The organism is Vibrio ouci, assembly GCF_004551525.1.
GTDB lineage: Bacteria > Pseudomonadota > Gammaproteobacteria > Enterobacterales > Vibrionaceae > Vibrio > Vibrio ouci.
Genome location: NZ_SATR01000003.1, coordinates 173015 through 227316 on the forward strand (window position 1 = coordinate 173015; position 54302 = coordinate 227316).

General features: G+C 45.6%; 68 protein-coding genes (2 of these 68 running past the window's edge). 55 read left to right on the forward strand and 13 right to left on the reverse strand.

Annotation, left to right across the window (positions count from 1 at the left end; all coding sequences use genetic code 11):
* The 13 genes from ELS82_RS03615 to ELS82_RS03675 all read left to right on the forward strand — a co-directional run.
* Positions 1 to 2534, forward strand: partial view of an RHS repeat-associated core domain-containing protein gene (locus ELS82_RS03615; RefSeq protein ID WP_244230748.1) — the end only. 4753 nt of this gene lie to the left of the window's left edge; only the last 2534 of its 7287 coding nucleotides appear in the window; its start codon lies beyond the left edge, outside the window; the stop codon is at positions 2532 to 2534.
* A 722-nt stretch (positions 2535 to 3256) separates the two neighbouring features.
* On the forward strand, positions 3257 to 3589 hold the full coding sequence (locus ELS82_RS03620; RefSeq protein WP_134834269.1) for a hypothetical protein: 333 nt from the start codon (positions 3257 to 3259) through the stop codon (positions 3587 to 3589).
* Positions 3590 to 3829: 240 nt separating this feature from the next.
* Positions 3830 to 4168, forward strand: a complete 339-nt coding sequence (locus ELS82_RS03625) for a hypothetical protein (protein WP_134834270.1) — start codon at positions 3830 to 3832, stop codon at positions 4166 to 4168.
* The gene (locus ELS82_RS03630; protein WP_134834271.1) at positions 4161 to 4523 is read left to right on the forward strand and encodes a hypothetical protein; all 363 of its coding nucleotides are present in this window, start codon (positions 4161 to 4163) and stop codon (positions 4521 to 4523) included. The genes ELS82_RS03625 and ELS82_RS03630 overlap by 8 nt, the downstream gene beginning before the upstream one ends.
* Positions 4524 to 4847, forward strand: coding sequence for a hypothetical protein (locus ELS82_RS03635; protein ID WP_134834272.1), 324 nt, complete (start codon positions 4524 to 4526; stop codon positions 4845 to 4847).
* 1 nt (position 4848) lies between these two features.
* Positions 4849 to 5163, forward strand: coding sequence for a hypothetical protein (locus ELS82_RS03640; protein ID WP_134834273.1), 315 nt, complete (start codon positions 4849 to 4851; stop codon positions 5161 to 5163).
* Between the two features lies 1 nt (position 5164).
* On the forward strand, positions 5165 to 5512 hold the full coding sequence (locus tag ELS82_RS03645; protein WP_134834274.1) for a hypothetical protein: 348 nt from the start codon (positions 5165 to 5167) through the stop codon (positions 5510 to 5512).
* A 426-nt stretch (positions 5513 to 5938) separates the two neighbouring features.
* Positions 5939 to 6262 carry a hypothetical protein gene (locus ELS82_RS03650; protein WP_134834275.1) on the forward strand — a complete coding sequence of 108 codons (324 nt, stop codon included), beginning with the start codon at positions 5939 to 5941 and terminating at the stop codon, positions 6260 to 6262.
* Between the two features lie 150 nt (positions 6263 to 6412).
* A complete protein-coding gene (locus tag ELS82_RS03655) occupies positions 6413 to 7000 on the forward strand; it encodes an aminodeoxychorismate/anthranilate synthase component II (protein WP_134834276.1) in 588 nt (195 codons plus the stop codon).
* Positions 7001 to 7401: 401 nt separating this feature from the next.
* Positions 7402 to 8616, forward strand: a complete 1215-nt coding sequence (locus ELS82_RS03660) for an aspartate aminotransferase family protein (RefSeq protein ID WP_134834277.1) — start codon at positions 7402 to 7404, stop codon at positions 8614 to 8616.
* A 227-nt stretch (positions 8617 to 8843) separates the two neighbouring features.
* On the forward strand, positions 8844 to 9863 hold the full coding sequence (gene astA / locus ELS82_RS03665) for an arginine N-succinyltransferase (RefSeq protein ID WP_134834313.1): 1020 nt from the start codon (positions 8844 to 8846) through the stop codon (positions 9861 to 9863).
* Positions 9864 to 9898: 35 nt separating this feature from the next.
* Complete coding sequence (gene astD, locus ELS82_RS03670) at positions 9899 to 11356, forward strand: succinylglutamate-semialdehyde dehydrogenase (RefSeq protein WP_134834278.1); 1458 nt, start codon at positions 9899 to 9901, stop codon at positions 11354 to 11356.
* Positions 11357 to 11541: 185 nt separating this feature from the next.
* On the forward strand, positions 11542 to 12333 hold the full coding sequence (locus ELS82_RS03675; RefSeq protein WP_134834279.1) for a DUF1338 domain-containing protein: 792 nt from the start codon (positions 11542 to 11544) through the stop codon (positions 12331 to 12333).
* A gap of 69 nt (positions 12334 to 12402) precedes the next feature.
* Here the strand turns inward: ELS82_RS03675 and crp are convergent, their stop codons facing one another.
* The 6 genes from crp to ELS82_RS03705 form a co-directional block, all read right to left on the reverse strand.
* Positions 12403 to 13035, reverse strand: a complete 633-nt coding sequence (gene crp / locus ELS82_RS03680; protein ID WP_004410522.1) for a cAMP-activated global transcriptional regulator CRP — start codon at positions 13033 to 13035, stop codon at positions 12403 to 12405.
* 241 nt (positions 13036 to 13276) lie between these two features.
* Complete coding sequence (locus ELS82_RS03685) at positions 13277 to 14146, reverse strand: phosphoribulokinase (RefSeq protein ID WP_004410516.1); 870 nt, start codon at positions 14144 to 14146, stop codon at positions 13277 to 13279.
* An 82-nt stretch (positions 14147 to 14228) separates the two neighbouring features.
* A complete protein-coding gene (locus ELS82_RS03690; RefSeq protein WP_053438813.1) occupies positions 14229 to 14441 on the reverse strand; it encodes a YheU family protein in 213 nt (70 codons plus the stop codon).
* 39 nt (positions 14442 to 14480) lie between these two features.
* A complete protein-coding gene (locus ELS82_RS03695) occupies positions 14481 to 15470 on the reverse strand; it encodes a hydrolase (protein WP_134834280.1) in 990 nt (329 codons plus the stop codon).
* A gap of 23 nt (positions 15471 to 15493) precedes the next feature.
* Entirely contained in the window at positions 15494 to 15973 is a 480-nt protein-coding gene (locus ELS82_RS03700) for a TIGR02444 family protein (RefSeq protein WP_134834281.1), read from the reverse strand.
* Positions 15970 to 17892, reverse strand: coding sequence for an ABC transporter ATP-binding protein (locus ELS82_RS03705; protein WP_134834282.1), 1923 nt, complete (start codon positions 17890 to 17892; stop codon positions 15970 to 15972). Before ELS82_RS03705 ends, ELS82_RS03700 begins: the two co-directional genes overlap by 4 nt.
* Positions 17893 to 18062: 170 nt before the next feature.
* Here ELS82_RS03705 and kefG point away from each other — a divergent pair, with 170 nt between their 5' ends.
* The 7 genes from kefG to motX all read left to right on the forward strand — a co-directional run bounded on the left by kefG (position 18063) and on the right by motX (position 24743).
* A complete protein-coding gene (gene kefG, locus ELS82_RS03710; protein ID WP_134834283.1) occupies positions 18063 to 18635 on the forward strand; it encodes a glutathione-regulated potassium-efflux system ancillary protein KefG in 573 nt (190 codons plus the stop codon).
* Position 18636: 1 nt separating this feature from the next.
* Positions 18637 to 20433 (forward strand): glutathione-regulated potassium-efflux system protein KefB, encoded by a 1797-nt coding sequence (kefB, locus tag ELS82_RS03715; RefSeq protein WP_134834284.1) that lies wholly within the window; start codon positions 18637 to 18639, stop codon positions 20431 to 20433.
* A gap of 17 nt (positions 20434 to 20450) precedes the next feature.
* Entirely contained in the window at positions 20451 to 20645 is a 195-nt protein-coding gene (locus ELS82_RS03720) for a YheV family putative zinc ribbon protein (protein WP_053438819.1), read from the forward strand.
* Between the two features lie 93 nt (positions 20646 to 20738).
* The gene (gene slyD, locus ELS82_RS03725; protein ID WP_004410501.1) at positions 20739 to 21320 is read left to right on the forward strand and encodes a peptidylprolyl isomerase; all 582 of its coding nucleotides are present in this window, start codon (positions 20739 to 20741) and stop codon (positions 21318 to 21320) included.
* Positions 21321 to 21429: 109 nt separating this feature from the next.
* Positions 21430 to 22371 (forward strand): isoaspartyl peptidase/L-asparaginase family protein, encoded by a 942-nt coding sequence (locus ELS82_RS03730; RefSeq protein WP_134834285.1) that lies wholly within the window; start codon positions 21430 to 21432, stop codon positions 22369 to 22371.
* 172 nt (positions 22372 to 22543) lie between these two features.
* On the forward strand, positions 22544 to 23860 hold the full coding sequence (locus ELS82_RS03735; protein ID WP_005432780.1) for an adenylosuccinate synthase: 1317 nt from the start codon (positions 22544 to 22546) through the stop codon (positions 23858 to 23860).
* A gap of 244 nt (positions 23861 to 24104) precedes the next feature.
* Positions 24105 to 24743, forward strand: coding sequence for a flagellar protein MotX (gene motX, locus ELS82_RS03740; RefSeq protein ID WP_134834286.1), 639 nt, complete (start codon positions 24105 to 24107; stop codon positions 24741 to 24743).
* Positions 24744 to 24845: 102 nt separating this feature from the next.
* Here motX and ELS82_RS03745 read toward each other — a convergent pair whose 3' ends face one another.
* Positions 24846 to 26255, reverse strand: coding sequence for an amidohydrolase (locus tag ELS82_RS03745; RefSeq protein WP_134834314.1), 1410 nt, complete (start codon positions 26253 to 26255; stop codon positions 24846 to 24848).
* 253 nt (positions 26256 to 26508) lie between these two features.
* Here ELS82_RS03745 and rnr point away from each other — a divergent pair, with 253 nt between their 5' ends.
* From rnr to rplQ, 30 genes are all read left to right on the forward strand, one after another.
* The gene (gene rnr, locus ELS82_RS03750) at positions 26509 to 28968 is read left to right on the forward strand and encodes a ribonuclease R (RefSeq protein WP_134834287.1); all 2460 of its coding nucleotides are present in this window, start codon (positions 26509 to 26511) and stop codon (positions 28966 to 28968) included.
* A 25-nt stretch (positions 28969 to 28993) separates the two neighbouring features.
* A complete protein-coding gene (rlmB, locus tag ELS82_RS03755) occupies positions 28994 to 29731 on the forward strand; it encodes a 23S rRNA (guanosine(2251)-2'-O)-methyltransferase RlmB (protein WP_134834288.1) in 738 nt (245 codons plus the stop codon).
* Between the two features lie 610 nt (positions 29732 to 30341).
* A complete protein-coding gene (gene rpsJ / locus ELS82_RS03760; RefSeq protein ID WP_004410492.1) occupies positions 30342 to 30653 on the forward strand; it encodes a 30S ribosomal protein S10 in 312 nt (103 codons plus the stop codon).
* 14 nt (positions 30654 to 30667) lie between these two features.
* Positions 30668 to 31297, forward strand: coding sequence for a 50S ribosomal protein L3 (gene rplC, locus ELS82_RS03765; RefSeq protein WP_134834289.1), 630 nt, complete (start codon positions 30668 to 30670; stop codon positions 31295 to 31297).
* A 17-nt stretch (positions 31298 to 31314) separates the two neighbouring features.
* Complete coding sequence (gene rplD / locus ELS82_RS03770) at positions 31315 to 31917, forward strand: 50S ribosomal protein L4 (RefSeq protein ID WP_004410477.1); 603 nt, start codon at positions 31315 to 31317, stop codon at positions 31915 to 31917.
* Positions 31914 to 32216: a 50S ribosomal protein L23 gene (rplW, locus tag ELS82_RS03775; protein ID WP_004398471.1), complete on the forward strand. Its 303-nt coding sequence runs from the start codon at positions 31914 to 31916 to the stop codon at positions 32214 to 32216. The genes rplD and rplW overlap by 4 nt, the downstream gene beginning before the upstream one ends.
* A 15-nt stretch (positions 32217 to 32231) precedes the next feature.
* Complete coding sequence (gene rplB, locus ELS82_RS03780) at positions 32232 to 33056, forward strand: 50S ribosomal protein L2 (RefSeq protein WP_004410474.1); 825 nt, start codon at positions 32232 to 32234, stop codon at positions 33054 to 33056.
* Between the two features lie 21 nt (positions 33057 to 33077).
* Positions 33078 to 33356 carry a 30S ribosomal protein S19 gene (gene rpsS / locus ELS82_RS03785; protein ID WP_004410465.1) on the forward strand — a complete coding sequence of 93 codons (279 nt, stop codon included), beginning with the start codon at positions 33078 to 33080 and terminating at the stop codon, positions 33354 to 33356.
* A 10-nt stretch (positions 33357 to 33366) separates the two neighbouring features.
* Entirely contained in the window at positions 33367 to 33699 is a 333-nt protein-coding gene (gene rplV, locus ELS82_RS03790) for a 50S ribosomal protein L22 (protein WP_004410462.1), read from the forward strand.
* A gap of 19 nt (positions 33700 to 33718) precedes the next feature.
* Positions 33719 to 34417 carry a 30S ribosomal protein S3 gene (rpsC, locus tag ELS82_RS03795; protein ID WP_004745879.1) on the forward strand — a complete coding sequence of 233 codons (699 nt, stop codon included), beginning with the start codon at positions 33719 to 33721 and terminating at the stop codon, positions 34415 to 34417.
* Positions 34418 to 34428: 11 nt separating this feature from the next.
* A complete protein-coding gene (rplP, locus tag ELS82_RS03800) occupies positions 34429 to 34839 on the forward strand; it encodes a 50S ribosomal protein L16 (protein ID WP_004410459.1) in 411 nt (136 codons plus the stop codon).
* On the forward strand, positions 34839 to 35030 hold the full coding sequence (gene rpmC / locus ELS82_RS03805; RefSeq protein WP_004398465.1) for a 50S ribosomal protein L29: 192 nt from the start codon (positions 34839 to 34841) through the stop codon (positions 35028 to 35030). Before rplP ends, rpmC begins: the two co-directional genes overlap by 1 nt.
* Entirely contained in the window at positions 35030 to 35284 is a 255-nt protein-coding gene (rpsQ, locus tag ELS82_RS03810; protein WP_008072333.1) for a 30S ribosomal protein S17, read from the forward strand. The genes rpmC and rpsQ overlap by 1 nt, the downstream gene beginning before the upstream one ends.
* A 164-nt stretch (positions 35285 to 35448) precedes the next feature.
* Positions 35449 to 35820 carry a 50S ribosomal protein L14 gene (gene rplN, locus ELS82_RS03815; protein ID WP_004410450.1) on the forward strand — a complete coding sequence of 124 codons (372 nt, stop codon included), beginning with the start codon at positions 35449 to 35451 and terminating at the stop codon, positions 35818 to 35820.
* Between the two features lie 13 nt (positions 35821 to 35833).
* Positions 35834 to 36151, forward strand: a complete 318-nt coding sequence (gene rplX / locus ELS82_RS03820; protein WP_004745885.1) for a 50S ribosomal protein L24 — start codon at positions 35834 to 35836, stop codon at positions 36149 to 36151.
* Positions 36152 to 36174: 23 nt separating this feature from the next.
* A complete protein-coding gene (gene rplE / locus ELS82_RS03825) occupies positions 36175 to 36714 on the forward strand; it encodes a 50S ribosomal protein L5 (RefSeq protein WP_004410443.1) in 540 nt (179 codons plus the stop codon).
* Between the two features lie 17 nt (positions 36715 to 36731).
* Complete coding sequence (gene rpsN, locus ELS82_RS03830) at positions 36732 to 37037, forward strand: 30S ribosomal protein S14 (RefSeq protein WP_004410442.1); 306 nt, start codon at positions 36732 to 36734, stop codon at positions 37035 to 37037.
* A gap of 29 nt (positions 37038 to 37066) precedes the next feature.
* Positions 37067 to 37459 (forward strand): 30S ribosomal protein S8, encoded by a 393-nt coding sequence (rpsH, locus tag ELS82_RS03835; RefSeq protein WP_126575278.1) that lies wholly within the window; start codon positions 37067 to 37069, stop codon positions 37457 to 37459.
* Between the two features lie 13 nt (positions 37460 to 37472).
* Positions 37473 to 38006: a 50S ribosomal protein L6 gene (gene rplF / locus ELS82_RS03840; protein WP_134834290.1), complete on the forward strand. Its 534-nt coding sequence runs from the start codon at positions 37473 to 37475 to the stop codon at positions 38004 to 38006.
* A gap of 9 nt (positions 38007 to 38015) precedes the next feature.
* The gene (gene rplR, locus ELS82_RS03845) at positions 38016 to 38369 is read left to right on the forward strand and encodes a 50S ribosomal protein L18 (RefSeq protein WP_008072351.1); all 354 of its coding nucleotides are present in this window, start codon (positions 38016 to 38018) and stop codon (positions 38367 to 38369) included.
* Positions 38370 to 38383: 14 nt separating this feature from the next.
* Positions 38384 to 38887: a 30S ribosomal protein S5 gene (gene rpsE / locus ELS82_RS03850; protein WP_005597103.1), complete on the forward strand. Its 504-nt coding sequence runs from the start codon at positions 38384 to 38386 to the stop codon at positions 38885 to 38887.
* A 7-nt stretch (positions 38888 to 38894) separates the two neighbouring features.
* Complete coding sequence (gene rpmD, locus ELS82_RS03855) at positions 38895 to 39071, forward strand: 50S ribosomal protein L30 (protein WP_053438826.1); 177 nt, start codon at positions 38895 to 38897, stop codon at positions 39069 to 39071.
* A 5-nt stretch (positions 39072 to 39076) separates the two neighbouring features.
* Positions 39077 to 39511: a 50S ribosomal protein L15 gene (rplO, locus tag ELS82_RS03860; protein WP_004410426.1), complete on the forward strand. Its 435-nt coding sequence runs from the start codon at positions 39077 to 39079 to the stop codon at positions 39509 to 39511.
* 20 nt (positions 39512 to 39531) lie between these two features.
* A complete protein-coding gene (secY, locus tag ELS82_RS03865) occupies positions 39532 to 40866 on the forward strand; it encodes a preprotein translocase subunit SecY (RefSeq protein ID WP_004410423.1) in 1335 nt (444 codons plus the stop codon).
* Between the two features lie 39 nt (positions 40867 to 40905).
* Positions 40906 to 41019 (forward strand): 50S ribosomal protein L36, encoded by a 114-nt coding sequence (gene rpmJ / locus ELS82_RS03870; RefSeq protein ID WP_000868186.1) that lies wholly within the window; start codon positions 40906 to 40908, stop codon positions 41017 to 41019.
* Between the two features lie 147 nt (positions 41020 to 41166).
* The gene (rpsM, locus tag ELS82_RS03875) at positions 41167 to 41523 is read left to right on the forward strand and encodes a 30S ribosomal protein S13 (protein ID WP_004410414.1); all 357 of its coding nucleotides are present in this window, start codon (positions 41167 to 41169) and stop codon (positions 41521 to 41523) included.
* A gap of 18 nt (positions 41524 to 41541) precedes the next feature.
* A complete protein-coding gene (rpsK, locus tag ELS82_RS03880) occupies positions 41542 to 41931 on the forward strand; it encodes a 30S ribosomal protein S11 (protein WP_001118870.1) in 390 nt (129 codons plus the stop codon).
* A 27-nt stretch (positions 41932 to 41958) separates the two neighbouring features.
* Positions 41959 to 42579 (forward strand): 30S ribosomal protein S4, encoded by a 621-nt coding sequence (gene rpsD / locus ELS82_RS03885; protein WP_004410410.1) that lies wholly within the window; start codon positions 41959 to 41961, stop codon positions 42577 to 42579.
* Positions 42580 to 42603: 24 nt separating this feature from the next.
* Positions 42604 to 43596: a DNA-directed RNA polymerase subunit alpha gene (locus ELS82_RS03890; protein ID WP_004410407.1), complete on the forward strand. Its 993-nt coding sequence runs from the start codon at positions 42604 to 42606 to the stop codon at positions 43594 to 43596.
* A gap of 25 nt (positions 43597 to 43621) precedes the next feature.
* Positions 43622 to 44002 carry a 50S ribosomal protein L17 gene (gene rplQ / locus ELS82_RS03895; RefSeq protein ID WP_004410405.1) on the forward strand — a complete coding sequence of 127 codons (381 nt, stop codon included), beginning with the start codon at positions 43622 to 43624 and terminating at the stop codon, positions 44000 to 44002.
* A gap of 123 nt (positions 44003 to 44125) precedes the next feature.
* On the opposite strand, the gene ELS82_RS03900 is transcribed toward rplQ, so the two are convergent.
* Positions 44126 to 44530 (reverse strand): DUF2780 domain-containing protein, encoded by a 405-nt coding sequence (locus ELS82_RS03900; protein WP_244230749.1) that lies wholly within the window; start codon positions 44528 to 44530, stop codon positions 44126 to 44128.
* A 141-nt stretch (positions 44531 to 44671) separates the two neighbouring features.
* On the reverse strand, positions 44672 to 45292 hold the full coding sequence (bamJ, locus tag ELS82_RS03905) for a BamJ family beta-barrel-assembly machinery protein (RefSeq protein WP_004410401.1): 621 nt from the start codon (positions 45290 to 45292) through the stop codon (positions 44672 to 44674).
* Positions 45293 to 45525: 233 nt separating this feature from the next.
* On the opposite strand from bamJ, the gene ELS82_RS03910 reads away from it, so the two are divergent.
* A complete protein-coding gene (locus tag ELS82_RS03910) occupies positions 45526 to 46092 on the forward strand; it encodes a LysM-like peptidoglycan-binding domain-containing protein (protein WP_134834291.1) in 567 nt (188 codons plus the stop codon).
* On the opposite strand, the gene ELS82_RS03915 is transcribed toward ELS82_RS03910, so the two are convergent.
* The 4 genes from ELS82_RS03915 to cpdB all read right to left on the reverse strand — a co-directional run bounded on the left by ELS82_RS03915 (position 46038) and on the right by cpdB (position 50127).
* Positions 46038 to 46949 carry a DMT family transporter gene (locus ELS82_RS03915; protein WP_134834292.1) on the reverse strand — a complete coding sequence of 304 codons (912 nt, stop codon included), beginning with the start codon at positions 46947 to 46949 and terminating at the stop codon, positions 46038 to 46040. The two genes, ELS82_RS03910 and ELS82_RS03915, sit on opposite strands and share 55 nt — an antisense overlap.
* A gap of 4 nt (positions 46950 to 46953) precedes the next feature.
* Complete coding sequence (locus tag ELS82_RS03920; protein WP_134834293.1) at positions 46954 to 47406, reverse strand: GNAT family N-acetyltransferase; 453 nt, start codon at positions 47404 to 47406, stop codon at positions 46954 to 46956.
* A 74-nt stretch (positions 47407 to 47480) separates the two neighbouring features.
* A complete protein-coding gene (locus ELS82_RS03925) occupies positions 47481 to 48038 on the reverse strand; it encodes a Crp/Fnr family transcriptional regulator (protein WP_134834294.1) in 558 nt (185 codons plus the stop codon).
* 127 nt (positions 48039 to 48165) lie between these two features.
* Positions 48166 to 50127, reverse strand: coding sequence for a 2',3'-cyclic-nucleotide 2'-phosphodiesterase (cpdB, locus tag ELS82_RS03930; RefSeq protein WP_134834295.1), 1962 nt, complete (start codon positions 50125 to 50127; stop codon positions 48166 to 48168).
* Between the two features lie 261 nt (positions 50128 to 50388).
* On the opposite strand from cpdB, the gene cobA reads away from it, so the two are divergent.
* The 4 genes in view from cobA to ELS82_RS03950 are tightly spaced (at most 28 nt apart) and all read left to right on the forward strand, a layout consistent with a single transcriptional unit that may run on beyond the window.
* Positions 50389 to 51258, forward strand: coding sequence for a uroporphyrinogen-III C-methyltransferase (gene cobA, locus ELS82_RS03935; protein ID WP_134834296.1), 870 nt, complete (start codon positions 50389 to 50391; stop codon positions 51256 to 51258).
* A gap of 28 nt (positions 51259 to 51286) precedes the next feature.
* Entirely contained in the window at positions 51287 to 52219 is a 933-nt protein-coding gene (cysD, locus tag ELS82_RS03940; RefSeq protein ID WP_134834315.1) for a sulfate adenylyltransferase subunit CysD, read from the forward strand.
* 20 nt (positions 52220 to 52239) lie between these two features.
* On the forward strand, positions 52240 to 53667 hold the full coding sequence (cysN, locus tag ELS82_RS03945) for a sulfate adenylyltransferase subunit CysN (RefSeq protein ID WP_134834297.1): 1428 nt from the start codon (positions 52240 to 52242) through the stop codon (positions 53665 to 53667).
* A 25-nt stretch (positions 53668 to 53692) separates the two neighbouring features.
* Positions 53693 to 54302, forward strand: partial view of an SLC13 family permease gene (locus ELS82_RS03950; RefSeq protein WP_134834298.1) — the start only. It continues 1115 nt past the right edge of the window; 610 of the gene's 1725 nt are visible here — the first part of the coding sequence; it begins with the start codon at positions 53693 to 53695; its stop codon lies beyond the right edge, outside the window.

The following is a 54302-nucleotide window of genomic DNA, read 5'->3' on the forward strand; positions in this document are numbered from 1 at the left end:
GCTCTAGCGCTGGTGTTCGAAACTACAATGCGACTGTTCACCCAGTGTCGGCTGCTGAATTTGCATCGCGAGCACTGACGCCATCTCACGACTTCATTCTGACAGATTACGACAGTAACGGTCAGAAAGATCTAATGAGTAATAATGACATCTATATTGCTCAAGCCGATAGTACAACCACAACCGAGCTACTATTTGCCGCTGATGACTTGTCGCAAGCTGCCACCATAGCGAGCACGCGTTACAAGTTCTACACCGATTTGGCTAACCAACTTATTAACCTATCGGAGAAAGTTGCTGAACTCAGTGGTTTGTACTGTGAGTACGCTAACCAGTTAGGAGGGGAGCAGCTACAAGCGAATCAGCGTACTAACTGTGCTAACACTCAGCAGTCGAGTCAGGCTGACCACCTCAACCTGATCCTGACGCAGTCACAGCTAGAAGACTCACTCGATAATCCGGCATATGTTTACTACTGGCAACGTCGAGAGACCGATGCCTATGACCATACCTTGTCGGAGACTTTAGGTAATGGTTTAGTTAATACCTATAACCATGATGCTAACACTGGCAGACCAAACTACATCACTACTCACAAGGCCAATGTACTGTTTGACCCGCGTATTTCGGGTAGCACAACCAATGGGCGTAATATTCGCTTTATCCAATACCGTTACGATAACCACAACAATGTGACCTATCGCTATGATGAGCAGCTTGGCATCACCGATAGATGGGAATATGACGGTATTGATCGCGTGATCAGTAACGGTATTTCATTAGCGAGCAAGACCCAGCACGGAGAAAACAACCCAGATTTGGCTGGTCCGTTTGTTTATCGATACGACAAGCTTGGCAACCTAATGTTTAAGACAGGCATTGGGGATTACGTTTACAGCAATCAGCAAGCTGGCCCGCATGCGGTGACTAAAGCTAACGGCTTAAATTATCAGTATGATGCCAATGGTAATATGCTGCGCGCTTGGGCGAATGGCAGTCAGCACAACGAACGTGAATTAGAGTGGACGGAGTTTAATAAACCAAACAAGATCACTCGCAATGGTAAAACAGTTGAGTTCTTCTATGATGCTAACCACAGTCGATACCTGAAGAAAAATAGCGATGGTATCGAAACCTTCTACTTCGGTAAAAGCTATGAACGTGTCACCGATACCAATACTGGCGTCGTGCAGCATAAGCACTTTATTTACGCTGATGGTAAGTTGATCGCTCTCAATACACATACCGATGATGGAGAGAATAAGCTTAAGGACAAGCAAACCCGTTACCTTCACTACGACGCGCTCAATTCAGTCGATATGATCACTGATGGCTACGGCGTAGTGGTAGAGCGCCGCAGTTACGACACTTGGGGTAAACAGCGTAAAGTGGCTTGGCGTGAAGAGGGCCCGCTTGATGTTGTGCAACAAGCGATAACCAACCGTGGTTACACAGGTCACGAGGAGATTGTTGAAGTTGGCTTAGTGCATATGAATGGTCGTGTCTACGATCAGGAACTAGGTCGATTTATTAGTCCGGATCCGTTTGTTCAAGCCCCATACGTTACTAACAGCTTTAACCGTTATGCATATGTGATGAATAATCCGCTGAAGTATACCGATCCTACGGGATATCTATGGGACAGTGTGAAGAGTGCAGCAAGAAGTGTTGGTCGTGCAATAAGTCGTGGAGCACGAGCGGTTAGAGACTTTTTCCGTGGTAGTAGCAACAAGGGGTCCAGTCGTAATGGAGGCAGTGATAATAAACAACCACAGAATAACCTAGAAGGGGAAGGGATTGGCTTTACGGTTGATTATATCGGCAGAGCTATAGGAGGAATATTCGGTGGTGCCGGTAATACAGTAGCTGATCAAAAGAAAATGGGTGCATTGACAGCTCAGGCACAATGTCGCCGAGGTCAGTGTGGGATGAAACAACGCAGAGCTATTGGGGAAGCACTAGACGATCCTGCAGTGAGTATAAGCAGAAAAACTTGGGAGCGCTGGGATCAAATGACAGATGCTCCAGGACATAGTTTCCAGACGTCAGCTGTGTGGCTTCCTATTATAGGTGGAGTAATCGGCGGGGGGATTGAAGTATATAATCAGTATCAAAGCGATACTTTCTCGTGGAAACAAGTAGGCATATCCACTATGTCTGGCGCTTTAGGTGGTTTATTAGGGGCAAAAACGGTGGGATACCGTGCTACTACGATGATTGCAACTAATTGGGCAGGTAGCTTTGCAATAGGCTCTGGGGCTGCTCACTTAAGAAATACAGCTGATGGTGGAGATAGAGATGTTTTAGGTGCTGGTGTAAAAAGTGGGCTTTCGGGAGCTTTGGGTTCAAGTTTTGGTTTAGGTGCTGGTCGATTTGGATCTTATTATAGCAACTATAGAAACCGAGAAATTATGAAAAACATTGATGACGCCAACCTAGTTAATCAGATTTCTGGGCATGGTAACCCAACATCTATTGAAGCTGTATCAAATGTAGTCGGAGATGTTGGAGGTAGTATTATATCCAATCAATAGTAGAGTAAATTAAATATGAATAGCGGGAAAAATAAGGAATTGCTCATAAAGCTTATCCTAATGGGAGTTTTTAGATTAATGATCTTAACGATATTTACGTTATTGGTTCTTTCTGCTGTCGCTATTCTGTACTCAGTGTTTTTATATTTCAAATATAATGTTTATGATTTTTATCAGGCATGGAATGAGTTGAGGTTGAACGCTTTTTTAGCAATTTTCATTTCTTTAATATGTGTTGTTTTTTTTAAGGATATGTATGTTGACATTCGTCGGTATAATAAATTAAAGAAATGATTAGGCGGCCTGTGATTGAGATTGTTGATTTTTCTATTAATTAATTGTTGTGTAAGTTCTAGTTAACAGTTTTTACTGAAGCGCACTAGGTTACATCGTTAGTTTTAGCATTCAAATTAACATAGATAACGGCGAAAAAATGAAAAAAAATTTTAGGTATTCTAGTCTTTTCCTCGCCAAGTATCGCAGGGTACTCAGTTGATGCAGGAAAAATAAAAAGTGTTTTTGTAAACCCAAATGGAGCCATAGCAATAACACTTACAGACGGTTTTCCTAACGCAAAAAATTCTGAACAGTGCCCTAATAGTAATGGGTGGGCTGGGTTAGGCAACTCAGCAAATATCTTTAAGTCTGCATTGCTCTCAGCAAAAGCAACTCAAGATACCGTCAAAATAGTGATTGAGGGATGTGAAGGTGGGTGAAGCATAATGAAATTTAAGTTTTTAACTCTACTCATGTTTGTATCATTAAATCTAAATGCAGGTGATACAACAGTAGAAACATTTGTCCATGCTGTTTATACATATGGCAGAGATACTGGACAAGCTGAGAACATGTTAGTAGTGAAGGTTTCAAATCCCGTTCAAGGTTGTGAGGATGGTTTCTATATAAGCCCAGAAGATAATAGAACGAATAGTGGTTTTTCTTCGTTACTATTATCCGCGTTCCATGCAAACTCAAAGGTTTATTTTGCGGCTTACACTCATGATTTGAAAATAGGACAACACTGTAAGGCGCATTCAATTGGTTTGGTTCGATAATATCTGTTCTATATCTTTATATAGTCTCTGGTTTGCTTTTGTGTTCTCCTTTTTTACTCATGCGGTAGAGTGGACAGAGCCACAAATGGTTGATGCAATACTTGCCTTGTTTTAGCTTATCAGGTCACTGGTAGACAACTAAAAGCTAGGGGAGAGTGCTATGACAAAGGGGATTTTAAAGTTGATTATGTAGCTCAAGCAGAAGTTGAGTAAGTGTTAATTAATAACTAGGAAATAAAAATGAAAAAACTACTACTGGTTTTGTTATTAGTGAGTCCTAGCGCTCTCGCGAATATTGGATGTGTAGGAACGGTAACAAAAGTTCTTCAATATGCTAACGGCAGTGTGAATGTCCAAACCAGTTACCGAAATGAGTTCACCGTGATGTGTAATATAAAAGATCACTGGAAAGGTGTGAGTCCAGAATCTTGCAAAAGTATGGTGAGCGTATTACTTACTGCGCAATCGACTGGAAAGAGAATCGCAACTTTTTATTCTGGTAGCCAATATACCTGCCAAAACTTACCTACTTATGGTAGTACTCCAGGCCCTGTTTATGTAGGTATTGTTAATGACTAGCACAGTTAAAAAAATGGCTATTTTAATGCTATTGCTATCCGCGCCTATGACATCTTCAGCTGCTGTTAAGAATACTTCGCTTGGCATAATTGACTCAATATATGCCTACGATGACTACGGAGCTCAAGATCGCTTCGAAGGTGCGGACGTTGCTGTATGGTTTAAAACAGGTTTGACGGAATGCCCAAATGGTGTGTGGTTGACACCCAGTGCTCCGGGTTATCAGACACTGGTTTCGTTTCTACTAACGGCTTATACCACTAAACAAACGGTCAGGTTTCAAGTTTATAACGATCGAATTTGGAAAGGGTCGAAAAATAAATTGTGCCAAATTGATGCGATAAGGTTTGAATAAATGAAGTTGCTAATACTACTGTTGTCTTTGTTCTCTTTTTCTTCTCTAGCGGGTCAACAAACTGGCACGGTCGACTGGCTTATCGTTCGAGCAAGTGACGGCTTGGTGTACTTTGGTATTGAGGGGGTGAAAGCGACTGGCAAACCAGCGTGTGCCACCAGGAGTTATTGGATGATAAAAGATGAAAACTCTACGTCTGGTATGTTGCAATACTCAATGTTATTGAGTGCCCATGATTCAGGTCGCCAGGTTGCTGTGACAGGTATGAACACGTGTTCGCGCTGGGGTGATGGTGAGGACGTTAATACAATTAGGCTTAACTAAAATGAAGAAAACCATTATTTCACTGCTTGTATTGGTTAGTGCTTCTTTCAATAGTTATGCCTTAGAGCTTGTAACGGCCAAAGTTACTGTTTTAGAGCCGACCTACCTTCCGGGAAGCATTGCTTTTCAAATTGATAAGAGTACATCTCGTTGTCCTGCAGGGAGATGGATTAAGTGGTCAAAGAGTGAAGAAAATAATAAGGCCGTTTATGCAACTCTGTTGGCGGCATTAAGTTCTCAAAATCGAATTAACCTCTATTTTGATGAGTCAGATACTGAGTGTAAGGCAAGTTATTTACACATCTTGAGGAACTAGTATGAATTTTAAACGGTTAATGATATGCGCTTTGTTACTTTTAGCGCCAATACAAGCTTTTTCGGCTGACTCCATTGCTTCAGGTAAAACATACATAAATAGAGTGATTTCTTACAATGAGTATGGCTCTGGAGATGTGGTGTTTCGCCTTGCTAACCCTTCTAAAGAGTGTTTTGGTTATTGGATAAATAAAGGTGACCCGGGTTTTAACGCAAATCTAAGTATGATTATTGCGGCGTATCAAGCAAAAACGCCTCTTATTATTCATGGCTTACCTGCGCAAAGTGAAAAGTGGAAAGGTAGTGGCAACCACTGGTGCAAGCTTTATGCTATTGATTACAGGGATTGATGATGAAGCCTTTAAAGAGGATGTGCTGGTTAAATATAAAGAGTCACCTTGGAGGTGGATTAATGTACAAACTAACTATATTTTGTCTTTTAGTACTTTCTGGTTCGGTTAATGCGTCATTGCAGGATTGCACTCATTTATATGTTGGAAGAGTAGTAATAGAGAAAGGTGTTGGGCTATCTAGGGTCGTGTACCTAAACCATTATAGTAATAGCTCCGGCTCATATTGGAGTTCATTTACTGGGTGGACCCCAGATCAGCGCTCAGAGGCGTTATCTGTCCTCCTCACAGCAAAGGCGGCGCAGCATCGCGTGGATATAGTGACTGAAAATGAAGATGGCTGTGGTTTATCACAAGGGTTTACGGTAACCAAAGCCGTTTACTTAGCTAATGACCCTTAAGGGCGTCTCTGAAGCAGGTCTAGTTATGAAAAAGTTTATTTATTTGGTTATCGTTATATTCAGCCCTTTAGTTCACGCAGTCGAGTGGACTGAACCTAAGCTCGTTGAGCGCATTCACATAACAAGTAATGGAACTTACTACTTTAAGGTAGCAAGTGGTTGGGGAGCTCCAAGTTGCAAAGAGGCTCCATATATTTTTATTCGTAAGAATGAAGCCGCAGCAGCTGATGCGATATTAAGTTTGATTCTCGCATCACAATCTACGGGTAAGGCTATCAAAGCACGTGGTACTTGTGCGGACAAGGCTCATTTTCAGTTTGATTATGTTATTCAAATGAACCCTGAGTAAGCCGCCTTTATGCACTTTGTTTTATCAAAAAGTGTTTGATTGTTGACAGCAAGAGTTGAAATTATCTTTCTCCTAGGTATTGCCTTTCTTTTCCGGTACTGCACAATACCGCCCCTAACCAAGAAATTTATCAACGCTAGTCTCCGAGTAATGCTGTTAATCATCGATAACTACGACTCTTTTACTTATAACCTGTACCAGTACTTTTGTGAGTTAGGTGCTGAGGTGAAAGTAGTGCGTAATGACGAAATTAGCTTAGAGCAGATTGAAGCGCTAAATCCTACCCATTTGGTCATTTCTCCGGGGCCGTGTACACCCAATGAAGCGGGTATTTCGCTTGCAGCGATTGAGCACCTTGCTGGAAAGCTACCCATCCTTGGTGTCTGTTTAGGCCATCAGGCGATTGCCCAAGTATTCGGTGGTGAAGTAGTGCGAGCGAGAGAGGTGATGCATGGTAAAACGTCGCCAATTGCTCACAATGATCGCAGTGTTTTCGCAGGATTGAATAACCCTTTGACCGTGACACGTTATCACTCCCTAGTAGTGAAAAACGGCACGCTACCGGATTGTTTTGAGCTGACAGCTTGGACCCAACTGGTAGATGGCAGCATGGATGAAATCATGGGTTATCAACACAAAACCTTGCCAATTGATGCGGTTCAGTTCCACCCTGAGTCGATTAAAACGGAGCAAGGCCATCAGATCCTTGCCAACTTTATTGCCCGAGCGCCGCTTTAAAACACCAATTCCAGTGGCTGCTATTCGGTTAAAGCCTGACTTAGATCACTTTTCTTAACATTTTCTTCATAAACCTTGCAGCGGATACTTTGTGAAAAAGTATGCGTAGAGTTTGTCACGCCTACTTCTCAGCCCTTATCGCGACTAAGATTAACCATAGCTTATCTTTAATATAAGAATATATTGCTTCATAAATGTGAAAGGGTAATGCATAAATACTCAAGGATTATGAGTATCAGACTTCTTAGTGGCGATTAAAAAGAATAAACCACTATTGAAATGGTTAATTAAATGTAAATACAATGCCGTAGTTGCTTAAAAGCAAAACAATATCTTATTTCATTGAATCGAAGTAAGGACACCATATTCGCTATGCATGCGGTATTAAGAGGGAATGTGCAATGACTGTAGAAAATAAAGTAGAACGCGGTTTGTTTGATGAGGTAATGGTACCTTGTTACAACCCAATGGAAATGATTCCAGTAAAAGGCGAAGGCGCTCGAGTTTGGGACCAACAGGGGACTGAATATATCGACTTTGCTGGTGGTATTGCCGTGAGCTGCCTAGGTCATTGTCACCCTGCAATGGTGAACGCGTTAACTGAGCAAGGTCAGAAGATTTGGCACCTAAGTAACGTAATGACTAACGAACCAGCACTACGCTTAGCGAAAAAGCTTACTGATGTATGTTTCGCTGAGAAAGTGTTCTTTGCTAACTCTGGCGCAGAAGCGAACGAAGCGGCACTTAAGTTAGCTCGTCGTTACGCAGCTGATGAGTTTGGCCCAGAGAAATCAGAAATCATCGCATTTAAACAAGGCTTCCACGGTCGTACTTTCTTTACCGTTACTGTTGGTGGTCAAGCGGCTTACTCAGACGGCTTTGGTCCTAAGCCGGGTGATGTTACTCACCTACCATACAATGATGTCGAAGCGCTAAAAGCTCATATCTCAGATCGCACTTGTGCCATCATGATGGAGCCACTTCAAGGTGAAGGCGGCATCATCTCTCCAACTGATGAATTCGTACAGACAGTGCGTGAACTGTGTGACAAGCACAATGCACTACTGATTTTTGATGAAGTACAAACTGGTAACGGTCGTACTGGTAATTTCTACGCATACCAAGGTCTGGGTGTAACGCCAGACATCCTAAGTACTGCGAAATCACTTGGTGGTGGTTTCCCTATCGGCGCAATGCTTACGACAACTAAGCTTTCTAAGCACCTGAAAGTCGGTACACATGGCTCAACTTACGGCGGTAACCCACTGGCATGTGCAGTTGCAGAAGCTGTGGTTGATGTTGTTAGCGCACCAGAAACACTAGCCGGTGTTGCAGAGCGTGAAGCGCTGTTCCGTGAGGGCTTAGCTAAACTTAATGATAAGTACAACATGTTCGAAGAAGTGCGTGGTAAGGGCTTATTGCTTGGCGCTGCACTGAATGAAGATTGGCAAGGCCGTGCTCGCGACGTATTGGTTGCAGCAGGAAAAGAAGGCCTAATGGTGCTAGTGGCAGGAGCAAACGTAGTGCGTTTCACTCCATCACTGGTCATCACTAAAGAAGAAATTGAAGAAGGATTAGCGCGCCTAGATAAAGCTCTAGCAACGCTAGTTAAATAATAATTAAACAAACCGGGGGAGCTGTTTTCCATAGCTCTCCCAATACCAGTGCTATCGGTCATGTGTTCAGGTAGTTGCGCAGGAAAAATCGCTTAGAACAAGGCGTGGCTTGTAGCGAGCTAGCGGGCCTAACTTCAAAAGCCACAACGCAGTTATCAGCGATTTTAACCAGCAAAAACGAATAGATGACCGATAGCATTGGTATCCCGCATCAGGAGGGAGTATCGATGCTGGTTGTTCGCCCTATCGCAATGTCGGACTACGACGCGCTGCACACATGTGCGGTTGAGTCGGGTCATGGATTTACATCTCTACCGGTTAACGAAGAACTGTTAACTAACCGTATTACTCATTCAGAATATAGCTTCACAAAACCAGAGGTTACAGAACCTGGTGATGAAGGCTATCTGATGGTTGGCTTTGATAGCGAAACCGGTGAAGTCGCTGGTTGTACAGGTATCGAAGCATCCATTGGTTGGGATGTACCTTTCTACTCATATCACATCAGTACCGTGGTGCATTCATCGCCGAAACTGGGTGTGAATAACGTCGTTAAGCTACTGACGTTTGGCAACAACTACACAGGCTGTAGTGAGATTTGTACTCTATTCCTGAGACCAACATTTCGCGGTGGCTTAAATGGCCGCCTAATGTCGAAATGTCGTTTTCTAATGATGGCAGAGCATCCGCACCGCTTCTCTAAAACCGTGTTTGCTGAGATGCGTGGTGTCTCAGATGAAGAAGGTAACTCACCATTCTGGCAATGGCTGCAAGAGCACTTCTTCTCGATTGATTTCACCATGGCTGATTACCTAACCGGTATCGGTAAGAAAGGCTTCATCGCTGATCTGATGCCAAAACTGCCAATCTACATCAACTTACTGAGCAAAGAAGCGCAAGCAGTGATTGGTCAGGTACATGACAACACCAAGCCAGCGCTACGTCTACTTGAAAAAGAAGGCTTCACTTGCCGCAACTACGTCGACATCTTTGATGGCGGCCCAACGGTCGAGTGTGATGTGCGAAATATTGAATCAGTGCGTCACTCTATCCGTGCCAAAGTGACGATCGCAGAGCATACCAGCTCGCAAGATTACCTAATGTCTAACACTTCGTTCGAAGATTTCCGTGCAACAGCAGCCAAAGCGGCCCATGACCATGAGTCAGAATCAGTGATTCTTTCACCAGAAGTCGCGCAAGCATTGAAAGTCAACGAAGGCGACTATGTTCGCATGCTAGCTCAGTAACGCTGAGATTAAGAACAAATTTGAAGGAACAAGTTATGACACATTGGATTGCAGGTGAATGGGTTGCAGGTCAAGGTGAGTCAATGAACTCACAAAGCCCATATAACAATGACGTCATCTGGCAAGGTGAAAGTGCAACTCCAGAGCAAGTTGAGCAAGCGGTTTCAGCAGCACGCAGCGCGTTTGTAGGCTGGAAAAAAATGACCTTTGCTGAGCGTGAAGCGATTGTGCTCGCATTTGCTGAGAAGGTAAAAGAGAACAGCGAGCAGATCGCTGAAATCATCGCCAAAGAAACCGGTAAACCGATTTGGGAAACGCGCACAGAAGCGGCGGCTATGGCAGGTAAGATTGCTATCTCGATTCGTGCCTACCATGACCGTACTGGTGAAGCGCAGCGTGAAGCCGCTGGCAACCAAATTGTCCTTCGCCACCGCCCGCTAGGCGTGATGGCGGTATTTGGTCCTTATAACTTCCCAGGTCACTTACCTAATGGTCACATTGTGCCGGCGCTACTTGCGGGTAACACTGTGGTATTTAAGCCTTCAGAGCAAACGCCGCTAACCGGTGAGTTTGCAATGAAACTGTGGGATCAAGTAGGCCTACCAAAAGGTGTTATCAACCTAGTACAAGGCGCGAAAGAAACGGGGATTGCGTTAGCAGATTCGAAAGGTCTTGATGGTGTGCTGTTTACTGGCAGTGCGAACACCGGCCATATCCTGCATAAACAGTTTGCTGGGCAGCCGGGCAAAATGCTGGCGCTGGAGATGGGTGGTAACAACCCGATGGTGATTTCTGAAAACTACGGTGAAGTGGATGCGACGGTTTATACCATTATTCAGTCTGCCTTTATCAGTGCCGGTCAACGCTGTACCTGTGCGCGTCGCCTGTATGTGCCAGTAGGTGAGAAAGGTGACTTGTTGGTGAGCAAGCTAGTGGACGCAACCAAGAAGATTCGTGTTGATCAGCCATTTGCTGAACCTGCACCATTTATGGGGCCGCAAATATCTAAAGCAGCAGCTGACTTTATTCTTGCAGCGCAAGCAAATCTGCAAAAGCTTGGTGGTGAGAGTCTGATTGAAGCGAAAGCGGGTCAAGCCGCGTTTGTTACTCCAGGAATCATCGACGTCACTGCGATCGCAGAGCTACCAGATGAAGAGTATTTTGGTCCATTGCTACAAGTGGTTCGTTACCAAGGGCTAGAGAAAGCGGTAGAGCTGGCCAACGATACGCGCTTTGGTCTATCGGCTGGTCTAGTCTCTACCGATGACAGCGAATGGGAATACTTTGTTGACCACATTCGTGCCGGCATCGTGAACCGTAACCGCCAGCTAACGGGCGCAAGTGGTGATGCACCATTTGGTGGCCCAGGTGCTTCGGGTAACCTACGACCAAGTGCGTACTACGCAGCTGATTACTGTGCTTATCCTATGGCATCAATGGAAGGTGGAGAAACTCTTCTGCCAGCAACATTGAGCCCAGGGCTAGAGCTATAAAAAAACATTAGGTCAAAGAACCTAAGTTAGGGAATTCCCTTCTTCCTCCCTGAGCTGGGAGGTTTTTAACGTCACAGGTTGAAGGCTATCAGACTGATTATCTGGACAAATCGGTTTGGTAGCCTCTTTTATAACTTAACCAATAACAATAACGACTAACCCAATAACGTAAACAAGGAGGCGTTATGACGCCAGATGCTTTATTCCAATCGTTATGGAAGGACTATATTCAACGCTTGTGTCCCTCTGCTGAAAAAGTGCATCAACTACTGCAAGAAGATGAAGCGCTGATCAATGACCATATCGCGTTACGAACTTTCAATGTAGAGCCATTGGGTATTGCAACTTTAGCGCAGCCTTTCTTAGATGTTGGCTACAAACCTTGCGGTGACTATCTGTTTGAAAGTAAGAAGCTGGTAGCCAAGCACTTTGAACATCCAGACCCGAAACAGCCAAAAGTGTTTATCAGTGAGCTCAAAGTGGAAGAGTGCTCAGAAGCACTGCAAGCTATCGTTGCTAAGCTTGTTGAGCAATTGGACACCAGTAAGCTAAAAGGTCATGAGTTCTTGTCTGGCGGTCGTTTATGGGACTTAAGCTATGCTGATTTCCAAACACTGGCGACAGAGAGCGAGTACGCTTCTTGGTTAGCGGCGCATGGCTATGGTGCCAACCACTTTACGGTCAGCGTCAATCAACTGAATGCCTTTGAGGAAGTGGTTGGCGTCAATAATCATCTCCGTGATGCAGGCTTTACCATTAACGAGTTTGGTGGTGAAGTGAAAGGCTCGCCAGAGGTACTGCTAGAGCAATCTTCAACTATGGCAGATAAAGTTGCGGTGCAGTTTAGCGAAGGGACTGAAATCATCCCAGGTGGTTTCTATGAGTTTGCTAAGCGCTACCCAATGCCGAATGGTGAGCTTTACCCAGGGTTTGTTGCTGCATCTGCAGATAAGATCTTCGAAAGTACCAACGGCTAGCAGTGTTCGTCAGATAAAAAGAAAGCCACCGAGTAGGTGGCTTTTTTAATTCTTATTCGTTAATCGAAATTAACGAGTACCGTATACAACGATTGTCTTACCGTGAGCAGAGATTAGGTTCTGCTCTTCTAGCATCTTCAAGATACGACCAACGGTTTCACGAGAACAGCCAACGATTTGACCAATCTCTTGACGAGTGATCTTAATCTGCATGCCGTCTGGGTGAGTCATTGCGTCAGGTTGTTTCGCTAGGTTTAGTAGCGTCTGAGCAATGCGGCCCGTTACGTCTAGGAATGCTAGGTCACCCACTTTCTGGCTAGTCACTTGTAGGCGGCTTGCCATTTGCGCTGAAAGGCGCATTAGGATGTCTGGGTTAACTTGAATTAGTTGACGGAACTTCTTGAAAGAGATTTCTGCTACTTCACAAGGAGATTTAGCACGAACCCAAGCAGTACGCTCTTGATCTTCTTCGAATAGACCAAGCTCACCGATAAAGTCACCTTGGTTTAGGTAAGAAAGGATCATTTCCTTACCTTCTTCGTCCTTGATAAGAACCGCAACAGAGCCTTTAACGATGTAGTACAACGTCTCAGCTTTTTCGCCCGCATGAATCAGCGTGCTTTTTGATGGGTACTTATGAATATGACAGTGTGAAAGGAACCACTCTAATGTTGGGTCGGTTTGAGGTTTACCTAGAACCATAATATCTCACTTCCTCTGCAGGGTACGCTTGCCGCTTTCCATGTTTTAGCAAAGCCTTAAATAGGCCTACTAGGATAAGAGCACTTTACAAATGCTGCAAGCCATCTTGTGTTTCGGTAAGAAATAGTATCCTTTTTCGAAAACGATTTCTTGATTTTAATCGGGTCAAGTGGTGTATTTACTACGCAAAACTGTGCACATGATCACGGTATGAAAAGTAATCGTGCTCTAGCCATGAGTATTAGCCAATTTTTCCCGTTTCGATTAATTGTTGAAGAATAGGTCGTACGATTAATTCCATCGCAAAACTCATCTTACCGCCCGGTACAACGATGGTGTTATGACGCGACATAAACGAACCATCAATCATTGCCAGTAGGTAAGGGTAATCAACATTCTTGATGCCACGAAGGCGAATCACCACAAAACTCTCATCTAGGCTTGGAATACCTTTGGCGTTGAGTGGGTTTGACGTATCCACCGTCGGGACACGCTGAAAGTTAATATGAGTGCGAGAAAACTGCGGCGTAATGTAGTTTAGGTAGTCGTCCATTGAACGAACTATCGAATCCATCACCGCTTCACGTGAATGGCCTCGGTCTCGTGTGTCACGGACAAATTTTTGAATCCATTCAAGGTTAACGATCGGCACCATACCAATCAGGAAGTCGACATGTTGCGCGACATTGACGTCACCATCAACCACACCGCCATGCAGACCTTCGTAGAATAGAACGTCTGAGTTTTCCGGTAGATCTTGCCACGGGGTAAAGGTGCCCGGCATTTGGTTGTAAGGGACAGCTTCATCAAAAGTGTGTAGGTAACGACGTACTTGACCAGTGCCTTCTTGACCATACTGACGGAAGAACTCCGCTAGACCACCAAAGTCATTAGCTTGCGGGCCGAAATAGCTGATATGACGACCCTGCTCACGAGCTTTACGGATTTCGACATCCATTTCCGGGCGAGTGAAACGGTGAAAACTGTCTCCTTCAACCCAGGCTGGCTTAACGTTCATCATGTTGAACATCTTGCGGAAAGCTTCTGAGGTAGTAGTGGTTCCGGCTCCGGACGAACCAGTAACGGCAATAATAGGGTGTTTTGCTGACATGACAAACCTTGTCTGAGAGTACGTTCCTGTAATCGACGTCCACTATAGCATGCTTTGCTTGGACGTCACTGTATGCAGTTCTCTAAAATCGATTTTTGAGTTGAATGTCGACCGTTTCATGTAACTCAGAGAAAACCACCACGGCGTCTCCTGACTCAAGCTGCTTTTTGATTTGGTCAATTTTGCTTTGCAGCGAAATCTCTACCGCGCCGTAGTCAGTCCCTTCTCGCAGGACAAATTCTTTGATTAGGTTGTCCAGCGTGTCTGGATCGATTTGTTGCCAAGGAACAATCATAAATACCTCTAGATTTTATGTTCGTTGTAGACGCCGCTATTATGCCGAAACCACCAAACTTTCATAGTAGGCAGGTAGAGCTTCTTCCAACCAGAAACGCGGCTTTATTGCACTGCCAGTGACAAAGCCAACGTGGCCACCTTGGTCAAATAAGCGATAGTCGATGTTCTCAGGCAACACGTACTTCGGGATCACGGCATCCGTCATAAATGGATCGTCTTTGGCGTGAATGATCTGGGTCGGCAAAGTGATCTCTTTAAGGCGATGAATCCCTGAGCATTGATGGTAGTAATCTTCGGCATCTTTAAAACCGTGCAGTGGCGCGGTGATCAAGTCATCAAACTCGTACAGCTTTGTGACTCGCTTGATGTTGTGATAATTGAGGCCAAGCTCCCCTTTGAGGAGGTGGTGCTTTTGTAGCGCGTTCTTTTTCAACGAAGAGAGCAGGTAGCTCTTATAGAGCTTAGAAAATCCTTGCTCGATACGTTCAGAACACGCAGAGAGATCCAATGGAGCAGAGACGATGGTGGCCGCATCAATCAGTGGGTTATCACGATATTTAGCTAGGTAGTTAGCCAACATATTACCGCCAAGCGAGATGCCGACAGCGACCTTGGTTTGGTTAGGAAATAGAGAGTCAAGGTGCTCAAGGAAAAAGCGTGCGTCTTCGACTTCACCAGAGTGGTAGGCCCGAGCCAGTTTGTTGGGTTTACCACTACAGCCGCGAAAATGCATCATGACTGATAGCCAACCTTGTTTAGCAAAGGCATCCATCAAACCATTGGCATACGGACTGTAAAAGCAGCCCTCCAAGCCGTGAAACAGGATAAAAATCGGCTTATCAATTTTGGCCTGCTCACCATTGGTTTGAGCGACGTCTTCACTCCAAGCAATATCGAGAAAATCCCCATCAGGCGTATCAAGTGTTTGCCACACAGGTTCAAATAGCGCTTTCTTACGAATAAAACGCGGTGCAAGGGTTTGTAAGTGTGGATTGGTTAGTCCTTTAGCCGCAACAAATTGAGTCATAACAGTCCTAAGGTCGGTAGAGCTTATAGATTGGCGATATTATTGATAGGTTCTGCAAAGGCCGAGTAGAGCTGCTCACCGCCGAGTTGGCGACAATAGCGCAATACCAGTGGTTCGCAATGGTTCTTTTCAAGGTGAATACTGTTGATGCAGTCAACCAGATCAGATTGCTGCTGTTTTTCCAATTGCAGTTCGAATTGGAGTGACTCGCGATAGAGCGTATCGGGCAGGTGGAGTTTGAGTTTACGCCTTAATTCACGATAACTGAGCAGTAACGCTTCAGAGCGACCTAAACACTCTTCAACGCGGTGCCAGTCTTGTTCTCTGAAACAGATCTGCTGCTCATCAAGCCATTTGAGCAGCAGCAGTAAGTTAACGTTGCCTTTAAATTGGTTCTGAAGATTCAAGCACGCCTCTTTGACCTCTCGCACGCTGTAGTACTGCAAACTGAATTGCCATAAGCGTTCAAGGGTTAAAGAAATTTCGACGTGCTTTGAACTCATAGGCTATTGAACTCCTGTTCCATCTGTTCTAGTTCTTCTTGGAGAGACATCCACTCCATTTCGACATCTTCAAGTTCACTTTTGCTGTTAGCCTGAACAGCGAGTACTTGATTAAGTTTAGCTTTATTTTCGGCTTCATAAAGGCTGTTGTCAGACAATTGCGTTTCCGCTTCAGCTAATGCTGTGCCTAACTTATCCATTTTTGCTTCCAAGTTTGTCAGCTTTTTGCGAATTGGCGCGGTCAGTTTACGGAACTCAGCTTCACGACGTTTTTGGTCTTTTTTCGCTGCGGCGCTGTTCTCACTATTCTTCTCTGGTTGTTGTGCTTGTGCTTCTCGACGCTCTGCTTTTTGTTGTTCAGTCAGCCATTTATAGTAATCATTCAAATCACCATCAAACGGAGCAACTTGGCGGTCATGGACAAGGTAGAGGTCATCGGTTGTGGCACGCAGTAGGTAACGGTCGTGCGATACAATCACCATTGCACCTTCGAAGGTTTGTAGCGCCATAGTCAGGGCTTGACGCATATCGAGGTCAAGGTGGTTGGTTGGCTCATCGAGCAGCAATAGGTTAGGTTTTTGCCACACGATCAAAGCAAGCACTAGGCGAGCTTTCTCACCACCAGAGAACGGAGCGACTTTCTCTAGCGCTTTATCACCTTGGAAGCCAAAGCTGCCTAAGTAGTTGCGCAGCTCAAGTTCATTCTTATCTGGGGCGATCTGCATCATATGCTGCAGCGGCGTCTCTTCTGGGTGGAGAGTTTCGAGCTGATGCTGAGCAAAGTAGCCAATCTTGACGCCTTGAGAGTAGGTTAGGTCACCACCTTGAGGATTAAGCTCACGTGATAGCAGTTTAATCAGCGTCGACTTACCCGCACCATTACGGCCAAGCAGACCAATACGGCTACCCGGTACCAAGTTTAGGCGAATCTTCTCTAGGATAAGGTTGTCACCATAACCAGCCGATACTTCATCCATCATAATGATAGGGTTAGGTAGGGCGTCAGGATCGCGGAATTGAAAACTAAACGGGTTATCCAATTGCGCAGGTAAAACCTTTTCCATGCGCTCTAACGCTTTAATACGGCTTTGCGCTTGGCGCGCTTTGGAGGCTTTATAGCGGAAACGGTCAATGTAGCTTTGCATGTGCGACATCTGTTTCTGCTGCTTCTCAAACTGAGCTTGTTGCAAGATGAGCTTTTGTGCACGCTGATCTTCAAACGACGAGTAGTTACCCGTGTATTCATGCAGTTGTTGATTCTCTACATGAATCACTCGGCCAACAATTGGGTCAAGGAAGTCTCGGTCGTGCGAGATAAGAACCAAGGTGCCAGGGTAGTTTTGTAGCCAGCGCTCTAACCACATTACCGCATCAAGGTCCAAGTGGTTGGTTGGCTCATCGAGTAGCAAAAGATCAGAGCGGCAAAGCAGCGCTTGAGCTAGGTTAAGACGCATACGCCAACCACCAGAAAACTGGGTTAGGCTCCAACTCATTTGCTCTTGGTTAAAGCCTAAACCGTCGAGTAACTCGGCCGCGCGAGCACGAATGCTGTAGCCGCCAATGGTTTCAATCTTACCGTGGATCTCGGCGACTAAGGTGCCGTTATCTTTTTGTTCGGCATCGGCTAAATCTGACTCTAGGCGACGGTATTCACGGTCACCATCAATGACATACTCAATTGCACTGCGCTCTAAAGCTGGGGTCTCCTGAGCGACCCACGCCATCTCCCAATGAGCGGGTTTGCTAAAATTACCAGCATCAATAGAAAGTTCGTCTTTAATCAGGGCGAATAGAGTGGATTTGCCACAACCGTTCTTACCCACAAGGCCGACTTTATCGCCAGGGTGAATGGTTGCAGAGGCTTGTTCAAGCAGTGGTTTGCCACCGCGTAGAAGCTGAATGCCAGAGAAGGTAATCATAATCTTGTGCTTTGTCTTTGCTCGTATTGCGTCGAATAGTAGGTTACTTGACTAGCTATGTCGATCGTTGCGTTATTGTGGCTAACAACGTATAACAAACTGATAACGATAAATTACAATAAATACAGTCATCTTCGGCTATGAATAATATAAGGATTGCTGTCCAAGGAATGCAGAATTTACCTTCCGATATACCTAAGGTATTGGTGATTTACGCACACCCAGAATCGCGAGAGTCTGTTGCCAACCAAATGATGCTTAAGAAAGTGGAATCTCTTGAGCATGTCACTGTGCATGATCTTTATGCTCATTATCCTGACTTCTTTATTGATGTCAGCGCGGAGCATAAGTTGCTCAATGAGCATGATGTGATCGTCTTTCACCATCCTCTTTATATGTACTCTTGCCCTGCGTTACTAAAAGAGTGGATGGATCGAGTACTTGGTAAAGGCTTTGCTTTTGGTAATGGTGAAGCACTAAAAGGCAAGTATTGGCGCAGTGTGATCACTACCGGAGGCAAAGAAGAGGCCTTTGGTCGGGGGGGCTATAACCGCTATCCACTTTCACAGATTTTACAGCCGTTCGAGTTAACTGCAGCGTTATGTCAGATGCATTGGATTGAACCGCTAGTGCTTTACTGGGCACGTAATGTTTCTGAAATGGAGCGCTATCAACACGCTGAGCAGTATCGTCAATGGCTCAATGACCCACTAGTGGCTTATTCGGAACAAGTAGGAGGGTAGCATGGCATTAGAAAATGATTTTCTTCAAAGCAGTGCGATTTTCTTAACCGCTGCGGTGGTTGCCGTCCCTTTGGCGCAAAGAATGGGCTTGGGCTCAGTATTGGGCTATCTACTCGCCGGGATCGCGATTGGTCCTTGGGGCTTAGGCTTGATAAGCGATGTTGATGCTATTCTTCACTTCGCTGAGTTCGGCGTGGTGTTACTGCTGTTTTTAATTGGTCTCGAACTGAACCCAAAAAAACTGCTGCAAATGAAAGGGCCGATACTCGGACTGGGTGGTGCGCAGGTTGTAGTCACTACCTTAGTGCTTGCAAGTGTTGCGTATTTTGCTGGTACTTCATGGCAAACCAGTTTAGTGATCGGCATGGGCTTAGCACTCTCTTCTACTGCGATTGCGCTGCGCGTGATTGAAGAGCAAGGGCTTGGTGGCAAAGAGGCCGGACAGTCAGGATTTGCGGTATTGCTCTTCCAAGATATCGCCGTGATCCCTATGTTGGCTCTGCTGCCTATTTTGGCGGGCAACACCGCTGGTGATTGGCTAGATGCTCTTTGGATGCTAGCAGGTGTTGGCGGCTTGTTAGTAGGTGGCCACTTCCTATTGCGACCTCTATTTCGTTATGTGGTGCTTAGTGGTGTCCGTGAGCTATTTACGGTTGCCGCGTTACTGTTGGTGATTGGTATCGCCTTGATGATGAAGCAGCTTGGGCTTTCTATGGCACTGGGTACCTTCCTTGCTGGGGTGCTGCTGGCGGAAAGTGAATATCGTCATGAGTTAGAAATTGCTATCGAGCCGTTTAAAGGCTTGCTGCTGGGCTTGTTCTTTATTGCGGTCGGGATGGCGGTCAATCTTGGCCTCTTAGCACTTGAACCTCTGGCAGTGCTTTCTGCGGTAATTGGGCTTGTGATCGTCAAGGGGATGATTCTTTACCTACTGGCTCGATTGGCCGGTAGCCGCGCTAAGTCGCGCAGTAAAATGGCGGCGATTTTAAGCCAAGGTGGTGAGTTCGCTTTTGTTATCTTTACCGCTGCAGCGAGTGAAGGACTTCTTAACCAATCACAAACCGCTTTCTTACTGGTTGTAGTGAGTCTGTCTATGGTTACGACCCCCTTGCTTTTAATGGCACAAAGCAAATGGTATGCGCGAGGGCTGAATGCGGAAACGGCTGCTGAGCTGAAGTCAGACATCGTCAACAAACAGCCACGCGTTATCATCGCCGGCTTTGGCCGCTTTGGTCAGATTATTGGCCGCCTCATGTATGCCAATAAAATCAAAGTTACGGTATTGGAAAGTGATGCCAGCCAAATCCAACTGCTTCGTAAATATGGTTATAAAGTCTTTTACGGTGATGCGACCCAGGTGGACTTATTGCGCGCTGCAGGTGCAGATAAAGCCGAAGCGATGATCATCTGTACCGATTCACCAGACGAAATCATGCAGATTATCGAGTTATGTAAGACTAACTTCCCTAATCTTAAGCTGCTGGCGCGTGCCCGCAGTCGTGTTGAAGCGTACCAATTGCTTAGCCACGGTGTAGAAAGCTATTCACGTGAGACCTTCCTAGGCGCTCTAGACTTAGGTCGTCAGGCCTTGATTGATCTAGGTATGCACCCATATCAAGCAAAGCGAGCGGAAGCGCATTTTAGAAAGCTCGATAATGCTATGCTCAAAGAGTTGTTACCTCAGCATAACGATGACAAACAATTGGCCCAAAGAGCCAAAGAAGCCCGTAAAGAACTGGAAGAGATTTTTGGTCGTGAAATGGAAAGTGACCAACAAGCGAAGAACTTCTGGGAATAGACTAGTGAAATAAACAGATGAAAAAACGATTTATCGCAGGCGCCAGCTGCCCTAAGTGTGCTCAGCAAGACACGCTACGCTGGTGGATAGAGAACAATATTGAGTTAGTAGAGTGTGTTGAATGTGGTCACCAAGACCAACGTACACCAGAATCTGTGGAGACCGCTGAACACAGTGGACAAGAAATGATCGGTATTTTTAAACCAGATTGATTGAGTTTCTCTAAATCATCCCCATAATAACCGACGTAGAAAGTTTACAGACCGTTGTGAATGCAACGGTCCTTTATTCTCCTTGGAGTAAATATGAAAATTGAAAAGAACGTAGTAGTAAGTCTTGCTTACCAAGTAAAACTAGAAGACGGTGTGGTTGTTGACCAATCAACAACTGATGCGCCTCTAGATTACCTACACGGCAACAACAACCTAATCACTGGTCTTGAAACAGCACTAGAAGGTAAGGAAGCGGGCGCTAAGTTCTCGGTAACGGTTTCTCCAGAAGAAGCGTACGGCGAGCACAACGACGCACTTGTTCAACGTGTTCCTGCTAACGTGTTCCAAGGTGTTGAAGAGATCGAAGTAGGTATGCGCTTCCTTGCGGATACTGATCAAGGTCCAATCCCTGTTGAAGTTACAGAAGTTGATGGCGACGAAGTTGTTGTTGATGGTAACCACATGCTTGCTGGTCAAACTCTGACATTTGATGTTGAAGTTGTAGCACTACGTGAAGCAACAGCAGAAGAGATCGAGCACGGTCACGTACACCAAGCTGGTGGCTGTGGTCATGATCACGACCACGAAGGCGGTTGTTGTGGTGGCGAAGGCCACGACCACGGTGAAGAGAAGAAAGACGGCTGCTGCGGTGGCGGTAGCTGCGGTTCTCACTAATCCGTTAGCTGATAGCTAAAATATTAAAAGGCGTTTCCCGCTGTACGGGAAACGCCTTTTTTGTTATTTAAATGTATATAGGGTCAGTGATACAGATGGAGACCAATCAATGAGCCAACCATTCTCAATCGCCATTCATGGCGGAGCCGGAACCATTCTACGAGAGCAAATGAGTGATGAACTCAAGGCGTCAATCTTAGCCGACCTTGAAGCTTCGGTTCGTGCTGGGCATAGCATTCTAGCTCAGTCAGGTGACGCGCTGGATGCGGTTGTTGCTGCGGTTAAGGTGCTGGAAGACTCGCCGAACTTTAACGCCGGTAAAGGCTCTGTGTTGACCCACAAAGAGATGGTCGAAATGGATGCTTCGGTCATGCATGGTAAAGAGCTAGATGCTGGCGCTGTTGCCGGCGTTCGTCATATCAAGAACCCGATTGAGCTAGCACGTGATGTGATGAACAAGAGTAATCACGTACTACTGATTGGTGAAGGCGCTGAAGAGTTTGCGTTTGAGCAAGGCTATCAGTTTACCGAGCAAGATTACTTCTTTACTGACCGACGTTATGACCAACTGCTGTCGATGAAAGAGAAAGGGCTGTTCGCATTATCAGAGTCTAAATACCCCGATGATAAGAAGTACGGCACAGTTGGTGCGGTGGCATTAGACCAACAGGGCAACCTTGCTGCCGCGACCAGTACTGGTGGCGTGACCAACAAGAAGTATGGCCGAGTCGGGGACTCGTCGATCATTGGCGCGGGTACCTATGCCGAAAATGGTAATGTTGCCGTTTCAACCACGGGGATGGGCGAGTACTTTATTCGAAAAACTGTCGCGGTTGATGTTGCAGCTCGAATGCGTTACCTAAAAGAAGATGTCCACACCGCGAGTGAAACCGTCATTCAAGGTGAACTGAAACAGATGGGCGGCGAAGGCGGGCTTATTGCCGTTGATGGTCAGGGTGAGCTTCATTTTGCGATGAATAGTTCGGGAATGTACCGTGCTGGTATCGACATTCACGGAAAATTCAGTGTTAAGATATATGCTGATGAGTAACGTGAAGGCGGCATAACCTTCCATGGCTGAGACTAACTAGCTGATTTGTTTCGGTGTTAATTTTTGCCTAAATGGATTTCCACCATATTACGTCTGCATGATTAAAAAATGACTGCAAGAAATGTGATTCAGTGCTAGAATCCATTTTTAACTAGCAACAGATACTGGAAAGATGGGAAATAACGTAGTCGTTCTGGGCACCCAATGGGGTGACGAAGGTAAAGGTAAAATTGTTGACCTTTTAACTGAAGATGCAAAATATGTGGTTCGTTACCAAGGCGGTCACAATGCAGGCCACACACTAGTAATTGACGGTGAGAAAACCGTTCTTCACTTAATTCCATCAGGCATCCTACGCGATAACGTAAAATGTGTTATCGGTAATGGTGTTGTACTATCGCCTGAAGCACTTCTTAAAGAAATGAAGCCTCTAGAAGAGCGCGGTATCCCAGTACGCGAGCGTCTTTTCGTTTCTGAAGCTTGTCCTCTAATTCTTCCGTACCACATCGCTATCGACAACGCGCGTGAAATCGCTCGTGGCGCGAAAGCTATCGGTACAACGGGTCGTGGTATCGGTCCAGCTTACGAAGATAAAGTAGCTCGTCGCGGTCTACGCGTTGGTGACCTTTTCGATAAAGAAATGTTCGCTGAGAAACTAAAAGAAGTAATGGAATTCCATAACTTCCAACTAGAGCACTTCTACAAAGCTGACACAGTAAGCTACGATGAAGTACTTGAGCAGTGCATGGGTTACGCAGATCTACTAACTTCAATGGTTATGGACGTAACTGACGAACTAGACGCAGCACGTAAGCGCGGCGACAAGATCATGTTCGAAGGTGCTCAAGGTACTCTACTAGATATCGACCACGGTACTTACCCATACGTAACTTCTTCTAACACGACTGCTGGTGGTGTTGCTGCAGGTTCTGGTTTCGGTCCTCGTCACATCGGTTACATCCTTGGTATCACTAAGGCTTACTGTACTCGCGTTGGTTCAGGTCCATTCCCTACAGAACTATACGACGGTCTAGATAAGCAAGACCCAGTTGGTAAACACTTAGGTGATGTTGGCCACGAGTTTGGTGCAACGACTGGTCGTCTACGTCGTACAGGTTGGTTTGATGCAGTAGCAATGCGTCGTGCAATCCAAATCAACTCTCTAACGGGTATGTGTCTAACTAAGCTAGACGTTCTTGATGGTCTTAAAGAGATCAAGATCTGTACTGGTTACAAGATGAAAGATGGCGCTATCCTAGAAGTTTCTCCAATGGCTGCTGAGTCATTCGAAGAAGCAACGCCAATCTACGAAACAATGCCTGGTTGGTCTGAGACAACATTTGGTGCTAAATCAATCGATGCGCTTCCACAAGCTGCTCTTGATTACATCAAACGTATCGAAGAACTAACGGGTGTACCAGTAGACATCATCTCTACAGGTCCTGACCGTAACGAAACAATCATCAAGGTTCACCCATACGGTGCTTAATCTCTGATTGTTCAGACAGTTAAAAAAGCCAGCGTTTATCGCTGGCTTTTTTTTGAGCTTTTTTTCTTGCGATCTTAGGCGCTTACGGCAACAATTTGCCAACAGGCGGCAATTTTGATTAAAGAGTTATCAATGCTTGCCGATACAGGTATCAAGCTTGCCGCATTAAGTGGCGAATAACTCACTGACTGTCAAATGAGTCTATTTGGTGGCAGAGAAGAAATCGAAGTAAAGAGTGCAGAAAATGAAGCTAAGGAAATTAGTGGCTTCGATGGTATTAGCGTTGAGCGCATCGGTTGTTCAGGCGAATGATTCGCCGGATATTGGTGAGCCCATACCTATTTATACCGAAGCTGAACTAATTAAACTGATTAATAACAACCAACATTTGGAACGAGTCAAGGCTGATAGCTGTCAGCTAGTTGAAGATATCGTTGCGCGTGCCACTCGCATTAGCTTACCTGCGTATGAATTTTTGTATGGTGACATGCTAGCATGGGGCGTGTGTGTGGAGCAGGATGTTGAGCTTGGCCTTTACTATATGGAAAACGCCGCTCATCAAGGTTTACCTGCCGCACTAGAACAGATTGGTCGTTATTACTCTCGTGGTACCATCGTCCAGCAAGACAAAGAACGTGCGATTCCCTACCTGCGTGAAGCAGCGGCTATGGGCAACTTGAATGCGCGTATTCATCTTGCTGAGTTATTACTGCGTGACTATGGTAGTCCGCTTGATTACGAAGATGCCTATCGCTGGTTATACAATTCGGTCACCGCTGACCAAAGAACCCACAAACGTATCAGTGTCTTGAGGCAAGGGCTAGAGAGGCGAATGCCACAGAACATTATCGCCCGAGCTAAAAAGCGCGATACTTTCTGGTAAACATATAGACTATCGAAAGCAACAGACTTCCTGCACTCAGTCGGTTGCACTAGAAACAAAAATGCCCAGCACTTGCTGGGCATTATCATTTTTGGGATGTGATTACTGAACCACTTCGCCTGATTCGATCACTGTCTCGCGCACAACCTTGGTGAACTCTAACGCTTCTTCGCGGATCTTATCTTCATCAACTGTAAGCATGTTGCGGTCTTTCATTAGGATCTTACCATCAACAATCGTATGACGAACGTTGCCTGAGTTGGCTGAGTAAACCAATGCTGAATATGGGTTGTAAACAGGAACCATGTTTGGCGCTTTGGTATCAACAACGATAATGTCGGCAAGTTTCCCTGCTTCTAGTGAGCCGATTTTGTCTTCCATATGCAGTGCTTTTGCTGCGCCCATCGTCGCCATATCGATGACTTTGATTGGTGGCATTGCTGCACGGTCTTTGTTTACTAGCTTATGAACTTTGGCTACTTGGTTGAATTCATCAATGGTACTTAGAGTGTTGCCTGACATTGGGCCGTCAGTACCTAGGCCAATACGTACGTTTTCGTCGTACATCTTCAATGCTGGAGAAACGCCTTTGGCTGATTTGATGTTGGCGCTCATGTTGTGTGCAACCCCCATATCAGACTCTTTGACTAGCTTGATGTCTTGGTCATCAACCAAGATCATGTGCGCACCGACTAGGTTTTTGTTTAGCGCGCCGATGCTATCCATATATTGAACAGGTGACATACCTTCAGCACGCTCAGCAATCTTCTCTTCTTCGCGATGTGATTCTGCTAGGTGAATCATTACAGGCACATCAAGCTCAAGAGAGAGTTTCGCGATCTTCTGCAGAACTTCTGTCGTGTTGGTGTACGGTGCGTGCGGCGCAAATGCTGGTGTGATACGTGGGTGATCTTTATATTCTTCGATGAAGTTAAGCGCGTACTTGATGCCTTCTTCAGCGTTAGCGGCATCGGCAACAGGGAATTTAATCACAGTTTCACCAAGAATTGCGCGCATACCAATTTGGTCGACAGTTTTGGCTACCTCATCTTCGAAGTAATACATATCAGCGTAAGTGGTAACACCGCCTTTAACCATCTCAACGTTACCTAGGTTAGCACCAATACGCACCATATCACGTGAAACAAGCTTCGCTTCTAATGGGAAGATGTAACGGTGCAGGCGATCTGGCACGTCATCTGCGAGTGAACGGAATACTGTCATCGACACGTGGGTATGAGTATTAATCAAACCTGGCATAACGATATCACCATCAACATCCAATACTTTCTTTGCGTCGTATTGTTTTTCAAGTGATTCATCACCAACCGCAAGGATTTTATTATCCTTAATGACTACAGTACCGTTTTGATAAACCGTTTTGTCTTGGTTCATGGTTAATACCATCGCGTCAGTGATCATTAGATCGGCTTTTTCTGCTGCTGATGCTGACATTGAAAACAGACCTAGACTCGCGATGGCTGTCGCAAGGAGTGTGCGCTTCATACTCATAGAGATACCTGTAGTAAAAAGGGGAGTAAAATTTTTCTGAATCATACCCCTTTCTTTACCTGTTGCAATCGTTTGCTCTGTCACTTGCATTGAAATGTGATCTTTATCGTATGGCGTAAAGGAGTGCTAAAAGAGATGCCAAGTTATGAAAAAGGTACGGAAAAATGAGGAATTTAACTCGACTTACCTGTGCCTAGAACGGGGACTCGGATATACTAGATTTAATTCCCTTCCTTCTTAATTAGGCGCGCCTATGTCAGACAATACCCATAATGACCCATTTGCAGCTCGTGAATCGGAAAATTATGAAAATCCGATCCCAAGCCGAGAGTATATTCTTGAATTCTTAAGCCAAGCAGGGGTTCCGATGAACCGCAATGACCTGTTTGAAGCGCTTCAGCTTTCAGGTGAGGATCACTACGAAGGTCTACGTCGTAGGCTTCGTGCTATGGAGCGCGATGGTCAGCTCGTATTTACTCGTCGCCAGTGTTACGCATTGCCTGAAAAACTCGAAATGGTCAAAGGCTATGTGATTGGTCATAAAGATGGCCATGGCTGGGTACGTCCGGAAGGAAGTGTCGGCAAAGATAATGACATCGTGCTACCGCACCACCAGATGAAAAACATCATCCATGGTGACTTTGTGCTGGTGCAGCCAACAGATAACTCAAAACGTGGCCGTAAGGAAGGGCGATTGGTGCGCGTTTTAGAAGAGCGTCAAACCCAAATCGTCGGTCGCTTCTTCTTGGAGTATGGCTACTCATATGTAGTACCTGATGATTCACGTATTAGCCAAGACATTTTGATCCCTAATGAGCTACGCGCAGGCGCTCGTATGGGTAATGTGGTGGTGATTGAGATAACTGATCGAGGCTCACGCTCACGTGGCATGATGGGTAAAGTAGTGGAAGTATTGGGCGAAAACATGGCGCCGGGTATGGAAACACAAATTGCTATTCGCACTCACCAGATCCCACATGAATGGCCTGAGGCAGTCGACAAACAGATCGAAGGCCTAGGCGAAGAAGTACCAGAAGAGGCGAAAGTTGGTCGCGTTGATCTGCGTGACTTGCCACTGGTGACCATTGATGGCGAAGATGCGCGTGACTTCGATGATGCTGTTTACTGTGAGAAGAAGAAAGGTGGCGGCTGGCGTCTATGGGTTGCGATTGCCGACGTAAGTTACTACGTTCGTCCAGATTCAGCCTTAGATAAAGAAGCGATTAACCGTGGTAACTCGGTTTACTTCCCATCGCAAGTCGTACCAATGCTACCAGAAGTGCTATCGAATGGCTTATGTTCACTCAACCCGCAGGTCGACCGACTATGTATGGTGTGTGAGATGACGATCTCGGAAACGGGCAAGCTATCGGGTTACAAGCACTATGAAGCGGTGATGAACTCTCATGCTCGTCTAACCTACAACAAGGTACATGACATTCTAGAAGGGGATGAAGAGCTACGTACTCGCTACGAGCCAGTTGTTCCTCACCTCGAAGAGCTGCATAAAATGTACAAAGTGCTCAAGCATGCTCGTGATAATCGTGGCGCGATTGAGTTTGAGACGGTTGAAACTAAGTTTATCTTCAACGCGGAACGTAAAATCGACAGCATTGAGCCAGTGATTCGTAACGACGCCCATAAGCTGATCGAAGAGTGTATGATTTTGGCCAACATCGCTTCTGCGTCTTTAGTAGAGAAAGCGAAAGAAGCGGCGCTATACCGTATTCACGAATCTCCAGGTGAACTTCGCCTACAAGGTTTCCGTGATTTCCTTGGTGAGCTAGGTCTGCACTTAAATGGTGGTTTAGAGCCATCACCAACAGACTACGCCGATCTGGTTAAGCTGATCGCTGAGCGCCAAGATAAAGAACTGATCCAAACTATGCTGCTTCGTTCGATGAAGCAGGCAGTGTATAACGCCGATAACTGTGGCCACTTTGGTTTGGCATTGAAGCGCTACGCGCACTTTACCTCACCAATTCGTCGCTACCCTGATTTATTGTTGCACCGTGCAATCAAATACCTTATCGCGAAAGAGAATGGCACGCTGAAAGATCGTTGGACACCAACCGGTGGCTACCATTACTCATTTGATGACATGGATTTCTACGGTGAGCAGTGTTCAATGACTGAACGCCGCGCTGATGATGCGACTCGTGAAGTGTCCGATTGGCTTAAGTGTGAATACATGCAGGACCATGTTGGTGAAGAGCTTGATGGTGTGATCGCCAATGTCACTGGTTTTGGCTTCTTTGTACGACTAAGCGATTTGCATATTGATGGCTTGGTGCATATTTCAGCTCTAGCCAACGATTACTATCAATTTGACCCAATTGGTCAAAGACTTATCGGCGAAAGCTTTGGCGCTATCTACCGTTTAGGCGATGCGGTTAAAGTGAAAGTACTGGCGGTAAACCTTGATGATCGCCAAATTGACTTTGAATTAGTTGAAACAAGTCGTAAGCTACGCGGCGAAGGAAAGACCGCCAAGAAACGAGCGGCAGAGGCGAAGAGAAAAGCCAAAGAGAAAAAGCGTGCTGCCACTAAGGGCAAAGGTGCTAAAGCAAGCCCAGAGGTAGAGCCGACTAAGCGACCTGAAAAGTCAGAGTCAAAAGGTCCGGCTAAAAAGCCCCAAGTGACGAAGGCTCGTAAGAAGAAGCCAGGCAGCAAGCCAAAGAAAACCAAGCGTACCAATAAACCGGCGCAGTAAAGAATTTAACCCAACAGGTTTTTAAATGAGTAACGAATTTATCTACGGTATTCACGCAGTAAAAGCGGTACTAGAGCGTGAACCAGAGCGCTTTATCGAAGCATTTGTATTAAAAGGTCGTCAAGATGACCGTCTAATGCCAATTCTAAATGAGCTGCAAGTGTGTGGTGTCTCTATTCAACAGATGACGCGTAAGACACTGGATGACAAAGCGCGTGGTGCAAATCACCAAGGCATTATGGCTCGCGTTAAGCCTGCCAAGCAGCTGAACGAAAATGATCTCGATGACATTCTTGCTAAGCACGAAGCGCCACTATTACTGGTTCTGGATGGCGTAACTGATCCACACAACTTAGGTGCGTGTTTACGTAATGCGGATGCCGCAGGCGTGGCAGCGGTTATCGTACCGAAAGACAAATCAGCAAACATTACCGCGACAGTCAGTAAAGTAGCCTGTGGCGCTGCAGAAAGTGTGCCTTTAGTTCGCGTAACTAACTTAGCTCGCACAATGCGCGCGCTGCAAGAGCAAGGTATTTGGTTTGTTGGTACTGCGGGCGAAGCGACGCATGATATCTATCAAGCAAAACTGACGGGGCCGTTGGCGGTTGTTATGGGCGCAGAAGGTGACGGTATGCGTCGCCTAACTCGTGAAACGTGTGATGACCTAATCAAGATCCCAATGGCAGGTAGCGTATCAAGCTTAAATGTCTCGGTGGCATCTGGAGTATGTTTGTTTGAAGCGGTACGTCAGCGTCTAGCATAATTGCTCGCTAACCTTATCTATAAGCGCAGACTGGAGTTCAGTCTGCGCTTTTTGTTTTTTAAAGGCGAGAGCGGACTTCATTCTACGAAAAAGAGTGTGTTGGTAGCGGGGTGGGTAGTTATAACGGGCGCTTATCCTCGATGAAAGGTATTAGCCTGTCATTCCATAGACCGAAGAATGAGGGAGTAGGGAATCTCACAAAGATTTCGACTCGCTTTAATAGAGCCTCAACACACTCGTACCTTTCTCCACCTTACGCGATTAATTTTCAAACAGCACTTGCATGTGAAACTGTGATCTGTATAATGCAGCCCACTGGTTAATCCAGTTGTGAACCAATGAGCGAAGAGGAGCTAATAAATCTACGGATCTATTAGGTAATGTAGACTCAGCTTATGTTCGCGGTTAATACAATTAGCTACTTATTCTTCGGAATAACTATCCCCAGACGTGATTCTGGTATGTAGGGGTAGTTGATCGAAAATTAACTGACAATACTTCCTAATCTTGGAAGTTACGGTTTCACATAAATCAATCGTACATTCTCTCGTCTTAACGAGTCTGAGTGGCGATATTGTTTGTGTAATTTTTAATATTGGAGCTCTGTCTCATGCAGAACCAACGTATCCGTATCCGCCTAAAAGCTTTCGATTACAAACTAATCGATGCTTCTACAGCGGAAATCGTTGAAACAGCTAAGCGCACTGGCGCACAGGTTCGTGGTCCAATCCCACTACCTACTCGTAAAGAGCGTTTCACAGTTCTTATCTCTCCACACGTTAACAAGAAAGCACGTGACCAGTACGAAATTCGTACTCACAAGCGTCTAATCGACATCGTTGAGCCAACAGACAAAACTGTTGATGCTCTAATGCGTCTAGACCTTGCTGCGGGCGTTGACGTTCAAATTAGCCTAGGTTAAGGGAGATTAGAAGAATGATTGGTCTAATCGGTCGTAAAGTGGGCATGACCCGCGTATTTACTGAAGAAGGCGTTTCTATCCCAGTAACTGTTGTTGAGGTTGAAGCTAACCGTGTTTCTCAAGTTAAAACACTTGATACAGACGGCTACGCAGCAATCCAGGTAACTACTGGTGCTAAGAAAGCTAACCGCGTATCTAAGCCAGAAGCAGGTCACTTTGCTAAAGCTGGTGTTGAAGCAGGTCGTGGTCTTTGGGAATTCCGTTTGGAAAACGGTGAAGAGTTCGCAGTTGGCGCTGAGCTAACAGTTGAACTATTCAACGATACTAAGAAAGTAGACGTTACTGGTACATCTAAGGGTAAAGGCTTCCAAGGCGCTGTTAAGCGTTGGAACTTCCGTACTCAAGATATGACTCACGGTAACTCATTGTCTCACCGTGCTCCTGGTTCTATTGGCCAATGTCAAACTCCAGGTCGCGTATTTAAAGGCAAGAAAATGGCAGGTCACATGGGTGCTGAGCGTGTAACGACTCAAAACCTAGAGATCGTACGTGTTGACGCTGAGCGCAATCTGCTTCTTATTAAAGGTGCAGTCCCAGGCGCAACTGGCGGTAACGTGATCGTTAAACCAGCTATTAAAGCATAACGTCTCAGGAGTAAGTAATGGAACTAATGGTTAAAGGTGCTGATGCACTAACTGTTTCCGAAACTACTTTCGGACGTGAGTTTAACGAAGCTCTTGTACACCAAGTAGTTGTTGCGTTTGCAGCAGGTGCTCGTCAAGGTACTCGTGCTCAGAAAACACGTTCAGAAGTTTCTGGCGGTGGCGCTAAGCCATGGCGTCAAAAAGGTACTGGCCGTGCGCGCGCTGGTACAATCCGTAGCCCAATCTGGCGTACAGGTGGTGTTACTTTTGCTGCGAAACCACAAGATCACAGCCAAAAAGTAAACAAAAAAATGTACCGTGGTGCTATGAAGAGCATTCTTTCTGAGCTAGTTCGTCAAGAGCGTCTAATCGTTGTTGATAACTTCTCAGTAGAAGCACCAAAGACTAAAGAACTAGTTGCTAAGCTTAAAGAGCTTGAGCTAACTGACGCTTTAATCGTGACTAGCGAAGTAGATGAGAACCTATTCTTAGCTGCTCGTAACCTATACAAAGTTGACGCACGTGACGTAGCTGGTATTGATCCAGTTTCTCTAATTGCGTTTGACAAAGTTGTAATTACTGCTGATGCAGTTAAACAAGTAGAGGAGATGCTAGCATGATCACTGAAGAGCGTATCCTAAAAGTTCTACGTGCACCGCACATCTCTGAAAAAGCAACTATGGCAGCTGAGAAAGCGAACACTATCGTTTTCAAAGTAGCTAAAGATGCAACTAAAAAAGAGATCAAAGCAGCTGTAGAAAAGCTATTTGAAGTTGAAGTTAAGTCTGTAAATACTCTTATTACTAAGGGTAAGACCAAACGTCAGGGTCTACGCCAAGGTCGCCGCAGCGACGTTAAGAAAGCGTACGTTACTCTGAAAGAAGGTCAAGATCTTGACTTCGTTGGCGGCGCGGAATAACAGGAGTAGTTAAGAATGGCTATTGTTAAATGTAAGCCGACTTCCCCTGGTCGTCGTCACGTTGTTAAAGTTGTTAACGCTGACCTACACAAGGGCAAGCCATACGCACCTCTTCTAGAGAAAAACTCTAAGAATGGTGGTCGTAACAACAACGGTCGTATCACAGTACGTCACATCGGCGGTGGTCACAAGCACCACTACCGTGTAATTGACTTCAAACGTACTAAAGACGGTATCCCAGCGAAAGTTGAGCGTCTTGAATACGATCCAAACCGTAGCGCTAACATCGCTCTAGTTCTGTACGCAGACGGTGAGCGTCGTTACATCCTAGCACCTAAAGGTGTTAACGCAGGTGATGCTATCCAGTCAGGTGTTGATGCACCAATCAAAGCTGGTAACACTCTACCAATGCGTAACATCCCAGTAGGTTCAACTGTACACAACGTTGAACTAAAACCTGGTAAAGGTGGTCAGCTAGCTCGTTCGGCTGGTGCATATGCTCAAATCGTTGCTCGCGACGGTGCATACGTAACTATCCGTCTACGTTCTGGCGAAATGCGCAAAGTACTTTCTGAAGGCCGTGCAACAATCGGTGAAGTTGGTAACTCTGAGCACATGCTACGTGAACTTGGTAAAGCTGGTGCTAACCGCTGGCGCGGTGTTCGTCCAACCGTTCGCGGTGTGGTAATGAACCCAGTAGACCACCCACACGGTGGTGGTGAAGGCCGTACATCTGGTGGTCGTCACCCAGTTTCACCATGGGGTCAGCCAACTAAAGGCTTCAAGACTCGTAAGAACAAACGCACTGACAAGTACATCGTACGTCGTCGTAACAAGTAATCTATATAAAGAGGAATCGCCATGCCACGTTCTCTCAAGAAAGGTCCATTTATTGACCTACACTTGCTGAAGAAGGTAGAGAAAGCGGTGGAAAGCGGAGACAAAAAGCCTATTAAGACTTGGTCCCGTCGTTCAATGATCATCCCATCAATGATTGGTTTGACCATCGCTGTCCATAATGGTCGTCAGCACGTACCAGTTTTCGTTACCGAAGAAATGATCGGTCACAAACTGGGTGAATTCGCACCAACTCGTACTTACCGCGGCCATGTCGTGGATAAGAAAGCGAAGAAGCGTTAAGGAGTAGATAATGGAAGCACTAGCTAAACATAACTTTGCTCGCATTTCGCCTCAGAAAGCTCGCTTAGTTGCGGATCAAATTCGTGGTAAATCTGTAGACCAGGCTCTAGAAATTCTGACTTTCAGCAACAAAAAAGCTGCTGAACTGATCAAGAAAGTTCTTGAGTCAGCTATCGCTAACGCGGAGCACAACGAAGGCGCAGATATCGACGATCTAAATGTCGCAAAAATCTTCGTAGATGAAGGCCCGATCATGAAGCGTATTATGCCTCGTGCTAAAGGTCGTGCGGATCGTATCTTGAAGCGTTCTAGCCACATCACTGTTGTTGTTGCAGATCGCTAAGAGACTAGGAGAGTAAGCAATGGGTCAAAAAGTACATCCAAATGGTATTCGTCTAGGCATCGTTAAGCCTTGGAATGCTACATGGTTTGCTAACACCAAAGATTTCGCTGACAACCTAGACGGCGACTTCAAGGTACGTCAGTTCCTTACAAGTGAACTGAAAAAAGCATCACTTTCACGCATCGTTATCGAGCGTCCTGCTAAGAGCATCCGTGTGACTATTCACACTGCTCGTCCAGGCGTAGTAATCGGTAAGAAAGGTGAAGACGTAGAAAAACTACGCACAGCTGTAGCTAAAATCGCAGGTGTACCAGCGCAGATTAACATCGCTGAAGTACGTAAGCCTGAGCTAGATGCACAGCTTGTTGGTGATAGCATCGCGTCTCAGCTAGAGCGTCGTGTTATGTTCCGTCGTGCTATGAAGCGCGCGGTACAAAACGCTATGCGTCTAGGCGCTAAAGGCATCAAAGTAGAAGTAAGTGGTCGTCTAGGCGGCGCTGAAATTGCACGTTCAGAGTGGTACCGTGAAGGTCGTGTGCCTCTACACACTCTACGTGCTGACATTGATTACGCAACTTCTTCGGCTCACACTCAATACGGTGTGATCGGCATTAAAGTTTGGATCTTCAAAGGTGAGATTCTAGGCGGTATGCCAGCAGCTAACGCTGTAGAGCCTAAAGGCGACAAGCCTAAGAAGCAGCGCAAAGGCCGTAAGTAAGGAGTCGACAGATGCTACAACCTAAACGTACTAAGTTCCGTAAGGTTCAGACTGGTCGTAACCGTGGTCTAGCTAAAGGTACTGATGTAAGCTTCGGCGAATTCGGTCTTAAAGCTACTGGCCGTGGTCGTCTAACTGCTCGTCAAATCGAAGCGGCACGTCGTGCAATGACACGTCACGTTAAGCGTCAAGGTAAAATCTGGATCCGTGTGTTCCCAGACAAGCCTATCACAGAAAAACCACTTGAAGTTCGTCAGGGTAAGGGTAAAGGTAACGTTGAGTACTGGGTAGCCCAAATCCAACCTGGTAAGGTTATGTACGAAATGGGTGGTGTACCTGAAGAATTGGCACGTGAAGCGTTCCGCCTAGCGGCTCGTAAACTGCCATTCAAAACTACATTTGTAACTAAGCAGGTGATGTGATGAAAGCACTAGATCTACGCGAGAAAAGCGTTGAAGAGCTTAACGCTGAGCTATTGAATTTGCTACGTGAACAGTTCAACCTGCGCATGCAGGCTGCGACTGGTCAACTACAGCAAACTCATACTCTGAAAGCTGTACGCCGTGATATCGCACGTGTGAAAACTGTTTTGACTGAGAAGGCAGGCGCATAATGAGCGAAGTAAAACGTACTCAACAAGGTCGTGTTGTTAGCGACAAGATGGACAAGTCTATCGTAGTTGCTATCGAGCGCATGGTTAAACACCCAATTTACGGTAAATACGTAAAGCGCACGACTAAAGTACACGCACATGACGAGAACAACGAATGTGGCCTAGGCGACAGCGTTGAAATCGCAGAGTGTCGTCCAATGTCTAAGACTAAGTCTTGGACTTTGGTAAAAGTTCTAGAAAAAGCTAAAGGTTAATCTTAGCTAATTCTATGAAATTAAACGGCTCCAAAATTATTTTTGGAGCCGTTTATTTTTTGACTACCCAATCTTAAAAAAGGGTGGTACAATTCGCGTCCCTTTTAAAGAGGCAGCCCGACCCGAGAGGGTCTAGTTTTTTTTATATTTAGCGGAGCACTAACATGATCCAAATGCAAAGTATGCTGGACGCAGCTGATAACTCAGGCGCACGCAGCGTAATGTGTATTAAGGTTCTGGGTGGCTCTCACCGCCGTTATGCACATATCGGTGACGTTATCAAAGTTACTGTTAAGGAAGCAATTCCTCGCGGTAAAGTTAAGAAAGGTGACGTTCTGAAGGCGGTGGTAGTGCGCACCCGTAAAGGCGTACGTCGTCCTGACGGTTCTGTCATTCGCTTCGACCGAAACGCTTGCGTATTGTTGAACGACAACACTGAGCAACCAATCGGTACACGTATCTTTGGTCCTGTGACACGCGAACTTCGTGGCGATAAGTTCATGAAGATCGTTTCACTGGCTCCAGAAGTTCTGTAAGGAGCACGTAGAAATGGCAGCTAAAATCCGTCGTAATGACGAAGTAATCGTTCTTGCTGGTAAAGACAAAGGCAAGAAAGGTAAAGTAACTAAGGTTCTAGCAACCGGTAAAGTTATCGTTGAAGGTATCAACCTTGTTAAGAAGCACCAAAAGCCGGTTCCGGCTCTAGGTCAACAAGGTGGCATCGTTGAACAAGAAGCAGCAATTGATGCTTCTAACGTTGCAATCTTTAACGCAGCTACTGGTAAAGCTGACCGTATCGGTTTCCGTTTTGAAGATGGTAAGAAAGTACGTTTCTTTAAATCTAACAACGAAATCGTTTCTAACTAATAGAAGTAATTTGGAGTTCTACTATGGCGAAACTGCATGATTACTACAAGTCGTCTGTAGTCGCTGAACTGACCAAACAGTTTAGCTACACAAGCGTCATGCAAGTCCCTAGAATCGAGAAAATCACCCTTAACATGGGTGTTGGTGAAGCAATCAACGATAAGAAACTGCTAGAAAACGCAGCTGCTGATATGGCAACGATCTCTGGTCAAAAGCCACTTATCACTAAAGCGCGTAAATCTGTTGCAGGTTTCAAAATCCGCGAAGGCTACCCTATCGGTTGTAAAGTAACCTTGCGTGGCGAACGTATGTGGGATTTTCTTGAGCGTTTGATTAACATCGCTCTTCCACGAGTACGTGACTTCCGTGGCGTTAGCGCTAAGTCTTTTGACGGACGCGGTAACTACAGCATGGGCGTTCGCGAGCAAATCATCTTCCCGGAAATCGACTTTGATAAAGTTGATAAAGTACGCGGTCTAGACATCACTATTACGACGTCTGCTGGTACTGATGAGGAAGGCCGAGCTCTGCTGGCTGCCTTTAACTTCCCATTCCGTAAGTAAGGTGAAGGGTTACTGTTATGGCTAAAAATTCAATGAAAGCACGTGAAGCAAAACGTGCGAAGCTTGTAGCTAAGTTCGCTGAAAAGCGTGCAGCGCTTAAAGCTATCATCAGCGATGTAAACGCATCTGAAGAAGATCGTTGGAACGCAGTTCTTACACTGCAATCTCTTCCACGTGATTCAAGTGCATCACGTCAGCGCAACCGTTGCAACCAAACTGGTCGTCCACACGGTTACCTACGTAAGTTCGGTCTAAGCCGTATCAAAGTTCGTGAAGCTTGCATGAAAGGCGAGATTCCTGGACTTCGTAAGGCTAGCTGGTAATTGCCACTTAATCATTTGGAGTAAATCATATGAGCATGCAAGATCCGATTTCGGATATGCTGACCCGCGTTCGTAACGGTCAGGCAGCAAACAAAGTTGCTGTTAAAATGCCTTCTTCAAAGCTTAAAGTTGCAATTGCTGCACTACTAAAAGCTGAAGGTTACATCGTTGATTTCGCTGTTGAAGGCGAAGTTAAACCTGAGCTTGAAGTTACTCTTAAGTACTTCCAAGCTAAACCAGTAATCGAGCAACTTAAACGTGTTTCTCGTCCAGGTCTACGTGTTTACAAGAAGAAAGATGATCTTCCTTCTGTAATGGGTGGTCTTGGTGTTGCTATCGTTTCAACTTCCAAGGGTCTTATGTCAGACCGCGCTGCACGTAAAGCAGGTCTTGGTGGTGAAATCATCGCTTACGTAGCTTAATAAGGAGTAGATTATGTCTCGTGTTGCTAAAGCACCTGTCGCTATTCCAGCTGGCGTAGAGGTGAAACTAAACGGCCAAGAAATCACTGTAAAAGGTGCTAAAGGCGAACTAACTCGCGTTCTTAACAACGCAGTAGTTGTAGCTCAGGAAGAAAGCAATCTTACTTTCGGTCCACGCGAAGGTGTTGTTAATGCATGGGCACAAGCAGGTACTGCTCGCGCTCTAGTTAACAACATGGTTGTTGGTGTTACTGAAGGCTTTACTAAGAAGCTAACTCTTAAAGGTGTTGGTTACCGTGCTGCTATTAAAGGCAACGCTGTAGGTCTAACACTTGGCTTCTCACACCCAGTTGAGCACGAGTTGCCAGCGGGTATCAAAGCTGAATGTCCAAGCCAAACTGAAATCGTGATCACTGGTTGTGATAAACAACTTGTTGGTCAGGTTGCGGCTGACATTCGTTCTTACCGTGAGCCTGAACCTTACAAAGGTAAAGGTGTTCGTTACGCAGATGAAAATGTGCGTACTAAAGAAGCTAAGAAGAAGTAAGGTAACACTATGGATAAGAAAGCATCTCGCATCCGTCGTGCTACACGCGCACGTCGTAAGATTGCAGAACTGGGTGCAACTCGCCTAGTAGTACACCGTACTCCTCGTCACGTGTACGCACAGGTGATTGCAGCTAACGGCTCTGAGGTTATCGCAGCAGCTTCTACTGTAGAAAAAGCGATCCGTGAGCAAGTTAAGAACACTGGTAACATCGATGCAGCTAAAGCAGTAGGTAAAGCTGTTGCTGAGCGCGCTCTTGAAAAAGGCGTAGCTTCAGTTGCATTTGATCGTTCTGGTTTCCAATACCACGGTCGAGTAGCGGCGCTAGCAGAATCTGCTCGCGAAGCTGGTCTGAAATTCTAAGGTAGGGTTGGAAGATGGCTAAAGAACAACAAGTTCAAGCGAATGATTTGCAAGAAAAGCTAATCGCAGTTAACCGTGTATCTAAGACGGTTAAAGGTGGTCGAATCATGAGCTTCACTGCACTAACAGTAGTTGGTGACGGTAACGGTCGCGTAGGTTTCGGTTACGGCAAAGCTCGTGAAGTACCTGCAGCGATTCAAAAAGCAATGGAAAAAGCACGTCGTAACATGACTACGATCGCGCTTAACGAAGGTACTCTTCACCACCCGGTGAAAGGTCGCCATTCGGGCTCTAAAGTTTACATGCAGCCTGCTGCTGAAGGTACTGGTGTTATCGCTGGCGGCGCTATGCGTGCAGTACTAGAAGTTGCTGGTGTACACAACGTACTATCTAAAGCATACGGTTCTACGAACCCTATCAACATCGTTCGTGCAACGATCGATGCACTAGGTAGCGTGAAGTCACCAGAAATGGTTGCTGCTAAACGTGGTCTAACTGTTGAATCTATTTCGGAGTAAGAACACCATGGCAACTATTAAAGTAACTCAAACTAAAAGCTCAATTGGTCGTCTACCTAAGCACAAAGCGTGTCTTAAAGGTCTAGGCCTTCGTAAAATCAACCACACAGTAGAACTTGAAGATACTCCGTGTATTCGCGGCATGATCAACAAGGTTTACTACATGGTTAAAGTTGAGGAGTAATCAGAATGCGTTTGAATACTCTATCACCAGCTGCTGGTGCTAAGACTACTGCTAAGCGCGTAGGTCGCGGTATTGGTTCTGGCCTAGGTAAGACTGGTGGCCGTGGCCACAAAGGTCAAAAGTCACGTTCTGGCGGTTCAGTTCGTCCAGGTTTTGAAGGCGGTCAGATGCCTCTAAAACAACGTCTACCAAAATTCGGTTTCACTTCTCGTAAGAGCCTAGTGTCTGCTGAAGTTCGTCTAGCTGAGCTAGCGAAAGTAACTGGTGACGTAGTAGATCTAAACAGCCTTAAAGCTGCTAACGTTATCACTAAGAACATCGAATTCGTAAAAGTTGTTCTATCTGGTGAAATTAACAAAGCAGTGACTGTTAAAGGTCTACGTGTGACTAAAGGCGCTAAAGCTGCAATCGAAGCTGCAGGCGGTAAAATCGAGGAATAATCTCGAGGAACGAGGTACAGATGGCTAAGAAACCAGGTCAAGATTTTCGTAGTGCTCAGAGCGGCTTAAGTGAACTAAAGTCGCGCTTATTATTCGTAATTGGTGCACTTTTAGTATTCCGAGCAGGCTCTTTTGTGCCGATCCCTGGTATTGACGCTGCTGTACTTGCCGATTTGTTCGAACAGCAAAAAGGTACCATCGTAGAAATGTTTAACATGTTCTCCGGTGGTGCTCTTGAGCGTGCATCTATATTAGCGTTGGGCATCATGCCGTATATTTCGGCATCTATTGTTGTCCAACTGCTAACTGTAGTTCATCCAGCGTTAGCTGAACTCAAAAAAGAGGGTGAAGCAGGCCGTCGTAAGATCAGCCAATATACACGCTACGGCACGCTTGTACTTGCAACATTCCAAGCTATTGGTATCGCAACAGGCCTACCAAACATGGTCGATAATCTGGTTGTTATCAACCAAACCATGTTTACGCTAATTGCTACCGTAAGTTTAGTAACCGGTACCATGTTCCTAATGTGGTTAGGTGAACAAATTACAGAGCGTGGAATTGGTAACGGTATTTCGTTACTAATTTTTGCAGGTATTGTTGCTGGATTGCCTTCTGCAATCGGTCAAACAATCGAGCAAGCGCGTCAAGGTGAATTGCATGTACTTCTTCTGCTGTTGATTGCTGTACTAGCTTTCGCAGTTATCTACTTCGTTGTTTTCATGGAGCGTGGTCAGCGTCGAATCGTTGTAAACTACGCGAAGCGTCAACAAGGTCGTAAGGTATTTGCTGCGCAAAGCACTCACTTGCCACTTAAAATTAATATGGCAGGTGTTATTCCAGCAATCTTTGCTTCAAGCATTATCCTGTTCCCAGGAACACTGGCTCAGTGGTTTGGTCAGAACGGTGAGAGCAGCGCGTTCGGTTGGTTAACTGACGTGTCTTTGGCTCTTAGCCCAGGTCAACCTCTGTATGTAATGCTTTATGCAGCAGCGATTATATTCTTCTGTTTCTTCTATACGGCGTTGGTTTTCAACCCGCGAGAAACAGCGGATAACTTGAAGAAGTCCGGTGCATTCGTACCCGGCATCCGCCCAGGTGAACAGACAGCTAAGTACATTGATAAAGTAATGACGCGTTTAACCCTTGCTGGTGCGCTTTACATTACCTTTATCTGTCTGATTCCAGAGTTTATGATGGTCGCGTGGAACGTACGTTTCTACTTCGGCGGTACATCACTACTAATCGTAGTTGTTGTTATCATGGACTTTATGGCACAGGTACAGACTCATCTGATGTCTCAACAGTATGATTCTGTGTTGAAGAAAGCAAATCTGAAAGGCTATGGCCGTTAATTCGGCGGTAGACTCAGATTTCATTTACGGAGTTTAGCAATGAAAGTTCGTGCTTCCGTTAAAAAAATCTGCCGTAACTGTAAAGTTATCAAGCGTAACGGTGTCGTTCGCGTGATTTGCAGTGAGCCAAAGCACAAGCAGCGCCAAGGCTAATTAGCAGAAATTTTTACTTGAAATATAAGGTAGTGTCGAGTATATTCCTCGGCCTACCTTTTGCGTGCAAAAGAAGTAGTATCCCGCAGCGTATCCATCACGGGCTTTGCTGCGGCTAATTCTTTTATGAAACACTAGGAGTGAATAATGGCCCGTATAGCAGGCATTAACATTCCTGATCAAAAACATGCTGTGATTGCACTAACGTCAATCTACGGCATCGGTAAAACTCGCTCTCAAGCTATCCTAGCTGAAGTGGGTATTGCTGAAGATGTTAAGATCAGTGAACTATCTGAAGAACAGATCGATCAACTGCGTGATGGTGTAGCTAAATACACTGTAGAGGGTGATCTACGTCGTGAAGTATCAATGAACATCAAGCGTCTTATGGACCTTGGCTGTTACCGTGGTCTTCGTCATCGTCGCAGTCTACCACTACGTGGACAGCGTACTAAAACCAATGCTCGCACCCGTAAGGGTCCGCGTAAGCCGATCAAGAAATAATCGGGAAGGTAGAGTACAATGGCTAAACAACCAACTCGCGCGCGTAAACGCGTTCGCAAACAAGTTGCAGACGGTGTTGCGCACATCCATGCTTCTTTCAATAACACAATCGTAACCATTACTGACCGTCAAGGTAACGCACTAGCTTGGGCTACTGCAGGTGGTTCAGGTTTCCGTGGCTCTCGTAAGTCTACTCCGTTCGCTGCACAGGTTGCTGCTGAGCGTTGTGCTGAAATGGCTAAAGAGTACGGTCTAAAGAACTTGGAAGTTATGGTTAAGGGTCCAGGTCCAGGTCGTGAATCTACTGTTCGCGCACTGAACGCTGCTGGTTTCCGCATCACAAACATCGTTGATGCTACACCAATCCCTCATAACGGTTGTCGTCCACCTAAGAAACGTCGCGTATAACGTTTTTTAGATTACTGGAGAAAGATCATGGCAAGATATTTGGGTCCTAAGCTGAAGCTTAGCCGTCGCGAAGGTACTGACTTATTCCTTAAGTCTGGCGTACGCGCGATCGATACCAAGTGTAAAATTGATAACGCACCAGGTGTACACGGCGCTCGTCGCGGTCGTCTATCTGAGTATGGCGTTCAGCTTCGTGAGAAGCAAAAAGTTCGTCGTATGTACGGCGTTCTAGAAAAACAATTCCGTAACTACTACAAAGAAGCTGCACGTCTTAAAGGCAACACAGGTGAAAACCTACTTCAGCTTCTTGAAGGTCGTCTTGATAACGTAGTTTACCGCATGGGCTTTGGCGCAACTCGCGCAGAAGCACGTCAGCTAGTTAGCCACAAAGCTATCCTAGTTAACGGTAAAGTTGTAAACATTCCTTCTTTCAAAGTTGCGGCTAATGACGTTGTTTCTATCCGCGAGAAAGCTAAACAGCAATCTCGTATTAAAGCGGCTCTAGAAGTTGCTGAACAACGTGAAAAACCAACTTGGATTGAAGTAGATGCTGGTAAGATGGAAGCTACGTTCAAGCGTATGCCTGAGCGTTCAGATCTATCTGCTGACATCAACGAACAATTGATCGTCGAGCTTTACTCTAAGTAAGGTTTAAACTAAAGAGAGGACACAATGCAGGGTTCTGTAACAGAATTTCTTAAGCCACGTCTTGTTGACATCGAACAGGTTAGCACGACTCACGCAAAAGTAACTCTTGAGCCATTAGAGCGTGGTTTTGGCCATACTCTTGGTAATGCACTTCGCCGTATTCTTCTATCTTCTATGCCAGGTTGTGCTGTAACAGAAGTAGAAATTGAAGGCGTACTTCATGAGTACAGCACTAAAGAAGGCGTTCAGGAAGATATTCTTGAAATCCTACTTAACCTTAAAGGTCTAGCTGTACGCGTTGCCGAAGGCAAAGATGAAGTGTTCATTACTTTGAACAAATCAGGCTCGGGCCCTGTGGTTGCAGGTGACATCACCCATGATGGTGATGTAGAGATCGCTAACCCTGAACACGTTATTTGTCACCTAACGGATGACAACGCTGAGATCGCTATGCGTATCAAAGTTGAACGTGGTCGTGGTTATGTTCCAGCTTCGGCTCGTATCCATACTGAAGAAGATGAGCGCCCAATTGGTCGCCTACTGGTTGACGCTACGTACAGCCCAGTAGACAAGATTGCTTATTCTGTTGAAGCAGCTCGTGTAGAGCAGCGTACAGACTTAGACAAGCTTGTTATCGATATGGAAACGAACGGTACTCTAGACCCTGAGGAAGCAATCCGTCGCGCAGCTACTATCCTAGCTGAACAATTGGATGCGTTCGTAGATCTTCGTGATGTACGTGTACCTGAGGAGAAGGAAGAGAAGCCAGAATTCGATCCGATCCTACTGCGTCCTGTAGACGATCTTGAACTAACAGTTCGCTCTGCTAACTGTCTGAAAGCAGAAGCGATTCACTACATCGGTGATCTTGTACAGCGTACTGAGGTTGAGCTACTTAAAACGCCTAACCTTGGTAAAAAATCTCTTACTGAGATTAAAGACGTACTTGCATCACGTGGTCTGTCTCTGGGCATGCGCCTAGAAAACTGGCCACCAGCGTCTATCGCTGAAGATTAATCGATAAAGTTAGAAGGATTAGGTCATGCGCCATCGTAAGAGTGGTCGTCAACTCAACCGCAACAGCTCACATCGTAAAGCGATGTTTAGCAACATGGCTAGCTCTCTAGTACGTCATGAAGTTATCAAGACTACACTGCCAAAAGCAAAAGAGCTACGTCGCGTAGTTGAGCCTTTGATTACACTAGCTAAGACTGACAGCGTTGCTAACCGTCGTCTAGCATTTGCACGTACTCGTGACAACGAAGTAGTTGCAAAACTGTTTAACGAACTAGGTCCACGTTTTGCTGCTCGTCAGGGCGGTTACACTCGTATCCTAAAAGCTGGTTTCCGTACTGGTGATAAAGCTCCAATGGCTTACATTGAGCTTGTAGATCGCCCAGCTGCTGAAGAAGCTGCTGAGTAATCAGGTTCGTATGAACAAAAAAGCCGAGCATTAGCTCGGCTTTTTTGTATCTGTAATTCCACTCTCTCATTAAAAAAGGCCGATATTCTTATCGACCTCTTCTTAATAGACTCGCTAGTTTTCTTACTGCCAAATCCCTGCTAAAGCAGATGTCAGCCCGCTGCTTGCACCTTGAGCCTGAAGAGCATTGATGATTAAAGGCGTAAATGAGCTCACTAGCGCTGGGTCCATACCCAATGCTGAGAATGCGCTGTCTACTGCACCGCTGTCAGTGATCATTTTTGATAAGCCAGTGCTTTCAAGAACATCGTAACCCGGGATTAACGAACCTAGCTCTTGATTCTGACTTGAACCTAAAGAGTTTTGTGCCAGTGCTAGTAGAGAACCGACACCGCCAATGGCTTGGTCTGAAGTGACATTGGTTGCTTGCTGGATTTGTCCTGCGAGATCTGTGTCAGCAGCACCTTGTTGCCCCCAAGCACTAATTGCTCCAGTGAGAGCAGCAGTGACGACGACGCGTTTTTTCATATCATTTCCTTATAATTTTGTTTAACGTCATTCCGCATCATATACTTAATGGCGCGTGAAATGCTATGGGCGTGTTAATTCTATAAATAAAAACGGCGATACCTAGGTATCGCCGTTTTAAATATGCTTAATCGTTATCGATTAAAGAATGTCTAGTAGTTCTACTTCGAATACTAGAGCAGCAAATGGAGGGATAGCTGCACCTGCGCCGCGCTCACCGTATGCTAGGTCTTGAGGGATGTATAGTTTCCACTTAGAACCTACAGGCATTAGTTGAAGAGCTTCAACCCAACCTTTGATTACGCCTGTCACTGGGAACTCAGCAGGTTGACCGCGAGATACAGAGCTGTCGAATACAGTACCGTCTGTTAATTCACCGTGGTAGTGAACACGTACTTGCTTGTCAGAAGTTGGGATCTCACCAGTACCTTCAGTGATAATTTCGTACTGAAGGCCAGACTCAAGTACAGTTACTTCTGGACGTAGAGCGTTATCCGTTAGGAATGCTTCACCGTCAGCTGCTGCTGCTTTAGCTGCTTCTTGACGTGCTGCTTCTACGCGAGTGTGTAGCTCTTGTAGTGCGTTGTTGATTTCATCGATCTCGATAGCTGGCTGTTCACCAACTAGTGCTGTTGCGATACCTGCAGCGATAGCGTCAACGTTTAGACCTTCAAGACCAGAACCAGCTAGCTGCTGACCCATTTGTAGACCGATACCGTAGCTTGCTTTCTGCTCTACAGTCTCAAATTTAACTTCAGACATGGTGTCTCTCTTTATATGGTGTATAAAGGGTAAAGGATACCAGTAATAGCCGCGTGATGAAACGGCAGTGGGCTGATACGCAGCGGCTAGCTGTAATGTGAGATTTAGATCGACTTTCAGCACGCTATTTGTCAATTTTTGGCGAGTAATGACCTGCTCGTGTGAAAATTCCTATACTCATAAGGTCCTGATTTTTTATACTGGTAGCGCAGCCCGTTTGGAGAGAAGGTGCGATGAATCGCAGAAAGAAAAAGAAGCAACAAGTGGATTACCTAGAGCTAGCGAAACAGAAGTTCAGCTCGATTGATTGGCAACAGATTAAACAGCAAGTACTGACTAAATGGAATGTGCTGCCAAAACTACACCAGCGTGCATTGATGGTGTTAGTTCCTCTGTTGCTGATATTGCTTGTTATTCCTCTACCGGAGCCTCAGCAACAAGAGGAAACTGCCACTACGCCATCTCAACGAGTGGAAGTGAATATCAATACTCGCAGCTTAAGCGAACAAAAAAGTGCCGAGCAACAGTCGCTAGCTTCAGACGCTTGGAAAGAATATGAAGTAAAAAGTGGTGATACGCTGGCTCAGGTTTTCCGCAATAATGGCTTAGCGATGTCAGACTTGAATGCACTGGTTAAAGTCGAAGGTTCCGATAAACCCCTCAGCCGAATCAAGCAAGGCCAGTTGGTGCGTTTTAAGCTCGAAGAGAGTGGTCAACTTGATATCTTACAGTTAGAGAAGAACAATCAGTCTGTGATGTTTTTCCGCTTATCAGACGGTGGTTTTGGCCGTAGCAAATAGCCGCTACGATGTTTTAGACCATCGAACAGTCCCTTCCAAGGCATTAGGGGGAGTATGATCATTACTATCCCTAATGTCGTCAGCCAGTTAGGCACTTCGTTAAACCACGCAATGCCAAACAGCGCGACAAAGACTAACCCCGAATTTTCTGCCACTGCAATATTGTTAGCTGGCGCTCTTTGATAGGCCATAACGGCTAGCCCGTTGTAGGCCAGTATTAATCCTGCGCTAGTTAGAATAAGCAAGATCTGATTGAATGATATTGGTGCCCAATTGAGCGCGGCTAAGAACACCGATACCGGCAAAGAAAGCAACGATGTCCAAAACAGTGTGCTAATGACGCTTTGGCTTGCTGGTAGCTTACGTGCAGTGATGTTGAATAAGGCCAAGGTCAGCGTTGTACCTAGGGCAAATATTGCAGCCCAATGGAACTCAGTCGGCCTTAACACTACCATCATACCAACAAAGCCAAATAGGGTTGCCCCTACTCGATGCACGCTTGGTTTTTCTTTCAGTAATAACGCTGATAGCGGCAACATCACCAATGGTGCGGCATAGAATACAGCATTGGCCGTGGCTAATGTTAGATGGGTAATCGCGACGACCATACAGCCGCTACCTATGATGATCAGGTGGGCGCGCAATAGGTTTATTTTTGGATGTGTCAGTGCGCGTTGTTGTTTGCTCTGTCGCCACCAAAATGGCGCAATAACCAATGTCGATAACAACTGGCGAATAAAAATATATTGAAACGCCGACACCTCCCCATGAAGCAACTTCACTGCCACGTCGGATAGCGACGCAGCAAGGTTACCGAGTACTAATAGCAGGATTGCAGAGTAGGCGGCCGAGCGCATTGTATTACTTATCCAATCTCATATCGATATGAGGGATATCATCTTCAAGGTACATCTCAGAGGTTTGAACGAAGCCATGCTTGGCGTAGAAACTCGCAAGATGCTCTTGTGCGCCAATTTCGATGCTATCACCTGGCCATAGCAATTCACACCCTTGCAATGCTTGTTGAAGTAATTGATGACCAAGTCCGCCGCCACGTTTAGCTTCTGCGGTTGCTACGCGGCCAATACTAACCGATGGGTAGCTGATGCCACTTGGCAGTAATCGGGCGCAGGCTATCAATTCTTCACCTTGGTAACCCAATAGATGGTGGACACCCGCTTGGTGGTCTTTGTCATCAAGTTCAGGGTAAGGGCAAGTTTGTTCAACGACAAAGACGTTAACTCTAAGCTTGAGAAGCTGATAAAGCTGACTAGTGGTTAAATCTGAAAAAGGGGTAAGTTGCCAAGTGATCATACGATTTCGTCTTCAATAAGTGATAAGGCGAATCTAGCAAGTCACTACCTCGGCTGCATTAACAATTGTTAACTTTATTGGCGATTTTTGATCCTACTTAAACTGATCGGAGTGATACCTAAATACGCCGCAATTTGGTAATCATTCAATCGCTTCAGTAGCTCAGGATAGTGCTGACAGAACAGTTCATAGCGTTCTTCAGGACTGTAAAGCAGCATAAAGCGCTCTTTGTTCTCTTTATACATCAGTTGAGTTTCGAGCAGTTTAAGATAAATGCTGTGCTTCTCCTCGCGCCAAACGCGTAACGTTTCTATCGGCAGTGACAGAATTGAGCAAGGCGTGAGAGATTCAAGTAAATAAGGAGATGGTTGCTGCTTGATGAGGCTTTCAAAGCCAATTATCCAGTCATTTTCCCAATAGAACTCTTTACTAAATTCTTTGCCTTTATCGGTTAAATAGGCCGAGTGGCAGATGCCTTCAATCAGAAAGTGTATCTCACAGGCGACTTCCCCTTGATGAAGCAATATATGGCGGGTAGGAAGCTCAATAAATTGTGCACTGTCAGATAACTGAGTAATTTCTTGCGGGGTAAAGCCGTTATTAGCCAACTGTTGTTGGAAAGCGTCAAACATAGTCAAATTCAGTGGATAAAAGTGATAGCCAAGAGTGTAGCTTAAATCTATATCTGGGTGTGAGAGGGATGAAAATACAAAAAAGCCGCAACCTAGGGCCGCGGCTTTGAATGCTTCTAATCAGAAATTATTTCTGCAGATCGATCTGGTATACAGCGAAACCAACATCGTCAGTGCCAACACGTTTCATTGGGTACTGACCTTTCTCTTCGATAAACTTCGCAGCTTTATCGCTTGGTGAAGTTTCAAAGCGGATGTCTAACTGCTTATCAGATTTGATTGGTGCAAATCTCCAGTTGTTGTCTGCACTCGGCGTGAACTCACCTTTTTCATTACTTACACGAGTGATGTAAGAAGCGATAACAGAGCGGTTTTCATCAGGAGAGTCGAAAGCGACAAACTCAGAACCAGTGCCAGGGAACTTGTTGCTGTATGCACGGTAGTTGTTAGTTGCAATAATGAAGTCTTGCTTCATATCGATTGGCTTACCTTGGTAAGTCAGATTAACAATACGCTCTGCGCCATCGTTAATTAGCTTACAGTCACCATCGTATTTCGCTGGCTTAGTAACATCGATTTGGTAGTTCAGGCCGTCAATAACGTCGAAGTTATAAGTACGGAAACCATCCCAGTCGATCAGGCTTTGAGGCTCTGTGCTGTTAACGTCAATTTGCTTAAATTGACCTGCTGTACACTCTAGCCACTCCTTCACTTCTTTACCGCTTACCTTCATCGCAACTAGCGTGTTCGGGTATAGGTAAAGGTCGGCCGCGTTACGGAACGTTAGCTGACCAGATTCAACTTCCGTGAAGTTTGCTGGATCATTTTTACGGCCGCCCGCTTTAAATGGCGCTGCTGCAGAAAGCACTGGGATATCAGATAGGTCAGGGTCGCCTTGGATAAAGCGCTCAACATAATCTTTTTGCGCTAGGTTAACGATTTGTACTGTTGGGTCGTCTTGAACCAGTGCTAAGAAGCTGTACATCACATCATTCGCTTTACCAATTGGCTGGTTAACGAATTCACGCGTGCCTTTATGGTCAGCTTCGAGTGCTTTAACCATGCCAGCGTCTGCTTCCGCTAGAGACTTCTTGCTAGCCTTGTCAAAAATAGGGCGAGCTTCAGATTGGCCGTCAACTACAGTCCATTTGCCATCTTTCTCTTTTAATTCAAGGTCGATAACACCTACGTGGCTACCCCAGCGGCCCGGCATTACTGATGCTACGCCATTGATGGTGCCTTTTTGGTTATCTACGCCTTGAATATTGTCAAAGCCTTTACCTGGGAATACGGCGTGTGAGTGACCAAAGGCAATCGCATCGATGCCTTCAACTTCTGCAAGGTAGTAAGTTGAGTTTTCAGCGCCGTGTTTGTATGGATCAGAGGCTACACCAGAGTGAGGGATCGCAACGATTACGTCAGCGCCTTCTTTCTTCATTTGAGGAACAAGCTCTTCAGCTGATTCTTTGATGTCTTTAGCGAAGACTTTGCCTTCTAGGTTTTTCTTATCCCAAACCATGATTTGTGGTGGGACAAAACCGATGTAACCCACTTTAATTTCATGCTCAACGCCGTCTACATCTTTAAAAGTGTCTGATTTGATGATGTATGGCTTGAAGTAGTGCTTACCTGTTTTCTTATCGAAAACGTTGGCACTGATGTATGGGAAGTCTGCGTCGTTGATAGTTTCCGCTAGGAACTCAAGGCCGTAGTTAAATTCATGGTTACCAATGTTACCTACATCGTAGTTTAGCTGGTTCATTGCTTTGTAAACTGGGTGTACTTCACCAGCTTCAATGCCTTTAGCTGCCATGTAGTCGCCCATTGGACTACCTTGGATAAGGTCACCATTATCAACAAGAACGCTGTTTTCGACTTCTGCACGAGCTTGCTTAACTAGAGTAGCGGCACGAGTTAGACCAATTTTTTGTGACGGTTTGTCCTTGTAGTAGTCGTAATCCATGACGTTAGTGTGAATGTCAGTCGTTTCGACAATACGTAGTTTGATTGTATCTGCCATAGCTGGGCCAGCCATAGTCAACATACCACCTAGTACAGCAAGAGACAGAGGTTTCACTGCTACTTTCATTTTTAAGCTCCGATAGCGTTAAGTTAGACGTCGCTTAATGTAACAAAATGGCATGAAACAATGACTTCAGTGAATGGTAAAGTGTGATCTTGACCAATTACTTTATGGCGTTCTGCCTAGAGTCTCTCAAAAATGATCAAATCGTAATCACTTATAACAAATCTTCTTATCAGAAATTGATATAAAAAATGAAATTTTAGAATTTCCGGTAATATAACTACAGCGCCATAATGCCCAAAGAGAAATGGAAAGGGTGACATTATGGCGAGCAAGGATACGATCTCTCAATTCCCATTGAGTAGTCAGCACGCACAGCGCAGCAATCGAAAAGATCTGAATTCAATCGGGCAGAGTCTCCTTGGTCAAGGTGAAGTGGCGCTTGTCGGTTCAGGTCCGGGTGATGTCGAACTACTGACTCTCAAAGCGATTCGCTTCTTACAGCAAGCCGACGTGGTTCTTTATGACTACCTTGTCTCGGATGAGATTATGGCGCTAGTACCAAGCGACACCATTTTAGTTTGTGTCGGTAAGCGCGCTGGTCACCATAGCGTCCCACAAGAGAAAACCAATCAGCTATTAGTCGACTTTGCTAAGCAAGGCCATCGTGTAGTTCGCATTAAAGGTGGCGATCCATTTATGTTTGGCCGTGGTGGTGAAGAGCTCGAAGTGCTGGCTGATGCTGGTATCTCATTTCAAGTCATTCCTGGCATTACCGCAGCAGCGGGTGCGACAGCTTATGCAGGCATTCCATTGACTCACCGTGATTATGCGCAGTCTGCGATGTTCATTACGGGCCACTTAAAAGCAGAAAGCGATCAAATGGACTGGTCAACGCTCGCTCGTGGCAATCAAACGTTGGTGATTTATATGGGGCTGATGAAGTCCGAGTACATTGAAAACCAATTGATTGAACATGGTCGCAATCCAGAGACGCCGATCGCCATTATTGAGCGTGGTACTCAATCAACTCAAAGAATTTTTAAAGGTCAGCTATCTCAACTGGCTGAACTTGCTAAAGACGCGCAATCGCCGTCTCTTATCGTCATTGGCGAAGTGGTGTCACTGTCAGAGAAGCTGGCGTGGTTCACTCCAGAGCCACAGCAACAACCTCAACAACGCCAATTTGCATAACTCATTATTTGATTAGTCGAAGCTCATGATGAGCCTTAAAGGAAGCACTAACATGGACCAAGAACGTTTAACCCACCTAAAGCAGCTAGAAGCGGAGAGTATTCATATCATCCGTGAAGTTGCCGCTGAGTTTGATAACCCAGTGATGATGTACTCGATAGGTAAAGATTCATCGGTGATGCTACATCTTGCTCGTAAAGCATTTTACCCAGGTAAGATTCCATTCCCGTTGCTGCACGTGGATACCGATTGGAAATTCAAAGAGATGATCGAGTTCCGCGATCGCACCGCGGAAAAGTATGGCTTTGAGCTTTTGGTTCACAAGAACCCAGAAGGTCTCGCGATGGGTTGTAGTCCATTTGTGCATGGCTCATCGAAGCATACGGACATCATGAAAACTCAAGGCCTAAAACAGGCGCTGAACAAGTACGGTTTTGACGCTGCATTTGGTGGTGCTCGCCGTGATGAAGAGAAATCTCGTGCTAAAGAGCGAGTCTATTCATTCCGCGATAAAAACCATACTTGGGATCCAAAGAACCAGCGTCCAGAGCTATGGAAAACCTACAACGGACAGATCAACAAGGGTGAAAGCATCCGAGTCTTCCCGTTATCAAACTGGACTGAGCTGGATATCTGGCAATACATCTACCTAGAGAACATCGAAATTGTCCCACTTTACCTAGCGGACAAGCGCCCAGTCGTAGAGCGTGATGGCATGCTGATCATGGTCGATGACGATCGTATGGAGCTTCAACCGGGTGAGAAGATCGAAGAGAAGAGTGTGCGATTCCGTACTCTCGGCTGCTACCCACTAACGGGGGCGATTGAATCAGAAGCGAATACCCTGACCGGCATTATTGAAGAGATGTTAGTCGCGACTTCAAGTGAGCGACAAGGACGAGCGATCGACCACGATCAGTCAGGATCGATGGAACTGAAAAAGCGTCAAGGTTATTTCTAATAAGGATCTAAGGAAAGAAAATGAATAGCGCAGTTGAAGCTCAACTCGAAGAGCTTGGTATCGAAGGATACCTAAAACAACATCAATACAAATCACTACTTAGATTCCTAACTTGTGGTTCTGTAGACGATGGCAAAAGTACACTGATTGGTCGCTTACTGCATGACTCTAAGCAAATTTATGAAGATCAGCTAGCGGCCGTTCACAATGATAGCCAACGTGTTGGTACAACCGGTGAGCGTCCAGATTTGGCATTGTTGGTTGATGGTCTGCAAGCAGAACGTGAACAAGGCATTACCATTGATGTGGCATACCGCTACTTCTCGACGCAAAAACGTAAGTTCATCATTGCTGATACGCCAGGACACGAGCAGTACACTCGTAATATGGCGACGGGCGCCTCTACTTGTGACCTCGCGGTGATCTTAATTGATGCACGTAAAGGGGTATTAGATCAGACACGTCGTCACTCGTTTATCTCAAACCTATTAGGTCTTAAGCACTTTGTTGTCGCGGTAAACAAAATGGATCTGGTTGATTACTCACAAGATCGCTTTGAGCAAATTCGTGATGAGTACTTAGAGTTCTCGAAAAACCTACAAGGTGAAACTGACATCCAGATTCTGCCGCTGTCTGCTCTAGAGGGCGATAACGTAGTTGAAGCAAGTCAAAACCTAAGTTGGTTTGAAGGCCCGTCATTACTTGAGATTCTCGAGAATGTTGATGTTGACCAAGACAAAGAAATCGGTGAGTTCCGTTTCCCCGTCCAATACGTTAATCGACCAAACCTCGATTTCCGTGGTTTTGCCGGCACGATTGCATCAGGCTCAGTAAAAGTAGGTGATGAAGTTAAAGCATTGCCTTCTGGTAAAACATCGAAAGTAGCTCGCATTGTGACATTTGATGGTGACTTAGAGCAGGCTCAAGCGGGTCTAGCGGTAACGCTGACGCTTGAAGATGAGATTGATATTAGCCGTGGTGACTTGATTGTGTTGGAGAATGCACAGGTTGAGTCGAGCAACCACCTACTTGCGGATGTGGTATGGATGACCGAGCAGGCGCTGCAACCGGGGCGTGAATATGACATCAAGATCGCGGGTAAGAAAACCGTAGGTCGCGTTGAATCCATTCGTCATCAATACGATATCAATAACCTTTCGACCCACAGTGCGGTTGAGTTGCCACTCAATGGTATTGGACTGTGTGAGTGGACACTAACTGAGTCTGTGGCACTGGATAACTATCTAGCGACCCAAGACACAGGGGGCTTTATCATCATTGACCGCCTAACCAACGTTACCGTCGGTGCAGGTCTGGTACGTGAGAGTCTATCTAGTGTCGAAACCAACACGACCGATATTTCAGCGTTTGAACTTGAGCTTAATGCTTTAGTTCGTAAGCACTTCCCACACTGGGAAGCGAAAGATATCAGTCAATTGCTTAAGTAAACATTCAGAGTTTCAAGGAAGCATTATGTGGCAGCAAGGATTTGTACTGGCAATTTTACTTGGCATAGTAACTTGCTTACTGACAACGCGAATCAAGCCAAGTCATATCTTTGCTGGCGCTGCATTTATTGCCTTTCTTGCTGGGATGATAGACGTTAGTGAAGTTGCAACCAATTTCACTAACTCTTCCTTACTTACTTTAGTACTGCTGATCTTAGCGTCAGCAGCACTAGAAAAAACTCGCCTAATTAGTTGGGTAGGGCGCTCTCTGTCCACTGGGCGTTTAGGCACTGTTGTCGCTAAATTGGGTTTATCGACCGCATTACTTTCCTCATTTACTAATAACACCGCAGTGGTTGTGTCGTTGATTAGTGCGATTAAACGTAATCAGCAACATGCGCCATCAAAGCTGTTAATTCCGCTTTCCTACACTGCGATCCTTGGTGGTACGCTTACTTTGATCGGCACATCCACCAACTTGATCATTAATAGCTTTGTTGAAGATGCAGGCTTACCAAGTTTGAGTTTTTTTGCTCCGACAATGATCGGTCTGTCAGTCTTGGTCGGCGGCTTGTTGATCTTGATCCCGCTCAGTTACTTACTGCCCAACTATGATGATCAAAACCAAGATGAAC

Excerpts from the sequence above, each read along its gene's own strand:
- ELS82_RS03620 (WP_134834269.1), top strand. The coding sequence starts at position 3,257 with ATGAAATTTAAGTTTTTAACTCTACTCATGTTTGTATCATTAAATCTA.
- ELS82_RS03625 (WP_134834270.1), top strand. The coding sequence starts at position 3,830 with ATGAAAAAACTACTACTGGTTTTGTTATTAGTGAGTCCTAGCGCTCTC.
- ELS82_RS03630 (WP_134834271.1), top strand. The coding sequence starts at position 4,161 with ATGACTAGCACAGTTAAAAAAATGGCTATTTTAATGCTATTGCTATCC.
- ELS82_RS03635 (WP_134834272.1), top strand. The coding sequence starts at position 4,524 with ATGAAGTTGCTAATACTACTGTTGTCTTTGTTCTCTTTTTCTTCTCTA.
- ELS82_RS03640 (WP_134834273.1), top strand. The coding sequence starts at position 4,849 with ATGAAGAAAACCATTATTTCACTGCTTGTATTGGTTAGTGCTTCTTTC.
- ELS82_RS03645 (WP_134834274.1), top strand. The coding sequence starts at position 5,165 with ATGAATTTTAAACGGTTAATGATATGCGCTTTGTTACTTTTAGCGCCA.
- ELS82_RS03650 (WP_134834275.1), top strand. The coding sequence starts at position 5,939 with ATGAAAAAGTTTATTTATTTGGTTATCGTTATATTCAGCCCTTTAGTT.
- ELS82_RS03655 (WP_134834276.1), top strand. The coding sequence starts at position 6,413 with ATGCTGTTAATCATCGATAACTACGACTCTTTTACTTATAACCTGTAC.
- ELS82_RS03660 (WP_134834277.1), top strand. The coding sequence starts at position 7,402 with ATGACTGTAGAAAATAAAGTAGAACGCGGTTTGTTTGATGAGGTAATG.
- astA (WP_134834313.1), top strand. The coding sequence starts at position 8,844 with ATGCTGGTTGTTCGCCCTATCGCAATGTCGGACTACGACGCGCTGCAC.
- astD (WP_134834278.1), top strand. The coding sequence starts at position 9,899 with ATGACACATTGGATTGCAGGTGAATGGGTTGCAGGTCAAGGTGAGTCA.
- ELS82_RS03675 (WP_134834279.1), top strand. The coding sequence starts at position 11,542 with ATGACGCCAGATGCTTTATTCCAATCGTTATGGAAGGACTATATTCAA.
- crp (WP_004410522.1), bottom strand. The coding sequence starts at position 13,035 with ATGGTTCTAGGTAAACCTCAAACCGACCCAACATTAGAGTGGTTCCTT.
- ELS82_RS03685 (WP_004410516.1), bottom strand. The coding sequence starts at position 14,146 with ATGTCAGCAAAACACCCTATTATTGCCGTTACTGGTTCGTCCGGAGCC.
- ELS82_RS03690 (WP_053438813.1), bottom strand. The coding sequence starts at position 14,441 with ATGATTGTTCCTTGGCAACAAATCGATCCAGACACGCTGGACAACCTA.
- ELS82_RS03695 (WP_134834280.1), bottom strand. The coding sequence starts at position 15,470 with ATGACTCAATTTGTTGCGGCTAAAGGACTAACCAATCCACACTTACAA.
- ELS82_RS03700 (WP_134834281.1), bottom strand. The coding sequence starts at position 15,973 with ATGAGTTCAAAGCACGTCGAAATTTCTTTAACCCTTGAACGCTTATGG.
- ELS82_RS03705 (WP_134834282.1), bottom strand. The coding sequence starts at position 17,892 with ATGATTACCTTCTCTGGCATTCAGCTTCTACGCGGTGGCAAACCACTG.
- kefG (WP_134834283.1), top strand. The coding sequence starts at position 18,063 with ATGCAGAATTTACCTTCCGATATACCTAAGGTATTGGTGATTTACGCA.
- kefB (WP_134834284.1), top strand. The coding sequence starts at position 18,637 with ATGGCATTAGAAAATGATTTTCTTCAAAGCAGTGCGATTTTCTTAACC.
- ELS82_RS03720 (WP_053438819.1), top strand. The coding sequence starts at position 20,451 with ATGAAAAAACGATTTATCGCAGGCGCCAGCTGCCCTAAGTGTGCTCAG.
- slyD (WP_004410501.1), top strand. The coding sequence starts at position 20,739 with ATGAAAATTGAAAAGAACGTAGTAGTAAGTCTTGCTTACCAAGTAAAA.
- ELS82_RS03730 (WP_134834285.1), top strand. The coding sequence starts at position 21,430 with ATGAGCCAACCATTCTCAATCGCCATTCATGGCGGAGCCGGAACCATT.
- ELS82_RS03735 (WP_005432780.1), top strand. The coding sequence starts at position 22,544 with ATGGGAAATAACGTAGTCGTTCTGGGCACCCAATGGGGTGACGAAGGT.
- motX (WP_134834286.1), top strand. The coding sequence starts at position 24,105 with ATGAAGCTAAGGAAATTAGTGGCTTCGATGGTATTAGCGTTGAGCGCA.
- ELS82_RS03745 (WP_134834314.1), bottom strand. The coding sequence starts at position 26,255 with ATGAGTATGAAGCGCACACTCCTTGCGACAGCCATCGCGAGTCTAGGT.
- rnr (WP_134834287.1), top strand. The coding sequence starts at position 26,509 with ATGTCAGACAATACCCATAATGACCCATTTGCAGCTCGTGAATCGGAA.
- rlmB (WP_134834288.1), top strand. The coding sequence starts at position 28,994 with ATGAGTAACGAATTTATCTACGGTATTCACGCAGTAAAAGCGGTACTA.
- rpsJ (WP_004410492.1), top strand. The coding sequence starts at position 30,342 with ATGCAGAACCAACGTATCCGTATCCGCCTAAAAGCTTTCGATTACAAA.
- rplC (WP_134834289.1), top strand. The coding sequence starts at position 30,668 with ATGATTGGTCTAATCGGTCGTAAAGTGGGCATGACCCGCGTATTTACT.
- rplD (WP_004410477.1), top strand. The coding sequence starts at position 31,315 with ATGGAACTAATGGTTAAAGGTGCTGATGCACTAACTGTTTCCGAAACT.
- rplW (WP_004398471.1), top strand. The coding sequence starts at position 31,914 with ATGATCACTGAAGAGCGTATCCTAAAAGTTCTACGTGCACCGCACATC.
- rplB (WP_004410474.1), top strand. The coding sequence starts at position 32,232 with ATGGCTATTGTTAAATGTAAGCCGACTTCCCCTGGTCGTCGTCACGTT.
- rpsS (WP_004410465.1), top strand. The coding sequence starts at position 33,078 with ATGCCACGTTCTCTCAAGAAAGGTCCATTTATTGACCTACACTTGCTG.
- rplV (WP_004410462.1), top strand. The coding sequence starts at position 33,367 with ATGGAAGCACTAGCTAAACATAACTTTGCTCGCATTTCGCCTCAGAAA.
- rpsC (WP_004745879.1), top strand. The coding sequence starts at position 33,719 with ATGGGTCAAAAAGTACATCCAAATGGTATTCGTCTAGGCATCGTTAAG.
- rplP (WP_004410459.1), top strand. The coding sequence starts at position 34,429 with ATGCTACAACCTAAACGTACTAAGTTCCGTAAGGTTCAGACTGGTCGT.
- rpmC (WP_004398465.1), top strand. The coding sequence starts at position 34,839 with ATGAAAGCACTAGATCTACGCGAGAAAAGCGTTGAAGAGCTTAACGCT.
- rpsQ (WP_008072333.1), top strand. The coding sequence starts at position 35,030 with ATGAGCGAAGTAAAACGTACTCAACAAGGTCGTGTTGTTAGCGACAAG.
- rplN (WP_004410450.1), top strand. The coding sequence starts at position 35,449 with ATGATCCAAATGCAAAGTATGCTGGACGCAGCTGATAACTCAGGCGCA.
- rplX (WP_004745885.1), top strand. The coding sequence starts at position 35,834 with ATGGCAGCTAAAATCCGTCGTAATGACGAAGTAATCGTTCTTGCTGGT.
- rplE (WP_004410443.1), top strand. The coding sequence starts at position 36,175 with ATGGCGAAACTGCATGATTACTACAAGTCGTCTGTAGTCGCTGAACTG.
- rpsN (WP_004410442.1), top strand. The coding sequence starts at position 36,732 with ATGGCTAAAAATTCAATGAAAGCACGTGAAGCAAAACGTGCGAAGCTT.
- rpsH (WP_126575278.1), top strand. The coding sequence starts at position 37,067 with ATGAGCATGCAAGATCCGATTTCGGATATGCTGACCCGCGTTCGTAAC.
- rplF (WP_134834290.1), top strand. The coding sequence starts at position 37,473 with ATGTCTCGTGTTGCTAAAGCACCTGTCGCTATTCCAGCTGGCGTAGAG.
- rplR (WP_008072351.1), top strand. The coding sequence starts at position 38,016 with ATGGATAAGAAAGCATCTCGCATCCGTCGTGCTACACGCGCACGTCGT.
- rpsE (WP_005597103.1), top strand. The coding sequence starts at position 38,384 with ATGGCTAAAGAACAACAAGTTCAAGCGAATGATTTGCAAGAAAAGCTA.
- rpmD (WP_053438826.1), top strand. The coding sequence starts at position 38,895 with ATGGCAACTATTAAAGTAACTCAAACTAAAAGCTCAATTGGTCGTCTA.
- rplO (WP_004410426.1), top strand. The coding sequence starts at position 39,077 with ATGCGTTTGAATACTCTATCACCAGCTGCTGGTGCTAAGACTACTGCT.
- secY (WP_004410423.1), top strand. The coding sequence starts at position 39,532 with ATGGCTAAGAAACCAGGTCAAGATTTTCGTAGTGCTCAGAGCGGCTTA.
- rpmJ (WP_000868186.1), top strand. The coding sequence starts at position 40,906 with ATGAAAGTTCGTGCTTCCGTTAAAAAAATCTGCCGTAACTGTAAAGTT.
- rpsM (WP_004410414.1), top strand. The coding sequence starts at position 41,167 with ATGGCCCGTATAGCAGGCATTAACATTCCTGATCAAAAACATGCTGTG.
- rpsK (WP_001118870.1), top strand. The coding sequence starts at position 41,542 with ATGGCTAAACAACCAACTCGCGCGCGTAAACGCGTTCGCAAACAAGTT.
- rpsD (WP_004410410.1), top strand. The coding sequence starts at position 41,959 with ATGGCAAGATATTTGGGTCCTAAGCTGAAGCTTAGCCGTCGCGAAGGT.
- ELS82_RS03890 (WP_004410407.1), top strand. The coding sequence starts at position 42,604 with ATGCAGGGTTCTGTAACAGAATTTCTTAAGCCACGTCTTGTTGACATC.
- rplQ (WP_004410405.1), top strand. The coding sequence starts at position 43,622 with ATGCGCCATCGTAAGAGTGGTCGTCAACTCAACCGCAACAGCTCACAT.
- ELS82_RS03900 (WP_244230749.1), bottom strand. The coding sequence starts at position 44,530 with ATGAAAAAACGCGTCGTCGTCACTGCTGCTCTCACTGGAGCAATTAGT.
- bamJ (WP_004410401.1), bottom strand. The coding sequence starts at position 45,292 with ATGTCTGAAGTTAAATTTGAGACTGTAGAGCAGAAAGCAAGCTACGGT.
- ELS82_RS03910 (WP_134834291.1), top strand. The coding sequence starts at position 45,526 with ATGAATCGCAGAAAGAAAAAGAAGCAACAAGTGGATTACCTAGAGCTA.
- ELS82_RS03915 (WP_134834292.1), bottom strand. The coding sequence starts at position 46,949 with ATGCGCTCGGCCGCCTACTCTGCAATCCTGCTATTAGTACTCGGTAAC.
- ELS82_RS03920 (WP_134834293.1), bottom strand. The coding sequence starts at position 47,406 with ATGATCACTTGGCAACTTACCCCTTTTTCAGATTTAACCACTAGTCAG.
- ELS82_RS03925 (WP_134834294.1), bottom strand. The coding sequence starts at position 48,038 with ATGTTTGACGCTTTCCAACAACAGTTGGCTAATAACGGCTTTACCCCG.
- cpdB (WP_134834295.1), bottom strand. The coding sequence starts at position 50,127 with ATGAAAGTAGCAGTGAAACCTCTGTCTCTTGCTGTACTAGGTGGTATG.
- cobA (WP_134834296.1), top strand. The coding sequence starts at position 50,389 with ATGGCGAGCAAGGATACGATCTCTCAATTCCCATTGAGTAGTCAGCAC.
- cysD (WP_134834315.1), top strand. The coding sequence starts at position 51,287 with ATGAGCCTTAAAGGAAGCACTAACATGGACCAAGAACGTTTAACCCAC.
- cysN (WP_134834297.1), top strand. The coding sequence starts at position 52,240 with ATGAATAGCGCAGTTGAAGCTCAACTCGAAGAGCTTGGTATCGAAGGA.